This window comes from Streptomyces sp. NPDC048018 (assembly GCF_043202995.1).
Lineage (GTDB): Bacteria > Actinomycetota > Actinomycetes > Streptomycetales > Streptomycetaceae > Streptomyces.
Genome location: NZ_JBIDBK010000005.1, coordinates 109,030 through 166,700, shown reverse-complemented (window position 1 = coordinate 166,700; position 57,671 = coordinate 109,030). Strand labels below are relative to the sequence as shown.

The following is a 57,671-nucleotide window of genomic DNA, read 5'->3' as shown; positions in this document are numbered from 1 at the left end:
AGACCGCCGTGGCCAGGTTCGGCGTGTAGCCGACGAACCAGGCGTCCTTGCGGTCGTTGGTCGTACCCGTCTTGCCCGCGTTGTCGCGGTCGCTCAGACCGGCCTTGGTGCCCGTACCGTCCTCGACGACGCCCTTGAGCATCTGGTTGACGCTGTCCGCGGTCCGCTCGGACATCGCCCGCGAGCACTCGGTCTGCGGGACCTTCAGCTTCTCGCCGGTGGCCGTCGTGATCGACTCGATGACGACCGGGGTGCAGTACGTGCCGCGGTTGGCGAAGGTCGCGTAGACCGAGGCCATGTCGAGCGGGGTCGCCTCCTGGCCGCCGAGGGTGATGGAGGGAAGCTCCTTCAGCTTCTTGCCGAGCTCCCGCTCGTACCCCATCTTCTGCGCCATCGTCACCGTCTCGCACAGGCCGGTCATCTGCTCCAGCTGCGCGAAGTACGTGTTGATGGACTTGCCGAGGGCGCTGGTCATGTCCCAGCTGCCGGCCTCGGACTCCATCTCGTTCTGCAGGTCCCAGTTGCCGCCGCCGGAGGGGCCGCCCGCGCAGGTGTTGTACGAGCTCATCGGCAGCGAGATCTTCCACGGCGTCGTGAAGGACTGCGCCGGGCTGAGGCCCTTCTCCAGCGCGGCCGCGGCCGTGATCGGCTTGAAGGTCGAACCGACCTGGAAGCCGTAGGTCGTGCCGCCCATCCTCTTGCCGACGGCGAGGTTGAGCGTCGTCTGGTGCAGCTTCTGGTCGAGGCCGTACGGGCGGGACTGGCCCATCGACAGGATCTTGCCGCTGCCGGGCTGGACCTGGACCACCGAGGCGGCGACCGGGTCGTCCTTGTCGACCTTGGCGACGGCGGCCTCGTTGGCGGCGGCCTGGGCGCGCGGGTCGAGGGTGGTCCGGATGGTCAGACCGCCCAGGTTCCACAGCTTCTGGCGCTCCTCGGCGGTCTTGCCGAAGACCGGGTCGTTGAGGATCGTCTTGCGGACGTAGTCACAGAAGAAGCCGGCGCCGTCCACGGCGGTGATGCAGCCGTTCTTCGGCGACTTCACCTTCAGCTTGATCGGGGTGGCCTTCGCCTGGTCGGCCTCGGCCTGGCTGACGTCCTTCACGTCGGCCATGCGCTGCAGCACGATGTTGCGGCGCTTGGTGGCCTCCTGGAGGTCGTTCACCGGGTCGAAGCGGCTCGGCGACTGCACGAGGCCGGCCATCATGGCGGCCTCGGGGAGGGTGAGGTCGGCGGCGTGCTTGGAGAAGTAGCGCTGCGAGGCGGCCTCGATGCCGTACGCCTGCTGCCCGAAGAACGTGATGTTGAGGTAGTTCTCCAGGATCTTCTTCTTCCCCAGCTCCTCCTCGACCTGGATGGCGAACTTCAGCTCGCGCACCTTGCGGCCCAGGGTCTGCTGGGTGGCCTGGGCGACCTTCTCGGGGTCGTCACCGGCCTCCTCGACGAAGACGTTCTTCACGTACTGCTGGGTGAGCGTGGACGCGCCCTGCGCGACGCCGCCCGACTGCGCGTTGCGGTTGATGGCGCGCAGCACGCCCTTGAGGTCGATCGCGCCGTGCTCGTAGAAGCGCGAGTCCTCGATGGCGACGATCGCCTTCTGCATGTACGGCGAGATCTTCTCGATCGGCACGACCTTGCGGTCGCGCGAGTACACCGTGGCGATGTGGCCGCCCTCGGAGTCGAGGATCGTGGTGCGCTGACTCAGCGGGGGCGTCTTCAGGTTCGAGGGGATCTCGTCGAATCCCTCGACCGTGCCCTTCGCCGCAAGTCCCAGCGCTCCGGCCGCGGGCAGGGCGATGCCCGCCAGCACGGCTCCGGAGAGCACACTGACACCGAGGAACTTGGCGGCCTGCTGGGTCCCGGTCAGACCTCCGCCCGAGCGCTTCTTTGGCATGGGGGCAGCCTAATCCGTGGACATGAGCGTTCCGTAGGAGCGGGGGCTTCTCGGAGCGTTCGCGTACCAGACCGTGACATCCGGGTGCCGCCCGGCCGTGGGGGCCGGGCCCTTTCCCCCGCCTGAACTGCACGCACGGCAGCGTGACGTGTCGACGTTCCCATTCGCCGGACACACGGATATGCCTTGGCCTAAGCTGCTCCCAACTGTCACAGCCGCGTGGTCTCGCAGCAAGACCCGTGCATGACGTCGGCGTGAATTCCCGCGTACCCGAAGCGCGGTGGCTTCATGCCTGAATTCGACTCATGTCCGTTATGGGCATGATGTCCTGGGGTCACTCCCCTGGGTGATCTCACGCGCACGCATAGTCCGTTCGGGCCATTCAAGATTGGGCCCGAAGGGGGTGTTGCGCTGTCCCCACCTTCCGTAACGTCCCAACTGGCAGCGGTGAATATGCCGCTACCGCCGTGGGGGAGCCTCGATTCGGGAGAGGACGGCGCCGGTATGGGCTGGGTAGCTGACTGGAGTGCGCAGGCGGCCTGCCGCACTACCGATCCGGATGAACTTTTCGTGCAGGGCGCGGCGCAGAACAGGGCGAAGGCGGTGTGCACCGGGTGTCCGGTGCGGACCGAGTGCCTCGCCGACGCCCTCGACAACCGCGTGGAGTTCGGCGTGTGGGGCGGCATGACGGAGCGCGAGCGACGCGCACTGCTGCGCCGTCGGCCGACCGTGACCTCGTGGCGCCGGCTCCTGGAGACCGCGCGCACCGAGTACGAGCGCGGAGCGGGCCTGCTGCCCGTGGCGATGGACGACGACGCGACGTACGAGACGTACGCGGCGGTGGGCTAGGGGGCGGGAGCCCGTCCCACCACGCCATAGCGGTCGGCGCGCCCGTCAGGGCATACGGCCGACCGTCAGACGGTCACCGATCGCCCGCAGCCCGTCGAGGTCGTGCACATCGCCGGGCAGGGCGGCCACTTCGGCGACCGCCACCTCCGGGTGGAGCGCGGTGAAGCGGTCGCGCGTGCGCTGTTCGCGTGCGAGCACCTGCATCCGCTCCGCATGGAGACGGAGCAGGCCTGCGGTCAGTTGCCGGACGTCCGTGTCCGCGTCGGCTGTGGGGGCAGCCTCGGGCAGGGAACGTGCGGCGCCCGTGTCCGCGTCGGCTGTGGGGGCAGCCTCGGACCGGGAACGTGCGGCGGCGGTGGCGAGGTCTGCGGAGGGGTCCGCAGGGGGGTGTGACGACTCGGGAGAAGTGGCCCGGGAGCCACGCCCAGGAACCTTCCCGGCGCCCTGATCCACAATGCGGCCCTCGTCAAGATTTTCTGCGGCGGCCCGTGCCCGCTCGGCCGACAGCCGGGCGGCGCCGCTGCCATGGACCCGATTGAGGACGAGACCGGCCAGCGGCATCTCCTCCGCGGCCAGCCGCTCCACGAAGTACGCCGCCTCGCGCAGCGCGTCCCGCTCCGGAGTGGCGACCACGAGGAAGGCCGTGCCCGGCGCCTGCAGCAGCTTGTACGTGGCGTCCGCGCGGGTCCGGAAGCCGCCGAACATCGTGTCCATCGCCGCCACGAAGGTCTGCACGTCCTTCAGGAACTGCCCCCCGAGCAGCTTCCCCAGCGTCCCCGTCATCATCGACATGCCGACGTTCAGGAACTTCATCCCGGCCCGGCCGCCCACCTTCGCGGGCGCCATCAGGAGCTTGATGAACTTCCCGTCCAGGAACGACCCGAGCCGCTTCGGCGCGTCCAGGAAGTCCAGCGCCGAACGGGACGGCGGCGTGTCGACCACGATCAGGTCCCACTCGTCCCTCGCCCGCAGCTGGCCCAGCTTCTCCATCGCCATGTACTCCTGCGTGCCGGCGAAGCCGGCCGACAGGGACTGGTAGAAGGGGTTCTCCAGGATCGCCCGGGCGCGGTCGGCGTCCGCGTGCGCCTCGACGATCTCGTCGAAGGTCCGCTTCATGTCGAGCATCATCGCGTGCAGCTCGCCGCCGTCCGGGCCCTTGACGCCGTCCACCCTGCGCGGCACGTTGTCCAGCGAGTCGATCCCCATGGACTGGGCGAGCCGGCGCGCCGGGTCGATGGTGAGCACCACCACCCGCCGGCCCCGCTCCGCCGCCCGCACCCCGAGGGCCGCCGCGGTCGTCGTCTTGCCGACCCCGCCGGCGCCGCAGCACACGATGATGCGGGTGCCCGGGTCGTCGATCAGCGGATCGAGCTCCAGGACGGGCGCGGTGTCCAGACCGCCGGCCGCCGTCTTCTCCGTCACGTGCCCACCCCTTGTCTCCGCAGCTCCTTCGCCAGCCGGTACAGCCCGGCGATGTCCGCCCCGTCCCCCAGGAAGGGCAGTTCGAACGTCGGCACCCCGATGCCGTTCAGCGCCTCGCGCTGGGCCCGCTCCAGCTCCACCCGCTGGGCGTGCTCCGCGGCCTGCTCGAGCAGCGGCCCGACCAGCCTCGTCCCGCCCTTGACGCCGGCCGCCGCCAAGGTCGCGGCGACGGCGTCCCGGTGGGCGCCCGAAGCGGCCGCCACCGCCGCCTCGTCGAGGACGTGCGGCCGGACCATGTTCACGATGGCGCGGCCCACGGGCAGTTCGGCCGCGCGCAGCTCGGCGATCCCGTCGGCGGTCTCCTGGACCGGCATCTCCTCCAGGAGCGTCACCAGGTGCACCGCGGTGTCCGGGGACTTCAGGAAGCGCATGATCGCCTGGGCCTGGTTGTGTATCGGGCCGATCCTCGCCAGCCCCGCCACCTCGTCGTTGACGTTGAGGAAGCGGGTGATGCGGCCGGTCGGCGGCGCGTCCATCACCACGTAGTCGTAGGTGAAGCCGCCCTGCTTCTCGCGGCGGCGGACCGCCTCGCACGCCTTGCCGGTCAGCAGCACGTCGCGGACGCCCGGGGCTATCGTCGTCGCGAAGTCGATCGCGCCGAGCTTCTTCAGGGCCCGGCCCGCGCTGCCCAGCTTGTAGAACATCTGGAGGTAGTCGAGGAGCGCGCGCTCGGCGTCGATGGCCAGGGCGAAGACCTCGCCGCCGCCCGGAGCGACCGCGATCTTCCGCTCCTCGTACGGCAACGCCTCCGTCTCGAAGAGCTGGGCGATGCCCTGCCTGCCCTCGACCTCGACCAGGAGGGTGCGCTTGCCCTCGGTGGCGAGGGCGAGCGCGAGTGCGGCGGCCACCGTCGTCTTACCGGTACCGCCCTTGCCGCTGACGACCTGGAGCCTGCTCACGCCTTCGAGCCTAACCACTGGCGGCCCGGCCCAATCAGAGGGCCGCCCCGGACGCGCCCCTGAAAGAGCCCCTACGGGAGCGGGGCGCTCCGCGGCAGCGGCTACAGTCGGCTCATGACCAAGTGGGAGTACGCGACTGTGCCGCTGCTGGTGCACGCGACGAAGCAGATTCTTGACACCTGGGGCGAGGACGGCTGGGAGCTCGTCCAGGTCGTGCCCGGGCCGAACAACCCCGAGCAGCTCGTGGCCTACCTGAAGCGGGAGAGGTCCTCGTGAGCGGGGCCGGATCCGTCGAGGCGAAGATCGCCGAGCTGGGCCTGACCCTGCCCGAGGTCGTGCCGCCGATCGCCACCTACCAGCCGGCCGTGCAGTCCGGGGTGTACGTGTACACCTCGGGCCAGCTCCCGATGGTGGCCGGCAAGCTGCCCATCACCGGCAAGGTCGGCGGCGAGGTGACGCCCGAGGAGGCCAAGGAGCTCGCCGCCACCTGCGCGCTCAACGCCCTGGCCGCCGTCAAGTCGGTCGCCGGTGACCTGGACCGGATCAAGCGGGTCGTGAAGGTGGTGGGCTTCGTCGCCTCCGCCCCCGACTTCACCGGACAGCCGGGCGTCGTCAACGGCGCCAGCGAGCTGCTCGGCGCCGTGCTCGGCGACAAGGGCGTGCACGCCCGCAGCGCCGTCGGCGTCACGGTCCTCCCGCTGGACGCCCCGGTCGAGCTCGAGATCCAGGTGGAGCTCGTCCAGGACTGAGCGCCGGCCCGCGCGGGCCGCGGCCCGCGCCCGGCCCGCTCGCGCGCCATGCGTCCCGGATGCCCGCGCAGACCGCCCGTCGAGCCGGTTTCCTCCCGCCCGGAGGGAATCGGCTCTCGTGCATCTCGATGCTTGCGCATAGCATCCGGCCATGTCGAATGGTCAGTGGTACCCACCGGAATGGCCCGACCGCATCCGCGCCCTCGCGGCCGGTGAGCTCGTTCCCGCGACACCCCGGCGGGCCGCCACCGTGCTGCTCCTCAAGGACGGTCCGGCCGGCCCGCTCGTCCACATGCTGCGCCGCCGTGCCTCCATGGCCTTCGCGGGCGGCGCGTACGCCTACCCCGGGGGCGGCGTCGATCCGCGTGACGAGCACCCCGTGCGCTGGGCGGGCCCCTCCCGCGAGGAGTGGGCGGCCCGGCTCGGGCTGACGGACCCCGCGGAGGCGCAGGCCGTGGTGTGCGCGGCGGTGCGGGAGACGTACGAGGAGGCCGGCGTCCTGCTCGCCGGGGAGACCGAGGACACCGTCGTCGGCGACACGACCGGCGAGGACTGGGAGAAGGACCGCGAGGCCCTGGTCGCCCGCGAGCTGTCCTTCGCCGACTTCCTCGACCGGCGCGGGCTCGTGCTGCGCTCGGACCTGCTCGGCGAGTGGGCCCGCTGGATCACGCCCGAGTTCGAGCAGCGGCGCTACGACACCTGGTTCTTCGTCGCGGCCCTGCCGGCCGGCCAGCGCACCCGGAACGCCTCCACCGAGGCCGACCGCACGGTGTGGATCCGCCCGCTGGACGCGGCGGCCGGCTACGACCGGGGCGAGTTCACGATGATGCCGCCGACCATCTCCACCCTGCGCGCCATCCAGGGATACGGGAGCGCCGAGGCGGCCCTGGCCGCGTCGGCGGACCAGGACATGACCCCTGTCCTCGCCCAGGCCCGGCTCGACGGCGACCGGCTGGTCCTCAGCTGGCCGGGGCACGACGAGTTCACCAAGCACATCCCCACGGAACCGTCCGCGGGAGCCGGCGGAGGTGCGTCATGAGCGACGCCGCGGCCCTTCCCGGCCAGCCGCGCGGGACCGTGGTCTCCGGCCCCGGCACCCCGCGCGCGTACAACGTGCTCGCGCCCAACCCCTCCGCGATGACCCTGGACGGCACCAACACCTGGATCGTCGCCGAGCCGGACTCCGACCTCGCCGTCGTCGTCGACCCCGGACCGCTCGACGAGGGGCATCTGCGCCGGGTCGTCGAGACCGCCGAGAGGCTCGGCAAGCGGGTCGGCCTCACCTTGCTCACGCACGGGCATCCGGACCACGCCGAGGGCGCGGTGCGGTTCGCCGAGCTGACCCGGACCGCGGTGCGGGCGCTGGATCCGGCGCTGCGGCTCGGCGACGAGGGACTGGCCGCGGGGGACGTGATCACCACCGGCGGGCTGGAGATGCGGGTCGTCCCCACTCCGGGGCACACCTCGGACTCGCTCTCCTTCCACCTCCCGGCCGACCGTGCGGTGCTGACCGGGGACACCGTCCTGGGGCGCGGCACGACGATCGTGGCGCACCCCGACGGGCGGCTCGGCGACTACCTGGACTCGCTGCGGCGGCTGCGCTCCCTCACCCTCGACGACGGGGTCCACACGGTGCTCCCGGGGCACGGGCCGGTCCTGGAGGACGCGCAGGGCGCCGTGGAGTTCTATCTGGCACACCGGGCGAACCGGCTGGCCCAGGTGGAGACGGCGGTCGAGAACGGGCACACGACGGCTCCGGAGGTCGTCGCCGAGGTGTACGCGGACGTGGACCGTTCGCTGTGGCCGGCGGCGGAGCTCTCCGTGCGGGCGCAGCTGGACTACCTGAAGGAACACGGCTTGATCTGACCCCGGCGACCCCGCAACCGGGAGGCTCCGCCGGGTGTCTTACGCTCCGCTTACATCTGGCCGTAGTTCTTGGGGGGAAGCCCGTGTTCGTCATAGCCATCCTGCTGGTCATCACGGCAGCGGTGCTCTACTTCGTCGGCCGCGCGAACGACAGCCGCGGCCTCAAGCTGGGCGCGCTCGGCGCCGTGATCGCCGGCGTGTTCTCGCTGGTCGTGAGCGTGACGTACGTGATCAGCGCGTACGAGGTCGGCGTCCCGGTCGCCTTCGGCAAGGTCGGCACGCCGATGACCTCCGGCATGCACATGACCTCGCCGTTCACGACCGTCACGACCTTCTCGACGCGGCCCGTGGACCTCAACCTCTCCGACAAGGACGTGGTGGAGGTCCGCTCCTCGCAGGGCGGCGTGATGTACGCCGAGGTCACGGTGAAGTGGGCGGTGCACCCGTCCAAGGCCGTCGAGCTGTACAAGCTGGCCGGCAGCGAGGACGCCATCCAGCAGCGGCTCGTCTACCCGGACAGCCGGGAGATCGTCCGCAACGTCTTCGCCCGGTACACGAGCGAGCAGGGCTACGCCTCCGACCGCGAGAAGATCAACGCCGAGATCGCCGGTCTCATCAAGGAGCGCCTCGCGCCGCGCGGCATCGACGTCACCACCGTCAACCTGCGCAACGTGAAGCCCTCGCAGGCCCTGCAGGACCAGATCGACCGCAAGATCCAGCAGCAGCAGGCGACCGAGCGGGCCCTCGAGGCCGCCCGTACCGCCAAGGCGGAGTCCGACCGGCGCCGCATCGAGGCCGAGGGCATCGCCCGCGCCAACAAGATCCTCAACGAGTCCCTGACCGACAAGGTCCTCATGAACCAGTGCATCGACGCCTACAAGGAGGCCTCGGCGAAGAACCCGGTCTACGCGGTGCCCTGCGGCGGCGGTGGCTCGAACCCGCTGATCGTGGACGGCACCAAGCGCTGATCGCGGCGGTACGGCATGCGGAAGGGGCCGCCCGGTCGACCGGGCGGCCCCTTCTCGGCGTTCGTGCGCGCCGGCGCGTGCCGGTTATCGCGAGCGCTTCGCGAGGCGCTCCACGTCCAGCAGGATCACGGCACGGGCCTCCAGGCGCAGCCAGCCGCGCTGGGCGAAGTCGGCGAGCGCCTTGTTGACCGTCTCGCGGGAGGCGCCGACGAGCTGGGCGAGCTCCTCCTGGGTGAGGTCGTGGACGACGTGGATGCCCTCCTCCGACTGCACGCCGAAGCGGCGCGACAGGTCGAGGAGCGCGCGGGCGACACGGCCCGGCACGTCGGAGAAGACCAGGTCGGACATCTGGTCGTTGGTCTTGCGCAGGCGGCGGGCGACGGCGCGCAGCAGCGCGGTGGCCACCTCGGGGCGCGCGTTCAGCCAGGGCTGGAGGTCGCCGTGGCCGAGGCCGAGCAGCTTGACCTCGGTCAGCGCGGTCGCCGTGGCGGTGCGCGGGCCCGGGTCGAACAGCGACAGCTCGCCGATGAGCTCGCCGGGGCCGAGGACCGCCAGCATGTTCTCGCGGCCGTCGGGTGACGTGCGGTGCAGCTTCACCTTGCCCTCGGTGACCACGTACAGCCGGTCACCCGGGTCGCCCTCGTGGAAGAGCGCGTCCCCTCGGGCAAGCGTCGCCTCACTCATCGAGGCGCGCAGCTCAGCGGCCTGCTCGTCGTCGAGCGCCGCGAACAGCGGGGCGCGTCGCAGAACGTCGTCCACGAGTTCTCTCCTATGTCGACCTCAGTGCGATCAATCACAACAAGTTTGACTCACCGGGCGGCCTTTCCATACGTCAGGGGCCCGATTGGGTCGCGATCCGGTGCGTGCGGGGCGGATGTCGGTGTCGGCCCCTAGGCTGGCCGGGTGTCCAACTCGCCGGTGAGAGCACAGGCCAAGGGGGCTGGAAGAGTGCGGGACGAGGGTAATTCCGCCGTGGGCGAACACGGCGTGTCGAAACAGACGAAAGCGACGAAACGCGCAGCGTCGAAGCGTTCCGGGGCGAAGCTGACACCCTCGGACGCCTCGGCGACCGCGGCCCGGGGGGCCAGGGCGACGAAGGCCGGGGAGACGGCGAAGACGCGGAAGGCGGCGACACCGGAGAAGGCGGCCGGCGGGGCCAAGGTGTCCGGCGGGGGCAAGGCGGCGGGGTCCGGCAGGGGCGGTGCCAAGGTCGGCGGTGCCAAGGCCGGCGGGGCCAAGGCCGCCAGGTCCGAGACGCACCTCGGCATGGTCCGGCGGGCCCGGAAGATCAACCGCGAGCTGGCCGAGGTCTACCCGTACGCCCATCCGGAGCTCGACTTCCGCAATCCCTTCGAGCTCCTGGTCGCCACGGTCCTCTCCGCCCAGACCACCGACCTGCGGGTCAACCAGACCACCCCCGCACTGTTCGCGAAGTACCCGACGCCCGAGGACCTGGCCGCCGCCGTACCCGAGGAAGTCGAGGAGCTCATTCGGCCGACCGGGTTCTTCCGGGCCAAGACCAAGTCGATCATGGGTCTCGCGACCGCCCTCCGGGACGACTTCGGAGGGGAGGTGCCCGGTCGTCTGGAGGACCTGGTCAAGCTGCCCGGCGTGGGCCGCAAGACGGCCTTCGTCGTCCTGGGCAACGCCTTCGGCGTGCCCGGCATCACCGTCGACACCCATTTCATGCGGCTCGCCCGGCGGTGGAAGTGGACCGAGTCCGACGACCCGGTGAAGATCGAGGCCGAGGTCGCCGCGATCTTCCCCAAGAGCGACTGGACCATGCTCTCGCACCGGGTGATCTTCCACGGCCGCCGGATCTGCCACGCCCGCAAGCCCGCCTGCGGCGCCTGTCCGATCACCCACCTCTGCCCCGCGTACGGAGAGGGCGAGACGGACCCGGAGAAGGCCAGGAAGCTCCTGAAGTACGAGAAGGGCGGCTTCCCCGGCCAGCGGCTCAACCCGCCCCCGGACTACCCCGGCCGCCCGGCGCCCCCGCTGGGAGCCGAGGCGTGAGCCCGCCCCCGGGCCCCCGGGGCCACGCGTCCCGGGCCACGGTCCGCGCGGCCAGGGACCGCCGGGCCACGGGCCCCGAGACCGCGGTTCGACGGGCCGCGCGACACGGGGTCAGGCCTCACCCGGCCCGGACCCACGGGGCCCGGACCCACGGGGCCAGGGGGAACGAACCCGCATGTCGATCGCGTTGTGAACCACGGGGGTGCCTATGACGCGCACTGGTGAAGAGATCCACGGGACGGGCGGGCTGCTCGACCGCGAGGGCCTGCCCGAGTGGCTGGCTCCGGTGGAGCGGGCGGCCCGCACGGTCGCGCCCGAGCAGATGAGCCGCTTCCTGCCGCCCGCGGACGGGGCGGGCCGGCAGTCCGCCGTGCTCGTCCTCTTCGGCGAGGGCCCGCGCGGCCCCGAACTGCTGCTCATGGAGCGCTCCGGCAGCCTCCGCTCGCACGCCGGACAGCCCTCCTTCCCCGGCGGCGCCCTGGACCCCGAGGACGGCGACCCGGCCGAGGGCGGCCTGCTGCGCGCAGCGCTGCGCGAGGCCCGGGAGGAGACCGGTCTCGACCCGGCCGGCGTCCAGCTCTTCGGCGTGCTGCCCCGGCTCTACATCCCGGTGAGCGGCTTCGTCGTCACCCCGGTCCTCGGCTGGTGGCGCGAGCCCAGTGCCGTCGACGTCGTGGATCCCGCCGAGACCGCCCGGGTCTTCACCGTCCCCGTGGCGGATCTCACGGATCCCCGGAACCGCGCGACCTCGGTCCATCCCAGCGGACACCAGGGCCCCGCATTCATGGTCGAATCGGCTCTGGTCTGGGGTTTCACGGCCGGAGTGATCGACCGGATCCTGCACTTCGCAGGCTGGGAGCGTCCCTGGGACCGGACCAAGCAGGTCCCGCTCGACTGGCGGTCATGACAGGCTGACCCCGGGCGACCGAGACGAATCTGCGAGGCTATTGACGGTGAACGTGCTGGACATCCTGTTGCTGCTCGCCGCCGTGTGGTTCGCGATCATCGGTTACCGCCAAGGTTTCGTCGTCGGCATCCTGTCGGTGGTCGGGTTCCTCGGCGGCGGTCTCGTCGCCGTCCTGCTGCTGCCGGTCATCTGGAACCAGCTGACCGACCACAGCCAGGTCACCACCACGGCGACGGTCGTCTTCGTGATGGTGGTGATCATCTGCGCCTCCGTCGGCCAGGCCTTCACCACCCACCTCGGCAACCGGCTGCGCCGCCACATCACCTGGTCACCCGCCCGTGCGCTCGACGCCACCGGCGGCGCCCTGGTCAACGTGGTCGCCATGCTCCTGGTGGCGTGGCTGATCGGTTCTGCGCTGGCCCGCACGGCGATGCCCACCGTCGGCAAGGAGGTCCGCAGCTCCAAGGTGCTGCTCGGCATCTCCCAGGTGATGCCGGATCAGGCGCCCGGCTGGTTCGACGACTTCACCAACGCGCTCGCCCAGAACGGCTTCCCGCAGGTCTTCAGCCCGTTCGCCAACGAGCCCATCACCGCCGTCCGGCCCCCGGACCCGGCGCTCTCGGGCAGCCCGGTGGCCGATCGCGCCCAGCGCTCCATCGTGAAGGTCGTGGGCACCGCCCCGAGCTGCGGCAAGGTCCTGGAAGGCACCGGCTTCGTCTTCGCCGACCGCCGGGTCATGACGAACGCGCACGTCGTCGGCGGCGTCGACGAGCCGACCGTGCAGATCGGCGGCGAGGGCAGGCTCCACGACGCCAAGGTCGTGCTCTACGACTGGAAGCGCGACATCGCCGTCCTCGACGTGCCCGATCTCAACGTGGAGCCGCTCCAGTTCACCGACGAGGACGCCCGCAGCGGCGACGACGCCATCGTCGCCGGCTTCCCGGAGAACGGCGCGTACGACGTCCGCTCGGCGCGCGTCCGCGGCCGGATCGCCGCCAACGGCCCCGACATCTACCACCGCGGCGAGGTGCGCAGGGACGTGTACTCGCTGTACACGACGGTCCGTCAGGGCAACTCCGGCGGACCGCTGCTCACCGCCGACGGCAAGGTGTCCGGCGTGATCTTCGCCCGCTCCCTGGACGACGCCAACACCGGCTACGCGCTGACGGTCGACGAGATCCGGGACGACATCTCCCGGGGCCGCGCCGCCGACCAGCAGGTCGACAGCCAGGGCTGCGCGCTCTGAGGAAGCCGGACACGGCCCGCCCGGTGCGGGGCCCGTCCGGGCCCCCGCCGACGTCGCGGAGTGGCCTCCCCCCGGCTACGTACGGGTATGACGCAGCCGGGCGGACACCCAGCGGGCCCGGCGGCGGAGGATCCGTGAGATCCCCACGTCCCGCGCGGGATGCGCGTGGCCCTGGTCGTGCGTGCTTCCCCGTTCCGGGGAGCCGGGGCCGCCGAGAGAGCGGCGGTCGCGTGCCGTGTCACCGTAGTCGTGCGTCCAGCCCATACCCGGACGTCTGCCCGGGCCCCAAGGTCGGTAACCGCCCGGGGGGCCGCCAATTGGCGTATGCGCGAGGCACATGGCAGTTCGACGCACGCCCGTGCGGCGGCTGTTCGGCATCCGTGCGGCGCCCGTACGGCGGCCGTTCGGCATCCGTGCGGCGCCCGGGCGTCAGCGGTCCGGCTCGGGGTCCTTCAGCCAGTTGACGAGCTCCGTGGTGAACGCGACGGGGTCCTCCTCGTGGGGGAAGTGCCCCAGCCCGTCGAAGAGCCGCCAGCGGTACGGAGCCTCCACGTACTGCCCGGACCCCGCGGCGCTGCGGGTGCGCATCACCGGGTCGAGCGAGCCGTGCAGATGCAGCGTGGGCACCCGCACCGGCCGCTTCATGCGCCGGTTGAACTGGATGCCGTCCGGGCGGGCCAGCGACCGCACCATCCAGCGGTACGGCTCGATCGAGCAGTGCGCGGTCGACGGGATGCACATCGCCCGCCGGTAGACGGCGAGTGCCTCGTCGTCGGCGCCCGACCGGGGGTGCGGCCCCGACCAGTCCTGGATCAGCCGGCCCACCAGCTCCGCCTCGTCCGCGACGAGCTGACGCTCCGGCAGCCAGGGACGCTGGAAGCCCCACACGTGCGAACCGGCCCGCGACTGGCCGAAGTCCGAGAGCATCGCCGAACGCCAGCGGCGCGGGTGGGGCATGGAGGAGACGACGAGCCGGCGCACCAGCTTGGGCCGCATCACGGCCGCCGTCCACGCCAGGTAGCCGCCCAGATCGTGCCCGACCAGGGCCGCGTCCGGCTCGCCGAGCGAGCGGATCACGCCGGTGATGTCGAGCGCCAGGTTGGCCGGGTCGTAACCGCGCGGCGTGCGGTCGCTGCCGCCCACGCCGCGCAGGTCCATGGCCACGGCCCGGAAGCCGGCCTCGGCGAGGGCGGGCAGCTGGTGCCGCCAGGTCCACCAGAACTGCGGGAAGCCGTGCAGCAGCAGCACCAGCGGCCCGTCGCCCATCTCGGCGATGTGGAAGCGGGCGCCGTTGGCCGCCACGTCGCGGTGGGTCCACGGTCCGTCGATGCGGATCGGGCTCGCGCCGTTGGCGCCGCTGGTCTCAGGGACGGTCATGCAGACGAGCGTCCCACAGAAGCGGCCTTGTCCAGGGCGACCGGAGTCGCGTCGGGCACCGGGCGCGGGTGCGGCTTGACGTTCTGCATGATCGCCGCGGTCTGCTTGGCGGAGGCGATCGACTTCTCCGGCTTCTTCAGCTTGCGGAACTTCGCGTAGGCGAGCAGCCCGAACAGCCCGGCGATCAGCACGTTCGCCGTGAAGGACAGCAGGAAGCACCAGATCAGGTTCCAGCCGCCGTTGCCGTTGTGGCCGCCGGTCCACGTGTTGATGGCGTAGGCCAGTGCGAAGCTCAGCATCGGCAGCGAGAACAGCAGCACCACGCCGGCGGCGATGCCGGCGGCGCTGCCGATCGCGCCGCGCTTCACGTCCTGGCGGATCTCCGCCTTCGCCAGGGCGATCTCGTCGTGCACCAGCGCGGACATCTCGGCGGTCGCCGAGGCGACCAGCTGGCCGAGGCTGCGCTCGGTTCCGTCGAACGGGTCGCTCATCCCTGCTCCCTCTTCTCCTGTACGGTCCGACCTCAGATCATGCCGGACGGTCGGCCTCATCGCGCGATGCCCCCGCCAGTTGGGCGCGCTCACGATGTTCGGCGGCCTTCCGTTCGTAGATCGCGGCCATCCTCAGGTGGTACTCCGGGTTGCCCTCCTCGTAGATGTCCGGGATGCCGTCCTCGTCGTCGTCCCGCTCCTCCTCGACCACCAGCGCCTGGTATCTGCGGACCCGCAGCTTCAGCAGCGTCGAGGCGAGGACGGCGGCGATGAAGGATCCGACCAGGACGGAGGCCTTCACCTCGTCGGTCAGGGCCGCATCGCCGACGAAGGCGAGCTCGCCGATGAGCAGCGACACCGTGAAGCCGATGCCGGCGAGCGAGGCGACGGCGAAGACGTCCGCCCAGGCCAGGTCGGAGTTGAGCGAGGCCCGGGTGAACCGGGCGGTGAGCCAGGTGCCGCCGAAGATGCCGACCGCCTTGCCGACCACCAGTCCGAGCACCACGCCGAGGGTGACGGGCTGGGTGAACACGTCGGCGATGGCCCCGCCGGACACGGCGACACCGGCCGAGAACAGGGCGAACAGCGGCACGGCCAGCCCCGCGGAGATGGGCCGGACCAGGTGCTCGATGCGCTCGCCGGGGGAGTGCTCCTCGCCTTCCCGCGTGGTGCAGCGCAGCATCAGGCCCATGGCGACGCCGGCGATGGTGGCGTGGACGCCGCTGTTGTACATCAGGCCCCAGATGACCAGGGCGAGTGGCACGTACACGTACCAGCCGCGGACGCCCTTGCGCAGCAGCAGCCAGAAGACGGCGAGCCCGGCGAAGGCGCCGCCGAGGGCGGCGAAGTCGATGTCGCTGGTGAAGAAGATCGCGATGATCAGGATCGCGAAGAGGTCGTCGACGACGGCGAGGGTGAGCAGGAAGGCGCGCAGCGCGGAGGGAAGCGAGGTGCCGATGACGGCGAGCACGGCGAGCGCGAAGGCGATGTCGGTGGCGGTCGGCACGGCCCAGCCGTCCAGGGCGCCGTTGCCGAAGACGTTCACCAGCGTGTAGACGAGGGCGGGCACGGCCATGCCGCATATCGCGGCGATGACGGGCAGGGCGGCGGCCTTGGGGTCGCGCAGTTCGCCCGCGACGAGCTCGCGCTTGAGCTCGATGCCGGCGACGAAGAAGAAGATGGCGAGCAGCCCGTCGGCGGCCCAGTGCTGGATCGACAGGTCGAGCCCGAGGGCGGCCGGGCCGATGTGGAAGTCCTGCACGGCGCTGTAGCTGTCCTTGAAGGGCGTGTTGGCCCAGACGAGCGCGACGACGGCGGCGATCAGGAGCAGCACGCCACCGACGGTCTCGGTGCGCAGCGCGTCGGCGATGTACCGGCGCTCGGGCAGCGAGAGCCGACCGAGGAACCTGCGGTCGGTGGGGGTGGGTGCGGTCGCGGGCACGAGGACCTCCGGTCGGTGGGCAGCACAGAGCACATGCCGACCAGACTTCCCGGCGCACCTAGGCCTTCCTGTCGCGTCACTGACGCGATTCTTACTTTACCTAAAGATGCTCGGCGACGTCCGGTGATCTTCACTTTAGGGGCATAGGCGGACACCGGCACCCCCTGTGGACAACGGCCTGTGGACAACCACGGGGCCCACGAGAAGGCGCCCGCCCCCGGGGTCCGGGGGCGGGCGCCTGGGTACTGTCCGGGGCTCAGTCCTCGCTGGAGGCGGCCGGCAGCTTCGTCTGGATGAGGTCCATGACCGAGGAGTCCGTGAGCGTGGTGACGTCGCCCAGCTCGCGGTTCTCGGCGACGTCACGCAGCAGACGCCGCATGATCTTGCCGGAGCGGGTCTTGGGCAGCTCGGCCACCGGCAGGATCCGCTTGGGCTTGGCGATCGGGCCGAGGGTCGCGCCGACGTGGTTGCGCAGCTCGGTGACGAGCCCCTCGTCCTCGCTGGCGGTGCCGCGCAGGATGACGAAGGCGACGATCGCCTGGCCGGTGGTCTCGTCGGCGGCGCCGACGACGGCCGCCTCGGCGACGGACGGGTGGGACACCAGCGCGGACTCGACCTCGGTGGTGGAGATGTTGTGGCCCGAGACGAGCATGACGTCGTCGACCCGGCCGAGCAGCCAGATGTCGCCGTCGTCGTCCTTCTTGGCGCCGTCGCCCGCGAAGTACCTGCCCTCGAAGCGGGACCAGTAGGTGTCGATGAAGCGCTGGTCGTCGCCCCAGATGGTGCGGAGCATCGACGGCCACGGCTCGGTGAGGACGAGATAGCCGCCGCCGCCGTTCGGCACCTCGTTCGCCTCGTCGTCGACGACGGTGGCGGAGATGCCGGGCAGGGGGGTCTGGGCGGAGCCGGGCTTGGTCTCGGTGACACCGGGAAGCGGCGAGATCATCATCGCGCCGGTCTCGGTCTGCCACCAGGTGTCCACGATCGGGCACGTGTCGGCACCGATGTGCTTGCGGTACCAGATCCAGGCCTCGGGGTTGATCGGCTCCCCGACCGAGCCGAGGACACGCAGCGATGACAGGTCGAACTTGGCGGGGATGTCGTCGCCCCACTTCATGAACGTGCGGATCGCGGTCGGCGCCGTGTAGAGGATGGTGACGCCGTACTTCTGCACGATCTCCCAGAACCGGCCCTGGTGCGGGGTGTCCGGGGTGCCCTCGTACATGACCTGGGTCGCGCCGTTCGCCAGCGGTCCGTAGACGATGTACGAGTGGCCGGTCACCCAGCCGATGTCGGCGGTGCACCAGTAGACGTCGGTCTCCGGCTTGAGGTCGAAGACGGCGTGGTGGGTGTACGCGGCCTGGGTGAGGTAGCCGCCGGAGGTGTGCAGGATGCCCTTCGGCTTACCGGTGGTGCCGGAGGTGTAGAGGATGAAGAGCGGGTGCTCCGCCTCGAAGGCCTCCGGGGTGTGCTCGGCGGACTGGCGGGCGACGATGTCGTCCCACCAGACGTCGCGGCCCTCGGTGAAGGCGGTGTCCTGGCCGGTGCGGCGGACCACGAGGACGTGCTCGACCTGCGGGCAGCGGGAAACGGCCTCGTCGATGGCCGGCTTGAGCGCGGACGGCTTGCCGCGGCGGTAGCCGCCGTCGGCGGTGACGACCAGCTTGGCGTCGGCGTCCTGGATCCGGGAGGCGACGGCATCGGCCGAGAAGCCGCCGAAGACCACGGAGTGGGCGGCGCCGATACGGGCGCAGGCCAGCATCGTGACGGCCGCCTCAGGGATCATCGGCAGGTAGACGGCGACCCGGTCGCCCTTGCGGACACCCAGCTCGGTCAGGGCGTTCGCGGCCCGGGAGACCTCGTCCTTGAGCTCGGCGTAGGTGAGGGAGCGGCTGTCGCCGGGCTCGCCCTCGAAGTGGATGGCGACCCGGTCGCCGTTTCCGGCCTCGACGTGCCGGTCGACGCAGTTGTACGCGACGTTCAGCTCGCCGTCGGCGAACCACTTGGCGAAGGGCGGGTTCGACCAGTCGAGGGTCTCGGTCGGCTCGGTGGCCCAGGTGAGCCGCTTGGCCTGCTCGGCCCAGAAACCCAGCCTGTCCGCCTTGGCCTGCTCGTACGCCTCCGCCGTCACGTTGGCGTTCGCGGCCAGCTCGGCCGGCGGCGCGAAGCGGCGTTCTTCCTTGAGCAGATTGGCCAAGGATTCGTTGCTCACGACATCTCCCTTTCCCAGGGCGTCCTATGTGCCTGTGTGTCCCGTGTCATAGCTCATCAGGCGGATGCCCGGGTGACAAGGGCCTCCGGGCAATTGGTTTAGACCTGTGAGGTGATGCGGGGATGGCCGCCGCCCCCCGAGCGGAAGGGGACGACGGCCACACACACTGGCACGGACGAACGGAACGGAAGGTTCAGGACGCGCGGGCGACCTCCCGGGCCTCCGCCCCCGGCCCCGGCCGCCCCGAGGAGGGTGGCACGTGGTTGAACACGTCGTCGTAGCTGTGCACCTCGTCCGTGCCGGCCAGCAGATAGGCCTGCGCCTCGCCCACGTGGAAGTACATCCCGTGCAGGGTCAGCGTGCCCTCGTCGAGCCGCCGCGCCACGGACTCGTACGCCCGCAGGTGCTCCAGCTGCTGCACCACGTTGGTCAGGCACAGCTGCTCGACCGCGTCCGCGGGCAGCCGCCCGGAGATCCGGGCCCAGGCGTGCCGGCGGCTGGCCATCCGGCTCAGGCTCGGCCGGCCGTGTCGCAGCCAGCGCCACAGCGGGGTCGACGGGGCGTCGGGGCCGCTGTTCAGGAGGGCCTGCATCGCGCCGCAGCCGGAGTGCCCGCAGATCGTGATCGACTCGACCCGCAGCACCTCCACGGCGTACTCGATCGCGGCCGCCACCGAATCGTCCCCGCTCTCCTCACCGGGCAGCGGCACCAGATTGCCCACATTGCGCACGGTGAACAGGTCGCCCGGGCCGCTCGACGTGATCATGCTGGTGACCAGCCGGGAGTCGGCGCAGGTCAGGAAGAGGTGCGAGGGCCGCTGCCCCTCCCGCGCGAGCCGGGCCAGCTCGTCCCTGACCAGCGGAGCCGTGTCCCGCTGGAAGGCGCCGATGCCGCTGGCCAGCCGGTGCCGGGTGGGGCCCGGCTCGTCGGCGCCCTCGGCTCCGTCCGGACCGTCCGGGGTCTCCTGCCCCCCGCACTGGTGATTGCGCCACGGCGTCCACGGGCCGCAGCAGGAGTGCCTGCCGGTGGGCCCGGCCGCGTCGCCGGACCCGTCCGCCGCCGCGACGCCGTGGCCGGTGTCGGCGAGCCGCCCGCCGGAGGGTCCGGTCGTCTCCACCGTGCCGCCGCGGGACAGATGGGCGGCCTGCCAGTCGTGCAGCGTCTCGTACGCCGCGTGGTCCATGAAGGAACCGTCCAGCTCCACCACCACGTCGGCGCCCGCCGGGATCTGGTGCAGCGTCCGGCTCAGCCGCGGCACCGCGAGGAAGGTCAACTGGCCGCGGATGCGCACCAGCTGCCGGCCGTCCCCGTCCTCCAGGGTGATCCGCGTGCGGGCCAGCCGGTTCAGCGCGACGGCGACCGCCACGGCGATGCCGAGGGCCACGCCTTCCAGGATGCCGAGGAACACCACACCCGCCAGCGTCACCGCGTACACCAGGACTTCACGGTGGCGGGTGACCGTGCGGATGTGGGTGATGCTGACCATCTGGATGCCGACGACCATGACGAGGGCGGCGAGCGCGGACAGCGGGATGAGGTCGAGCACCGGCACGAGGAGCAGGGCCGCGAGCACGATCCACACGCCGTGCAGCATCGTGGAGTTGCGGCTCACGGCCCCCGCGGAGACGTTCGCGACGCTGCGCACCGCGACCCCGGCCACCGGGAGGCCGCCGAGGGCCCCGGAGACCACGTTCGCCGCGCCCTGCCCGGCGAGTTCACGGTCGAGCCGCGAGCGGGGCGTGGCGGGTGTGCCGGTGTCGGCGGCGCGCTTCGCCGCCAGCTTGTCGACGGCCACGGCGGACAGCAGCGACTGCACGCTGGTGACCAGCGTGATGGTGAGGACCCCGGCCGCGATCCCGAGGAAGGGCCCCTCCGGGAGCCCGGGCAGTGCGTGGCTGCTCCACGAGGGCAGGTCGACCCGCGGCAGGGCGAGCCCGGCGAGCGCCGCGACGGCCGTGGCGGCGGCCACGGCGACGAGCGCGGCGGGCACCTTGCGCAGCAGGCGGCCCGTGCGCCCCGGCAGCCGGGGCCAGAACAGCAGCAGGCCGATGGTGAGGCCGCTCACGACGAGCGCGGCGGCGGAGGTGTGCGCCAGCTGGGCGGGCAGGCCGAGCGCGTTGTCGACGGGGGAGCTCTGGGGGTTGCCTCCCAGCACGATGTGCAGCTGGGCGAGTGCGATGGTGACGCCGATGCCCGCGAGCATGCCGTGCACGATGGCGGGGGAGACGGCGAGGGCGGAGCGGGCCACCCGCAGGGCCGCCAGGCCGATCTGGGCGAGTCCTGCGAGGACCGTGATGGCGCAGGTGGTGCGCCAGCCGTAGCGCTGGATCAGCTCGGCGGTCACCACGGTCAGTCCGGCGGCGGGGCCGCTGACCTGGAGCGGGGAGCCGCCGAGGCGCCCGGCGACGATGCCGCCGACGGCGGCCGCCACCAGTCCGGCCTGGAGCGGCGCGCCGGTGGCGAGGGCGATGCCGAGCGAGAGCGGCAGCGCGATCAGGAAGACGGTGACGGACGCGGAGAAATCCGCTCCGGCGATGCGGAAGCGGCGGCGGGGGCCGTCCGGCGGGCTGTGGGGCCGCTGGAGGCGGGGCCGGGTGGTCGTGCGGTCGGGTGTGCAGAGGGTCATGTTCCCGTCTCCTCCGGGGCAGCGCGGTCGCGGCTCGTGCGGGGTGCAGCGGCGGGTACATCGGGCGTGCCGAGCAACGCTCGGTAAATGGATGGTAATGGAGGGTAAAGACCCTGGCATTAATTTCGGGGCAAATGGGGCAAGAATTCACCGGATCCGGTGACAGAACGTAGCCATGCCGCTTGTCGTTGACGCTCCTCGGCCGTCCTGGTGCGACGTTGACGCAGCTTGTAGGGAAATCCGAGAAGCAGAGGAGAGGTGGGCGATGTCAGCCGCCGGGAGAAGGACCACTGTCCACAGGAGGGCGCTCGCCGTCGGCGCCCTCGCCGTCGCCCTGACATCCGGCCTCGCCGGCTGCTCGGGCTCCGGCGGCCCGGACCCGGTCGCCGCGAAGGGCGCGGCCGCCGGCGCCAAGAAGCCGCCGGCGGCCGCGCCGCAGAACGCGGTGCGTCTGATCGGTGACGGCTCCACCGCGTTCACCGGTGCCCAGCCCCGCCAGCCGGTCTGGCAGAAGCTGGCGCCGGGTCAGCAGCCGCCGCAGTTCGTCGTGTTCTCCTGGGACGGCGCCGGGGAGGACAGCCAGAAGCTCTTCTCCCACTTCCGCACGGTCGGCAAGCGCTACGGCGCGACGATGACCTACTTCCTCAGCGGCGTCTACCTCCTGCCGGAGGACAAGCGCGACCTCTACGACCCGCCGCAGCACTCCCCGGGCCGCTCCGACATCGGCTTCAACGACGTCCAGGGCATCCGGGCCACCGTGCGCGAACTGCGCGGCGCGTGGGAGGAGGGCAACGAGATCGGCACCCACTTCAACGGGCACTTCTGCGGGAAGGACGGAGGAGTGGGCACCTGGTCCGTCGACGAGTGGAAGAGCGAGATCAGCCAGGCCAAGTCCTTCGTCAAGAACTGGAAGACCAACGCCGGCCTGAAGGGCGAGAAGCCGCTCCCGTTCGACTACGACAAGGAGCTGGTCGGTGCCCGCACGCCGTGTCTGGAGGGCCGCACGAACTTTGTCCGCGCGGCCTCGCAGATGGGCTTCCGCTACGACACCAGCGGCGTCAACGACCAGATCTGGCCCAAGAAGGACGCGGGCCTGTGGGACCTGTCGATGCAGCTCGTCCCGGTCCCGGGCCGCGCCTTCCAGACGCTCTCGATGGACTACAACTTCCTGGTCAACCAGTCCGGCACGACCAAGGGCGACCCGTCGATGCACCAGTACTGGGGCAATCAGATGCGGGACGGCCTCGTCCAGGCCTTCGAGCGCTCCTACCGGGGCAACCGCGCACCGCTGATCATCGGCAATCACTTCGAGTCCTGGAACGGCGGCACGTACATGCGCGCCATCGAGGAGGCGATCGCCACGGTCTGCGTGCAGAAGGACGTCAAGTGCGTCTCCTTCCGCCAGCTCGCCGACTGGCTCGACGCCCAGGACCCGGCGGTCATCGCCAAGCTCCGCACCCTGAAGGTCGGTGAGGCCCCGTCGGCCGGCTGGAAGGCCTTCCTGGCCCCGCAGCCGGCCGTCCCGGCCGGTGCCCCCGCGGCAGCCGGGACGGCCGCCCGCCACTGATCGGCCGGCTCGGCGGGCACGGCGAGCCGGCGGCTTACGGCCGTCAGCTCGGCTGGGGAACGGCGAGCCGCTCGTCCAGCACGAACCCGGGGTCGACCTGCGCCGCCAGGTCGGCCCCCGTCTTCGCGTTCCCCCAGCTCTCCGCGTTCTTCAGGTGGAAGTGGACCATCTGCCGGGTGTACCGCTCCCAGTCGCGGAGGGCGTACGAGTCGTCCGCCGCGTTCTGGAGGGCCTGGAGGGCCATGCGGTTGGTGGCCTCCAGGAGCTCGAAGCGGGGCGGGCGGCCCTTCTCCATGGCGCGGACCCAGTCGGAGTGGCCGACCGTCACCAGCAGGTCGTCCCCGACCTCGTCGCGCAGGAAGCCGACGTCGTCCGGGCCCTGCACCTTGTTGCCGACGACCTTCAGGGCGACCCCGAAGTCCCGGGCGTACTCCTTGTACTGGCGGTAGACGGACACGCCCTTGCGAGTCGGCTCCGCCACCAGGAACGTCATGTCGAAGCGGGTGAACAGGCCGGAGGCGAAAGAGTCGGAGCCGGCCGTCATGTCGACCACCACGTACTCGTCCGGGCCGTCCACCAGATGGTTCAGGCAGAGCTCCACCGCGCCGACCTTCGAGTGGTAGCAGGCCACGCCCAGGTCCGATTCCGTGAACGGGCCCGTGGCCATCAGCCGGACCTCGCCGTCGTCGAGCGGCACGGGCCGGGCACAGGCCTCGTAGACCGGGTTGTCCTCACGGACCCGGAGCAGCCGCGAGCCCTCCCCGGGCGGCGTCGTCTTGATCATCGTGTCCGCGGTGGAGATCCGCGGGTTGGAGCCCCGCAGGTACTCCTTGATCAGCGGCAGGTGCGCACCCATCGCGGGCAGCGTGGCCGCCTCCTCGTCGGAGAGGCCGAGTGCCGCTCCGAGGTGCTGGTTGATGTCGGCGTCGACAGCGACGACCGGGGCTTCGGCGGCGGCGAGGTGTCGGATGAAGAGCGAGGACAGCGTCGTCTTGCCGCTGCCGCCCTTCCCCACGAAAGCGATCTTCATGTTCACCTAGCGTAGCGGCATGCTTGCTCCCTGTGGTCAAGGTGCGTGAAGAAGACCACTCCAAGGTGGGGTGCGGGCCCTGGGCGCGTAGCCTCCCTACTTATGAGTACGCACGCCTCTGACCCCCTGGCCGCCCTCGGCTCCCTGCCGGGCGTCGCCGACTCGGTGGACTCCGTACGCAAGGCCGTCGACCGGGTCTACGGCCACCGTGTGATGCGCCGCCGCAGCAACGAGATCACCTCCGAGGCGGCGCTCCGCGGGGCGCGCGCCTCGGCCGCGCTCTCGGGTGCCGACTGGGCCCTGGAGGAGGTGCGCCGGCGTACGGACTTCAGCGCGGACCCGGAGGCCCGCACCGTCGGCGCGGCCCTGCGGCTGAGCGCCGAGTGCGGTCAGCTGCTCTCCATCTGGCGCCAGTCGCCGCTGCGGGTGCTCGCCCGGCTGCATCTGGTGGCCGAGGGTGAGCCGCGCGACGCGACGGGGCGTCCGCGCCACGCGGGCGAGCCGGTGGACGAGCCGCTGATCGAGGCGCCGCTTCCGGACCCGGCGGAGGTCTCCGGCCGGCTCGACGGACTTGCGGACCTGATCATCGCGGGCAGCGACGCCCCGGCCCTGGTCACGGCCGCCGTGGTGCACGGCGAGCTGCTCGCCCTGCGCCCCTTCATCTCGCACAACGGTCTGATCGCGCGCGCCGCGGAGCGGATCGTGCTGATCGGCAGCGGGCTCGACCCGAAGGCGATCTGCCCGGCCGAGGTCGGGCACGCTGAGCTGGGCCGAGCGGCCTACCTGGGCGCCTTCGAGGGCTATCTGTCCGGGACCCCGGAGGGCATGGGCGCCTGGATCGCGCACTGCGGGCGGTCGGTGGAGCTGGGGGTCCGGGAGTCGACTGCGGTGTGCGAGGCGCTGCAGCGCGGCGCCGCCTGAGCGAGCCCCGAAACGGGTTGCGGCGGTACCAGACTTCGGTACCGCCGCTGGCACGTCTACCCAGTTACCAAGCGTCCTCGATATGTGCCCATCAGGCGGGGTTACTTTGCCCTGCGCCTGGTGCGGCTGGCCCTTAATCGAAGGGTCGACGTCGCGTGGGTGCCGGGTTTCTGTGCATCAGGTCCGTGGGGCCGTACTGCTCAACAGGTGATCCTCTCGGATGTCCCAGGTCTCGCGGGCCTGATTCCTTTCTACTCCTGTCCCGATGGAAGCGAAAGTCCTGGCTCCGCTTCTTTGCCTTCACCCCAAATCCAGGCAAAGCGATCGGCAAGAGCGCACTCACGCCGTCCGCGCGGTCCGTGTCAGCGCCGCCTGTCGGCGGCGGCTGGCGTACCAGACGAGCCCCGCCGTGGCCGCGGCCGCTCCCACGGCCGCCGCGGCGACCAGGGCGGGCCGGGGCGGCATCCGGAAATCCGGCAGGCGCTGCTTGAGCCGGACCGGCCGGTCGAAGGAGAGGATCGGCCAGTCCCGGCCGGCCGCCTCGCGGCGCAGGGCCCGGTCGGGGTTCACGGCGTACGGGTGGCCGACGGCCTCCAGCATCGGCAGATCGGTCGCGGAGTCGCTGTAGGCGTAGCAGCGGGAGAGGTCGTACCCCTCGGACTCGGCGAGCTCCCGGACCGCCGCGGCCTTGGTGGGCCCGTACGCGTAGTACTCCACCTCGCCCGTGAAGCAGCCGTCCTCGCCGACCACCATGCGGGTGGCGACCACCCGGTCCGCGCCGAGCATCTCGCCGATCGGCTCGACCACCTCGGCCCCGGAGGTCGAGACGATCACGACGTCCCGGCCCGCGGCGTGGTGGCCCTCGATCAGGGAGGCCGCCTCGTCGTAGATGATCGGGTCGATCAGGTCGTGCAGGGTCTCCGCGACGAGCTCTTTGACCTGTGCCACGTTCCAGCCTTTGCAGAGCGCGGAAAGATATTCGCGCATCCGCTCCATCTGGTCGTGATCGGCTCCGCCGACCAGGAACACGAACTGGATGTAGGCCGTCCGCAACGCGGCACGGCGACTGATGAGTCCGCCCCGGTAGAAGGACTTGCTGAAGGTCAGCGTCGAGGACTTCGCAATGACCGTCTTGTCCAGGTCAAAGAAGGCGGCTGCGCGCGGCATCGAGTGGTTTTCCACGAGCCCGAGCATAGGTGCCCGCCATTCGGCGTACGCTGGGGCGCGTGGGTTTGCCTGAGAAGGCTCTCGGGTACACCATGGAAGTCACGGATCGTTCGCGACCGTGCTAACCCGGACCGGCTCCTCCCCCCCCCGAGTCGGCCGGAGAGACGACCCCCGCTCTCCCCCCCGGCGGGGGTCGTCGCATGTCCGGACCCGTTTTGGTCCATGTTTCCACCATCTCCGCCCCTCCTCCCGGCCCGCGCGCCGGTGATGCCCGGACGGCGGCGGGACCCCTTGATCCGTCACTCAGAGTAGTCGCTGGGCTGCTCTCCGGGCAGTACCGGTTCGGGTGGCGAAGTTATTCACAAGCGCGGGGTTATCCACAGTTTTCGAGCAAGATCCACAAGATTTCCGAGACGGCTGCACGGTGATTCCGGCCGCGAAGTCCGCGGACCGCGGGAATCACATGAGGGGTTGTGTGCCGTGAAGGGATCGAAGACTTCCGGAACGCGAGTGCGAGACGGGTCCGGCAGGCGCCCGGGCGCCGGCTCGGACTCGGGCGAGAGGAACGCGGGCACAAGGCCGGCCCGCCCGCTGATCGTCACCGAGGACCCGACGCTCCTCGACGACCTGCTGCGGCTGTGCGCCGCGGCGGGAGCCGAGCCCGAGGTGCACCACGCGGTGCCCGAGCGCCGGGCGGGCTGGACCGACCCGCCGCTCGTCCTCCTCGGCGACGACGCGGCGGCCCGCTGCCGGGGCGCCACGCGGAGGCCGGGCGTGCTGCTGGTCGGGCGCGAGCGCGACGACCCGGCCGTGTGGCGGCTGGCCGTGGAGACCGGCGCGGAGGGCGTCCTGCTCCTGCCCGGCGCCGAGGGCCGGCTCGTGGACCTGATCGCCGACGCCGTCGAGGGCGGCGGCCGACAGGCGCTGACCGTCGGCGTCATCGGCGGCCGCGGCGGCGCCGGGGCCTCGACCCTGGCCTGCGCGCTGGCGCTCGCCGCCGCACGGGCCGGTCAGCGCACCCTTCTCGTCGACGCCGACCCGCTCGGCGGCGGACTCGACGTGCTGCTCGACGGAGAGCGGGCCGAGGGCCGGCGCTGGCCCGACTTCGCCGCCTCGAAGGGCCGCGTCGCGGGCCGGGCCCTGGAGGAGTCGCTGCCTCTCGTGCGCGGCGTGCGGGTGCTCAGCTGGGACCGGGGCGACCCCGTGCCGGTGCCGCCCGAAGCCATGCGCTCGATGCTCGCCGCCGCGCGCCGGCGCGGCGGAGCCGTCGTGGTCGACCTGCCCCGCCGGATCGACGACGCCGTCACCGAGGCCCTCGCCCAGCTCGACCTCGGACTGCTGCTCGTCCCCGGCGAACTGCGCGCCGTCACCGCCGCCCACCGGGTGGCCGCAGCGGCCGGCCCGGTGATCCGCGATCTGCGCGCGGTCGTGCGCGGGCCCTACGAGGCCGGACTCGACGAGCACTGGATCGCCGATGCCCTGCGGCTGCCCCTGGCCGGGGAACTCCCCGAAGACGCCGGGCCCTTCGCAGCAGGTGAGGGCGGGCCGCCGCCCGGCGCCGACGCCCGCGGAGGGCTCGCCCGCTTCTGCGCCGCGTTCTGGCAGCGCGTGCTCGTCCCGGAGGGTGCGGCATGAGCGGGGCGCTGCTGCTCGACGCCGTGCGACAGCAACTCGCGGAGAGCGGCGCCGAACCGACTCCCGCACGGGTCGCGGCCGCGCTGCGGGCCCAGGGACGGCTGCTCGGGGACGCCGAGGTGCTCGGCGCCGCCGAGGAACTGCGGAGCGAACTGATCGGCACGGGACCGCTGGAGCCACTGCTCGCCGACCCCCGGGTCACCGACGTCCTGGTCTCCGCGCCCGATCGGGTCTGGGTGGACCGCGGCGCGGGACTCGAACCGACCGGCGTGACCTTTCCGGACGCGGCGGCGGTACGACGCCTGGCGCAGCGACTCGCCGCCGTGGCCGGCCGACGGCTCGACGACGCCCGGCCCTGGGTGGACGCCCGGCTGCCGGACGGCACCCGGATGCACGCAGTCCTGCCGCCGGTCGCGGTCGGCTCGACCTGTCTGTCGCTGCGGGTGGTGCGGCCCCGGGCCTTCTCCGTCGGAGAGCTGACGGAGGCGGGCACCGTCCCGCCGGGCGGCGAGCCGCTGCTGCGCGCGCTCGTCGAGGCCCGCGTGTCCTTCCTGGTCAGCGGCGGCACCGGATCGGGCAAGACGACCCTGCTGTCCACCCTGCTCGGCCTGGTGGGCCCGGGGGAGCGGATCGTGCTCGCCGAGGACTCCGCCGAGCTGCGCCCCGACCACCCGCACGTGGTGCGGCTGGAGGCGCGCCCGCCCAACCAGGAGGGCGCCGGTCACGTGACCTTGCAGGACCTCGTGCGGCAGGCGCTGCGGATGCGCCCGGACCGGCTCGTGGTCGGCGAGGTCCGCGGTCCCGAGGCGGTCGACCTTCTGGCAGCCCTGAACACCGGGCACGAGGGCGGCTGCGGGACCCTCCACGCCAACACGGCGGCCGACGTGCCCGCCCGGCTGGAGGCTCTGGGGACGGCCGCGGGGCTCGACCGTGCGGCCCTGCACAGCCAGTTGGGCGCCGGACTGTCGGCGGTCCTCCACCTGGTGCGGGACCGCGCGGGGCGCCGCCGGATCGCCGAGGTGCACGTTCTCGAACGGGACCGGGACGGGCTGGTGGTGACGGTGCCCGCGCTTTGCTGGAGCGCCGGCGGATTCGAGCGGGAGCGGGGCTGGGAGCGGCTGCGGGTCCTGATCGGAGGGGCGCGATGACGGCGCTTCCGGTGCCGGGAGGTCTTCCGGCGCAGGGCGCGGCGGCCCTGTGCGCGGTGCTCGCGCTGTGGTGGACGGCCGAACGGGAACGGATGCGCCGCAGGGCCCGGGCGCTGATGGCGCTGCCGGGCGGCCCGGAGGTGCCCTGGCAGGCATCCGCCGCCCGCTTGTGGAGCGGGGCGCGGGGGCGACGGGAGTGGCTGTGCCTGCCGGTGGCGGCGGTGATCGCGGTGCTCGGCGCCTCGCCCCTGCCGCTGCTCGCCGGGGCGGTGGCGGTGCCCCTGGTGGGACGCGGGCTGCGGAACGCCCGGGAACGGCGGGAGCGGGAAGCCCGCTCCGACCGGGTGGTGGCGTTGTGCGGGGCAGCCGCCGGCGAGCTGAGAGTCGGCTGGCAGCCCGCACAGGCGCTCGCGTTCGCGGCGCGGACGACGGGGGCGCTCGGCGACGAGGAGGCCGCGGTGCTCGCGGCGGCGCGGTTCGGCGGCGACGTCCCGGAGGCGCTGCGCCGCGCGGCGCGGCAGGACGGGGCCGACGGCCTGGCCGGGATCGGCGCCTGCTGGCAGGTCGCCGTGGACGGCGGCGCGGGCCTTGCCGCGGGCCTCGACCGGCTGGAGGCCGCGCTGCGCGCCCATCGGGACGAGCGGGAGCGGCTCCGGGCCCAACTGGCGGGGGCCTGGGCGACGGTGGCGGTCCTCGCGGTGCTGCCGGTCGCCGGGCTGGGCCTCGGCGCGGCGCTGGGCGCCCGCCCGCTGTACGTGCTGCTCCACACGCCCGCCGGCCTGGGCTGCCTGGCCGCCGGCGCGGCCCTGGAGACGGCGGGGCTGTGGTGGGCGGGCCGGATCGTGCGGGGAGGTGAGCGCCCGTGACGACCCTTCTCGCGGTGCTCTGCGCCCTCGCCGCGGCGGCCGGGGCGCTGTGGGACGGGCGCCGGGCCCGGCGGTCGCGCCAGCGGGTCGCCGGTCTGCTCGCGGTGGCGCCGGCTGCCCCCGTGCGGACCCGCGGGGCAGGGCTTCCGGCCCGGCTGCGGGGGTGGGGAGTCCCGTGCGCGGTCGGTCTCGCCGGCTGGGCGTTGATCGGCGGGCTCATCGGGCTGCTGGCCGGCGTCGGCGCCGCCTGGGGCCTCCGTCGCCGGTGGGCGCGGCGCCCGCGCGACGCGGATGCGGGGAGCGAGGGCGTGGAGACGGCACGTCAGCTGCCGCTCGCGGCAGACCTGTTGGCGGCCTGCGCGTCGGCGGGCGCCGGGCCGGCCGAGTCCGCCGAGGCGGTGGGCCGGTCGCTCGGCGGGCCGGTCGGCGAGCGGCTGATCCGCACGGCTGCGGAGCTGCGGCTCGGGGGCGAACCCGCCGAGGTGTGGCGGAGGTTCGGGGCGATACCGGGTGCGGAGGGGCTGGCCCGCTGTCTGGAACGCGCGGCCTCCTCAGGAGCCCCCGCGGCCGAGGCCGTGGCGCGGCACGCGGAAGCCCTCCGGGCCGCCCGGGCCCGCGCGGCCGCGGCGCGCGCCCAGCGGGCCCAGGTGCTGATCACCGCCCCGGTCGGCCTGTGCTTCCTGCCGGCCTTCCTGGCGGTGGGGGTGGCGCCGGTGGTGATCGGCCTGGCGAGCGGGCTGCTCGCCGGCACGTGAACACGGATGAAGCGACACGAACGACACGAACGACACGAACGACACGAGGAGATTCGGACATGAAGGTCATGAGGCGCACGCGCGCATGGTGGGCGGCCCGGACGGCGGCGGCCCGGCGGGACACGGGAATGAGCACGACGGAGTACGCGATGGGCACCATCGCGGCGGCGGCCTTCGCGGCCGTCCTCTACAAGGTCCTCACCAGCGGCGCGGTCTCGAAGGCGCTGGAGTCGGTGATCGGCAAGGCCCTCGATGCGCCGTTCTGACCGGGGAGCGGTGACCGCGGAGGCGGCGGTCGCCCTGCCGGCCCTGGTGCTGTTCACGGCAGCCCTGTTGTGGGCGCTGGCCGCGGCCGCGGCACAGATCCAGTGCGTGGACGCGGCCAGGGCGGGGGCGCGGGCGGTGGCCCGCTCCGAGCCCGTCGCGGCCGCGGAGGCCGCCGCCAGGGCCGCGGCGCCCGAGGGCGCCCGGGTCGGCGTCGTACGGGAGGGCGAGCTGTGGCGGGTGACGGTGGAGGCGACGGCACCCGGCCCCGGCGGCCTGGGGCTGACGCTCAGGGCCGGGGCGGCGGCGCTGGCCGAGGAGACGGTGGGGGAGGCGGCATGAGACGGGGCAGGACCGACCGGGGAGCGGCGACGGTGTGGACCGCCTTCGCTGCGTGCGCCCTGTGTGCGTTGTTCGGCGCCGTCCTCGCGCTCGGCCAGGCGGTCACCGCCCGGCACCGCGCGGGCGGCGCGGCCGACCTGGCCGCGCTCGCTGCCGCGGACAGGGCCCTGTGGGGCGAGCCGGACGCCTGCGCCGCGGCCACCCGGGTGGCCGGGGCCCAGGGTGCCGCCCTGACGCGCTGCCGGGTCCGCGAGGACGTCGCGGACGTCACCGCGCGAGTCGCCCTCGGGCCGTGGACGACCGAGGTCAGATCGAGAGCGGGCCCTCCGGACCCCGGGGCGTCTGCGGGCTCTCGGGGCCTTCCGGGGCCGCCGCCGGGTCCGGAAGGCCCGCCCGGGGATCCGGCTCCCCCCGGTGCGGAGCCGTCTGGTCCCGGGACTCCGCGCCCCCGGGCCCCTCGTCCGGAGCCTTACGGAGGAGTTCGGTGAGCAGCCGGACGGCGCCGCGCTTGTGGAGCGGGTCGTTGCCGTTGCCGCACTTGGGGGACTGGATGCAGGAGGGACAGCCGGAGTCGCACTCGCAGGAGGCGATGGCCTCGCGGGTGGCGGTCAGCCACGAGCGGGCGGTGTGGAAGGCGCGCTCGGCGAAGCCGGCTCCGCCGGGGTGCCCGTCGTAGACGAACACGGTCGGCAGCAGCGTGTCCGGGTGGAGCGGGACGGAGACGCCGCCGATGTCCCAGCGGTCGCAGGTGGCGAACAGCGGCAGCATGCCGATCGAGGCGTGCTCGGCGGCGTGCAGGGCGCCGCCGAGGATCTCCGGGTTGATCCGGGCGGCGTCCAGCTGGTCCTCGGTGACCGTCCACCACACGGCCCGGGTGCGCAGGGTGCGGGGCGGCAGGTCGAGCTTGGTCTCGCCGAGCACCTCGCCGGTGATCAGACGGCGGCGGAGGAAGGAGACGACCTGGTTGGTGACCTCGACGGAGCCGTAGCAGAGGCGGCCGGCTCCCCAGGGGATCTCGGTGTCGAGGGACAGGACGGAGATGGAGGTGGTGTCGCGGGCGGTGGTCGAGTAGGGCGGGTTCGCCTGCTCGACGAGGGCCACGGAGTCCTTCAGGTCCAGCTCGCGGACCAGATAGGTGCGGCCCTGGTGCAGGTGGACGGCGCCCTCGTGGACGGCGGTGTGCGAGGCGGCCTCGTCGACCGTGCCGAGCAGCCGGCCGGTGCCGGCCTCGACGATCCGGACGGGGCTGCCGCCGCCGCCCCGGATGTCGGTGAGGTCGGCGGCCCGCTCCCGGCGGGTCCAGTACCAGCCGGTGCTGCGGCGGCGCAGCAGCCCGGCGGATTCCAGCTGGGGCAGCAGTTCGGTCACGGCCGGGCCGAAGAGCGCCAGGTCCGCCTCGGTCAGCGGCAGCTCCGATGCCGCCGCGCACAGATGGGGAGCGAGGACGTAGGGATTGTCGGGGTCGAGGACGGTCGACTCGACCGGTTGCCGGAAGATCGCCTCCGGGTGGTGGACCAGGAACGTGTCCAGGGGGTCGTCGCGGGCGACCAGGACCGCGAGCGCGCCCTCGCCCGAGCGCCCGGCGCGGCCCGCCTGCTGCCACAGGGAGGCGCGGGTGCCCGGATAGCCGGCGATCACCACGGCGTCCAGGCCCGAGACGTCCACGCCCAGCTCCAGGGCGGTCGTCGCGGCCAGACCGAGGAGCTCGCCGGAGTGCAGGGCCCGCTCCAGGGCGCGCCGCTCCTCGGGCAGGTAGCCGCCCCGGTAGGCGGCGACCCGCCGGGCGAGCGAGCGGTCGACCTCGGCGAGGCGTTCCTGCGCGATCACCGAGATCAGCTCGGCGCCGCGCCGGGAGCGCACGAAGGCGACCGAGCGGACGCCCTGCACCGTCAGGTCGGTCAGCAGGTCGGCGGTCTCGGCGGTGGCGGTGCGGCGGACCGGGGCGCCCTGCTCGCCGTGGAGCTCGGTCAGCGGCGGCTCCCACAGGGCGAAGACCAGCTCGCCGCGCGGGGAGGCGTCGTCGGAGACCTCCGTGACCGGCAGGCCGGTCAGGCGCCCGGCGGCCAGGGCGGGCTCGGCCGACGTGGCCGAGGCGAGGAGGAAGACGGGCTCGGAGCCGTACCGGGCGCAGACGCGGCGCAGCCGGCGGAGCACCTGGGCGACGTGCGAGCCGAAGACGCCACGGTAGGTGTGGCACTCGTCGACGACGACGTAGCGCAGCGAGCGCAGGAAGGAGGACCAGCGGGGGTGGGACGGGAGTATGCCCCGGTGGAGCATGTCGGGATTGGTGAGCACGTAGTTCGCGTACTGGCGGACCCACTCGCGCTCCTCGACCGGGGTGTCGCCGTCGTAGACGGCGGGCCGGATCCGGTTGCCGAGTGGGGCGGACAGCTCGCGCACGGCGCGCCGCTGGTCGGCGGCGAGCGCCTTGGTGGGGGCCAGGTACAGGGCGGTGGCGCCGCGCCCGTTGGCGGCCTCCGCGCCGTCCAGGAGCGTGGAGAGGACGGGGGTGAGATAGGCGAGCGACTTGCCCGAGGCGGTTCCTGTGGAGATCACCACGGAGGTGCCGTCCAGCGCGTGCTCGGCGGCTTCCGCCTGGTGGGCCCAGGGGTGCTCGATCCCGGCCTGCTGGATGGCGGAGATCACCTCCGCGCGGATGCGGTGCGGCCAGACGGCATGCCTGCCCGCACGGGCGGGCAGATGCTCCGTATGAGTGATGCGCGCGGCCCGGCTCTCGCCTCTGGAGAGTCGGTCGAGGACCTGGTCGGGAGAGGGGCGGCTGCCCTGCTCTGCGGCGGGTCGACTGGGGCGGTGATTCTCGGCCATCGGCACCGAGTGTGTCACCGGCATGACGGACAATGCTCCCAAGGCGTCGTGCATGGCTGCAGGTAAGTGATTGAATGCCATCGCGGCCGGCGATCCGTCCCGTGGCTCCGCACGGGGGTCCCGAGGGACGGCCGCTCGATAGCTAGGTGCTGGAGGACCCGTGGACCTGTCTCTGTCGACTCGCACTGTGCCCGGCCCGAACGGCGACCGTACGGTCGTCGAGGTCGGTGGCGAGATTGATGTGTATACCGCGCCCAAGCTGCGCGAGCAGTTGGTCGAGTTGGTGAACGACGGCAGCTACCACCTGGTTGTCGACATGGAAGGCGTGGACTTCCTCGACTCGACCGGCCTCGGCGTGCTTGTGGGCGGACTGAAGCGCGTGCGCGCGCACGAGGGATCGCTGCGCCTGGTCTGCAACCAGGAGCGCATTCTCAAGATTTTCCGGATCACCGGCCTCACCAAGGTGTTCCCGATCCACACGTCGGTCGACGAGGCCATCAACGCGGCCGACTGAGGTCAAGCGCAACCGTCGCCGAACATCCCAGGGGGATCGCATGGCCACCGTTGAACTCCTCTTCAGCGCCCAGCCCGAGCACGTCCGCACGGCCCGCCTCGTGGCCGCCGCGGTCGCCCGCCGGGCCGGGGTCGACGAGGCGGTCCTCGACGAGGTCCGCCTCGCCGTCGGCGAGGCCTGTTCCCGCGCGGTCGGTCTGCACCGGAGCAACGGGGTCACGACCCCGGTCCGGGTCGTGCTGACCGAGGAGGAGAAGACCTTCTCCATCGAGGTCGGCGACGAGGTCCCCGGAGCGGGCGTGGCGGCAGCGGACGCCGCCGGCGTGCCCGGAGCGAGGGACACGGCGCCGGCCGAGGACTACGACGACGCGGACGGCGAGGACGAGATGGGGCTCGCGGTGATCCGTGGCCTTGTCGACGACTTCGAGGTGAGCGCCGGCGAGGAGGGCGGCACCATCCGGATGAGCTGGCCCGCCAACCCGGACGCCGTGCTCGCCTGAGCGTCGGAACGCCGCTGAGTGCCGGACGCTGCGTTCGCCTGAACGCCGGATGTTCGATCGTCCGGGCGTCCGGTGCCTGAGCGCCAGCGGCCGCGCCGGCCGTCACCCGGACGGCCCAGTCGCCCGAGAGTTTGAGTAGAGGCCCTGCATGGCAGGGCCTCTACTCGTTTCCCCGAGGCCGTGAAGGAGCCGCCGTCCGGCGGCGAATGCTTTCGTCCCATTACCGCATTCGGCGGTACTTATGAGGTATTCGGGAATTCTCATAGCGGCGCCCTGCTTTGATCAGGTTTCCCTCCTTACAATCCGGCTTGTCTTGACCTCGCGACGTCAAGGAGGACGGAATGGCGGGTCTTGCAGCCGCGGTGCTCACCGAGCAGAACCGCGTGATCGTGGTCGTCGTCGCAGCCGTCGCGCTCGCGGCGCTGGTCGTGGCCCAGCTCCTCGTACGGCAGGTCCTCGCGGCCGGCGAGGGCACGGAAACCATGAAGAAGATCGCGGCCGCCGTCCAGGAGGGTGCGAACGCCTATCTCGCGCGGCAGTTGCGCACGGTCGCCGTCTTCGCCGTCGTCGTGTTCTTCCTGCTTTTCCTGCTGCCGGCCGACGACTGGTCGCAACGGGCCGGACGCTCCCTGTTCTTCCTGGTGGGCGCGCTTTTCTCGGCGGTCACCGGCTACATCGGAATGCGGCTGGCGGTCCGGGCGAACGTCCGGGTCGCGGCGGCCGCGCGGGAGGCCACCCCGGCCGAGGGGGAGCCGGAGAAGGACCTGACCGCGGTCGCCCACCGGGCCATGAAGATCGCGTTCCGTACCGGCGGAGTGGTCGGCATGATCACGGTGGGGCTCGGTCTGCTCGGCGCGTCCTGCGTCGTGCTCGTCTACGCCGCCGACGCGCCGAAGGTCCTGGAGGGCTTCGGTCTCGGTGCCGCGCTCATCGCGATGTTCATGCGGGTCGGCGGAGGCATCTTCACCAAGGCCGCCGACGTCGGCGCCGACCTGGTCGGCAAGGTCGAGCAGGGCATCCCCGAGGACGACCCGCGCAACGCCGCCACCATCGCGGACAACGTGGGCGACAACGTCGGTGACTGCGCGGGCATGGCCGCCGACCTCTTCGAGTCGTACGCGGTGACCCTGGTGGCCGCCCTCATCCTCGGTAAGGCCGCCTTCGGCGACGACGGCCTCGCCTTCCCCCTGATCGTGCCGGCGATCGGCGTGGTCACCGCGATGATCGGCATCTTCGCGGTGACTCCGCGGCGCGCCGACCGCAGCGGGATGACCGCGATCAACCGTGGCTTCTTCGTCTCGGCGCTGATCTCGCTCGCGCTCGTCGCCGTGGCCGTCTTCGCCTACCTACCGTCCTCCTACGCCGACCTCGAGGGCGTCACCGACCCCGGTATCCCCACCCACGGAGGCGATCCGCGGGTCCTCGCCCTGGTCGCGGTCGCCATCGGCATCGTGCTCGCCGCCCTCATCCAGCAGCTCACCGGCTACTTCACCGAGACCGACCGGCGCCCGGTGCGGGACATCGGCAAGTCCTCGCTGACCGGCCCCGCCACCGTCGTCCTCGCCGGCATCTCGATCGGCCTGGAGTCGGCCGTCTACACCGCGCTGCTGATCGGCCTCGCCGTCTACGGGGCCTTCCTGCTGGGCGGTGCCTCCATCGTGCTGGCGCTGTTCGCGATCGCGCTCGCGGGGACCGGGCTCCTCACCACGGTCGGTGTGATCGTCGCCATGGACACCTTCGGCCCCGTCTCCGACAACGCCCAGGGCATCGCGGAGATGTCCGGCGACGTCCGGGGTGCCGGCGCGCAGGTCCTGACCGACCTCGACGCCGTCGGCAACACCACCAAGGCGATCACCAAGGGCATCGCGATCGCGACGGCCGTCCTGGCCGCCGCCGCGCTCTTCGGCTCCTACCGGGACGCCATCGCGACCTCGGTCGCCGACGTCGGGGCGAAGGCGAGCGAGATGAACCTGTCCATGGACATCTCGCGGCCCAACAACCTCTTCGGGATGGTGCTCGGCGCCGCGGTCGTCTTCCTCTTCTCCGGGCTCGCCATCAACGCGGTGTCGCGGTCGGCCGGGGCGGTGGTCCACGAGGTGCGGCGACAGTTCCGCGAGCACCCGGGGATCATGGACTACAGCGAGACCCCCGAGTACGGGAGGGTCGTCGACATCTGCACCAAGGACGCCCTGCGCGAGCTCGCCACGCCCGGGCTGCTCGCGGTGCTGGCGCCGATCGCGGTCGGCTTCAGCCTCGGCGTCGGCCCGCTCGGCTCGTACCTCGCCGGGGCGATCGCGACCGGTGCGCTGATGGCCGTCTTCCTGGCCAACTCCGGCGGCGCCTGGGACAACGCCAAGAAGCTGGTCGAGGACGGACACCACGGCGGCAAGGGCAGCGACGCCCACGAGGCGACCGTCATCGGCGACACGGTCGGCGACCCCTTCAAGGACACCGCCGGTCCGGCGATCAACCCGCTCCTGAAGGTGATGAACCTGGTCGCACTGCTGATCGCGCCGGCGGTCGTGCAGTTCAGTTACGGGGACGACGCCAGCGTCTGGCTGCGGACCCTGGTCGCGGTCGTGGCGGTCGCCGTCATCGTCGGGGCCGTCCGCGTCTCCAAGCGGCGTTCGGTGGTCATGGGGGAGGACTCGCCGGACCGGGACGGTTCCTCGAAGGACGCCGCGGTGTCTCCGTAAGAGCGGGCCGGACAGCGCTTGATGAGTCACTGTCAAAGCAGGGGTGGATGTCGCGTTCTGACGTGACGTCCGCCCCTGTCTGCATGGTTCAAAAGGCTGCAATATCGGATGAATCGGTCGCATGATCGGTGGATGTCACCCGCACGGCGTGTATGTTCCGGGGCCGAGAGCCTTGGAAGGGACCGATCCGGTGAACAAGAAGCTTGCGGCCGCACTGTCCGGCGGCGCGGTACTGATGCTCGTGCTGTCCGGTTGCAGCGACGACGAGGGCGACAAGGTCAACGACTGGGCCAAGACCTTCTGCGACCAGGCGCAGCCCCAGATCCAGAAGCGGGCGAACGCGAACCAGCTGATCATCTCCACGGCGGCCGACAGCAAGCCCGCCACGATCAAGGCGGCCGACTCGAAGGCCTTCCAGGACATCGCCGCGGCCGACCGCGCCCTCGCCAAGGCCGTCGAGGCCGCCGGGGCGCCCCCCGTCGACAACGGCGAGAAGATCCAGCAGGACGCGATCAAGGAGCTCAACGCCACGGCCGTGGCGTACGACGGACTGAAGAAGCAGGTCGACGCGCTCGACGCGACGAACCAGCAGAAGTTCGCCGACGGTCTCAAGGTCGTCTCCGACAGCCTGACGAAGATCCAGACCATGGACCAGGACGCCGTCGCCAAGCTCCAGGCCGGCGAGCTCGGTCAGGCCATGGCCAAGCAGCCGGGCTGCCAGACCCCGAAGGCCTCGGCCCCGGCGAGCGCCTCCCCGAAGGCCGGCGCCCCGGCCACCACCCCCGCCACCACCCCGTCCGCCAAGGCCACCGCCTCCGCCAAGAGCGAGTAGGACCTCCGGGACGGAGCACGCCACTCGGCACGGAGGGGCGCACCACACAGGCGCACGGCAGGGAACGCGGCGGACGGCCGGCCTGGCGAGCACGCCGGCCGGCCGTCCGCCCCCGCCCATCGCGTCGCCGCCCATCGCGTCGCCTGTCCCCGCGTCGCCCCTCCAACCGTGTCGCCGCCCACCGCGTCGTCTGCCGCCCGAGGCGGCGCGCCGCCTCGGCGCCGAGCTGTTGGGCTCTGGCGCCGCTGAGCGCCCCCGGTGTGCCGCTGACCGCGTCGCCGTCGCGCGCCTCCGTGATGTCGTCCTCCGGCCGTCCGATGTCGGTGGCGACGGTTGTCGGTGGCGGCCGTCACAATGGGGCACGTGAGTACGACCAGCACGACCCCCAGCCTTCCGGTGCCCACGCACGCCGCCCGACTGCGCGAGGCCCTGCTCGCCGCCGACTTCACCGCCGACGGTCTGCTCGACCTGCTCGGCGCCCAGGCCTACGCGGCTCTCGCGCGCAGTGAGACCGTGCCCGCCCTCCGGGCCACCCGAGGGGACTCTCCGCTGGAGACCCTCGTCCGCCTCTTCCTGCTGCAGCAGACCGTCGAGCACGAGCGGGCCGCCGCCGCGCTGCCCCTGGAGGAGGCCCTCGCCGACGGCTGGCTGGTCCGTGCGGACGACACCGTGTACGCGGCGGTCGACGTGCGCCCCTACGGGGGACCGGACGGCGAGGACTGGTACATCGTCTCCGACCTCGGCTGCGCCGTCGGCGGCGCCGGCGGCATCGGCAAGAAGGACGAAGGGGTCGTCCTCGGCGTCGGCGGAGCCTCCACCACCCTCGCCGGCATCACCGTCCGCGAGCCCGTCGCCACCGCGCTGGATCTCGGCACCGGATCCGGCATCCAGGCCCTGCACGCCGCTCAGCACGCCACCCTGGTCACCGCCACCGATCTCAACGCGCGCGCGCTCGACTTCACCCGGCTCACGCTCGCCCTCTCCGGGGCCCGCGGCGCCGAGCTGCTGGCGGGCTCGCTCTTCGAGCCGGTCGACGGCGACACGTACGACCTGATCGTCTCCAACCCGCCCTTCGTGATCTCCCCGGGCGCCGGACTCACCTACCGGGACGGCGGGATGGGCGGCGACGACCTGTGCCGCACCCTCGTGCAGCAGGCCGGAGAGCGTCTCAACGACGGCGGCTACGCCCAGTTCCTCGCCAACTGGCAGCACGTCGACGGCGAGGAGTGGCAGGACCGGCTGCGCTCCTGGGTGCCACGCGGCTGCGACGCCTGGATCGTGCAGCGCGAGGTCCAGGACATCACGCAGTACACCGAACTGTGGCTGCGGGACAGCGGTGAGCACCGCGGCGACCCGGACGAGTACCGACTGGCGTACGGGCGCTGGCTCGACGAGTTCGAGGCCCGCAGGACCAAGGCGATCGGCTTCGGCTGGATCACCCTCCGCAGGAACCCGGCCGTCGCCTCCGGCGCGGTCGAGCCGTCGATCGTCGTCGAGGAGTGGCCGCACCCCGTCGAGCAGCCGCTCGGCGACACCGTCCGGGCCCACTTCGAGCGCCAGGACTATCTGCGCGACCACGACGACGCGGCCCTGCTCGCCGACCACTTCGTCCTCGCCCCCGAGGTCGTGCAGGAGCAGGTCGGCCTGCCCGGCGCCGAGGACCCCGAGCACGTGCTGCTGCGGCAGAACCGGGGCATGCGGCGCGCCACCCGCGTCGACCACGTCGCCGCCGGGTTCGCCGGCGTGTGCGACGGCACGCTGAGCGCCGGGCGCATCCTCGACGCCATCGGACAGCTCACCGGCGAGGACCCGGTCATGCTGCGGGACCGCACCCCGCAGGCCATCCGGCTCCTCGTGGAGGAGGGCTTCCTGCTGCCCGCCGGGGACGGGGCCGGGGGCGCCGCCTGATACGGACCGGGCTCGGCGAGACCGCTCGCGTCGCGGACCACGCCGAGCCCGTCGCCGGACGCCACGAGCCGTTCCTGCGGCCGTACGTGACGGACCCGCAGGTGCCCGCGCGCTCGCCGACGCATGCGCCGCCAGCTGAGCGGCGGAGGCCGAGGCGCCGTACCGGCCGGTGAGGCGAACGGCTCGTCGAGAGGCGGCTCGTCGAGAGGCGGCTCGCCGAGGGGGCGAAGTCCTGCTCCGCGCCCGGACCTTCGCCACCGAGGGCGTCGCTTTCTCGGTCCGGTCCTCGCCCCGCTGCTCCGTTCCCTCACCCCGGCCCGTCGCCTGCCCCTCGCCCTGAGTTCTCGTCCGACCTCTCGTTCGAGAGCGGGTCGTCCGAAGGTGTCAGGGGGTGTTCCGCTTCCACGGCTCCGCGCGGCTTCTGCCCGTCGGCGGCGCCCTCGCGTACGGGTCCGGTGCAGCTGGACGACGCCGCAGCCGGCCCTCGGAACTCTGCTGGTGGGGCCGCTGTTTCAGGTTGCCCTCCTCGTCTGCCCCGGGCGGGAACTCCGCGCCGCCGACACCCGTTTCCCTCTTGTCGGCGACGCCGTGCCCGCAGCTTCCGCCTTCCGCGTGTACGGCGGCACGAGGGCCGTCGCCGATGAGCGCCGGTACGGCACCCTCGGGCCGTGCTGAGCTCGGCCCCGGCACCGGGGCCCGCTGGGAGCGGGTCGCGCTCTGCCGTATGCCCTCGACGGGCTGCTGCTCAGGCCCCCTCGACGGGCTGCCGCTCAGGCCCCCTCGACGGGCTGCCGCTCAGGACCTGCGTGCTCGCGGCGGCCGCGACCGTGCTCGGCCTGCCCGTACCGGCGGGTGCCCTGCCCGGGCTCGCTCACGTGTCGGTCGCGGTCGCCGCGGTCGGCCCGGCGTTCGGCGCGCGATCCGATGGGGGAGATCCGATGCGAGCGACGCGAGGTGAGAGCTCCGATGCGAGCGACGCGAGGGGAGAGCTCCGATGCGAGCGACGCGATGTGAGAGAGACGACTCGGGGACGTGACGAAGGAGGGGAGGAGGAGGGGGGAGTACCGGCCATCCTCGTGAAACCGTTCGGGACCGTCCGTGCCGTTCACCGCGAATTCGCCCCCCTGACGCCGGGAGGTGCCAGCCTCGGCTCCCGGGGTGGAAGAGCCACGGGCGAGGGAACGGGGTAGGGGTATGGAGAGCGGGCCGGCGATCTTCGCGGGAGCGGCGTTCGCGCTGTTCGGAGCCGCGCTGCTGCTCTGGACGGGCGTCCGTGTCCGGCAGGGGGAGCCCGTCGCGCTCGGGGTCGCGCCGCGCGCCGCCGCGGTCCTCACCACCGTCTTCGGCGCCGCCTTCCTCCTGCTCGGGATCTGGTGCTTCGGGCGCCTGTGACGAAGAGCCCGGCCGGATGGACGGCCCGCCCGTCCGGGAGTCCGGGCGGCAGGAAGGGCAGGAGTCGGGTTACCGTTCGAGTGGCCGTTGCGGGCTTTCCCTGTTTGACACGGGGGCGGGTTGTACCGTCACACTCCGCAGCGGCGGCAGTGTCACATCGTGTGTGCCGCTGCCGTGCGTGCCAGCGCCGTGCGTACGCAGTACGTGCCAGAGAGCGTCGACCGGAGAGAAGAGCGAAGTTGTCCCCGACCAGCGAGACCGCACAGGGCGGCCGCCGACTCGTCATCGTCGAGTCGCCTGCCAAGGCGAAGACGATCAAGGGGTACCTCGGCCCCGGCTACGTCGTCGAGGCGAGCGTCGGGCACATCCGCGACCTCCCCAGCGGCGCCGCCGAGGTGCCCGAGAAGTACACGGGCGAGGTGCGCCGGCTCGGTGTGGACGTCGAACACGACTTCCAGCCCATCTATGTCGTCAACTCCGACAAGAAGGCCCAGGTCAAGAAGCTGAAGGACCTGCTCGCCGAGTCGGACGAGCTCTTCCTCGCCACCGATGAGGACCGCGAGGGCGAGGCCATCGCGTGGCACCTCCAGGAGGTCCTGAAGCCCAAGGTCCCGGTCCACCGGATGGTCTTCCACGAGATCACCAAGGACGCGATCCAGCAGGCCGTCCGCAATCCGCGCGAGCTGAACAAGCGGATGGTCGACGCCCAGGAGACCCGCCGTATCCTCGACCGCCTCTACGGCTACGAGGTCTCGCCGGTCCTGTGGAAGAAGGTCATGCGCGGCCTGTCCGCCGGCCGTGTGCAGTCCGTCGCCACCCGCCTCGTCGTCGAGCGCGAGCGCGAGCGCATCGCCTTCCGCTCCGCCGAGTACTGGGACCTCACCGGCACCTTCTCCACCGGCCGCGCCGGCGACCCCTCCGACCCGTCCTCGCTGGTCGCGCGGCTCGCGACGGTCGAGGGCAAGCGGGTCGCCCAGGGTCGTGACTTCGGTGCCGACGGGCAGCTGAAGACCGCGAACGTGCTCCACCTCGACGAGGAGAAGGCCCGCGCGCTCGCCGCCTCCCTCTCCGACACCCGCTTCGCCGTCCGCTCGGTCGAGTCGAAGCCGTACCGCCGCTCCCCGTACGCCCCCTTCCGCACCACGACCCTCCAGCAGGAGGCCAGCCGGAAGCTCGGCTTCGGTGCGAAGGCGACGATGCAGGTGGCGCAGAAGCTGTACGAGAACGGCTTCATCACCTACATGCGTACGGACTCCACCGTCCTGTCCGACACCGCCGTCTCGGCGGCCCGCGCGCAGGTCACGCAGCTGTACGGCGCCGAGTACCTGCCGGAGAAGCCGCGCGTCTACGCCGGCAAGGTCAAGAACGCCCAGGAGGCGCACGAGGCGATTCGCCCTTCGGGTGATCGTTTCCGCACCCCGGCGGAGACCGGCCTGACCGGAGACCAGTTCAGGCTCTACGAGCTGATCTGGAAGCGCACCGTCGCCTCCCAGATGAAGGACGCGACCGGCAACTCGGTCACCGTCAAGATCGCCGGTGCCGCCGCCGACGGCCGGGACGTCGAGTTCTCGGCCTCCGGCAAGACGATCACCTTCCACGGCTTCATGAAGGCCTACGTGGAGGGGGCCGACGACCCGAACGCGGAGCTCGACGACCGCGAGCGGCGCCTGCCGCAGGTCGCCGAGGGAGACGCGCTCGCCGCCGAGGACATCACCGCGGACGGCCACGCGACCAAGCCGCCGGCCCGCTACACCGAGGCCAGCCTGGTCAAGGAGCTGGAAGAGCGCGAGATCGGCCGCCCGTCGACCTACGCCTCGATCATCGGCACCATCCTCGACCGCGGCTACGTCTTCAAGAAGGGGACGGCACTCGTGCCGTCGTTCCTCTCCTTCGCCGTCGTCAACCTGCTGGAGAAGCACTTCGGCCGGCTGGTCGACTACGACTTCACCGCCCGGATGGAGGACGACCTCGACCGCATCGCGCGCGGCGAGGCCCAGGCCGTGCCGTGGCTGAAGCGCTTCTACTTCGGCGAGGGCGGCGGCTCCGGCGAGGGCGGCGCGGCGGACGCCGGCAACGGCGACGGCGACCACCTCGGCGGCCTGAAGGAGCTGGTCACCGACCTCGGCGCCATCGACGCCCGGGAGATCTCCTCCTTCCCCGTCGGCAACGGCATCGTGCTGCGCGTCGGCCGCTACGGCCCGTACGTCGAGCGCGGCGAGAAGGACCAGGAAGGCCACCAGCGCGCCGACGTCCCCGAGGACCTCGCGCCCGACGAGCTCACCGTCGAGCACGCCGAGGAACTGCTCGCCAAGCCGAGCGGCGACTTCGAGCTGGGCACCGACCCGGTCAGCGGCAACGAGATCGTCGCCAAGGCCGGCCGCTACGGCCCGTACGTGACGGAGATCCTGCCCGAGGACACCCCGAAGACCGGCAAGAACGCGGTCAAGCCGCGCACCGCCTCCCTCTTCAAGTCGATGTCCCTGGACACCGTGACCCTGGAGGAAGCGCTCAAGCTGATGTCGCTGCCGCGGGTCGTCGGCACCGACGCCGAGGGCGTCGAGATCACCGCGCAGAACGGCCGCTACGGTCCGTACCTGAAGAAGGGCACGGACTCGCGCTCCCTCACCGAGGAGGAGCAGCTGTTCACGATCACGCTGGATGAGGCGCTGGCGATCTACGCCCAGCCCAAGCAGCGCGGCCGGGCCGCCGCCAAGCCCCCGCTCAAGGAGCTCGGCACCGACCCCGTCAGCGAGAAGCCCGTGGTCGTCAAGGACGGGCGCTTCGGCCCGTACGTGACGGACGGCGAGACCAACGCCACCCTGCGCACCGGCGACAGCGTGGAGACGATCACGCCCGAGCGCGGCTACGAACTGCTCGCCGAGAAGCGGGCCAAGGGCCCCGCGAAGAAGACCGCGAAGAAGGCGCCGGCGAAGAAGACCGCCGCCAAGAAGGCCACCCCGGCGAAGAAGACCGCCGCCAAGAAGACGGCGGCGAAGAAGACCACGACGGCCAAGAAGACGACGGCCTCGGCGGCCAAGAAGACGGCGGCCGCGAAGCCCGAGTGACCTTCCGGAGTGACACTCCTGACACCGCGGGGAGGGCGGGGGCCGTGGCCCCCGCCCTCCCCGTTTCTTTGTTCGGGCGAAGGCCACGAGGAGCAAGGGCGTCCGGATAGGGTGGACGGATGACGCGAGCAGAGCAGCCAGACACCGACGCCGCACTCGTCGCCGATTCCCGCGAGCGTGCCGTACGGGCCCTCTTGCGCCATCAGCCCCTGCGGAGGCTGTGGAGCGCCCAGCTCGTCGGCGGCACCGGCGACGCCCTCGCCCTGCTCGTCCTGATCCTGCTCGGCCTCCAGGCCGCCGTCGCCACCGGCGCGCTCGGCGGCGGATACCGGGGCGCCGCGTTCGCCGTGGCCGCGGTGATCGGGGCGCGGATGCTCGCCGCCGTGCTCTTCGGCGCCGTCCTGCTCGGTCCGCTCACCGCCCTGACCGCGCCCGGCGGCCCGCTCGACCGCCGCTGGACCATGATCGGCGCCGACGCCGTCCGGGTCGCGCTGCTCGTCATCGCCCCGCTGTGGATCGACTGGACCCCCGGCAAGGCGCTCTGGTTCCTGCTCGGCACCGTCTTCGTCACCGGTGCCGCCGAACGCGTGTGGACGATCGCCAAGGAGGGCGCCGCGCCCGCGCTGCTGCCCGCCCCGCCGATCGAGGGCGCCGCCGTCCGGCCGCTGCCCGACCACCTCGGCGCGCTCCGCACGCTCAGCCTGCGCACCAGCTTCCTCGCGGTGCCCGCGGCCGCCGCCGTCCTGCTGCTCGCCACGCTCCTCGGCAACCTGCTCGGCGCCGGGATCGACTGGTTCACCCTGCACCAGGCCGCCCTCGGCTCCTACGTCGCCGCGGGACTCTTCGCCGCCTCCGTCTCCGTCCTCTACGCCGTCGAGCTGCCCGGCGGCCAGACCCCGCGGCCCCGCTCCCCGCTGGAGGGCCTGCGCCGACCGGCCGCCCCGGGTGACCAGGGCGCCGAGAAGGGCCGTACCGGCGCCCTCGGGCTGCTCGTCCTGGCCTGCGCCACCGTGGCCGCGGCCATCGCCGCCGCCGCGGCCGTCGCCGTGCTGCACGCGAACGACCTGGGCGGCGGGCCCGTCACGTACGCGCTGATGATCCTCGCGCTCAGCGGCGCCACCGCCGTCGGCATCCGCACCGCCGGATCCGTCCTCACCGTGCTCTCCCGGCGCCGGCTGCTCGCCCTCGCGGTCGCCGTCACCGGCGTCGCCCTGCTCGCGATGGGCCTCGTGCCGGACACCGCGACCGTGCTGATGCTCGCCGTCCTCGCCGGATACGCCGCCGGCGTCGCCGCCCGAACCGGGCACAACCTCGTCGACCAGGAGACCGAGGAGCCCCGCCGGGCCCGCTTCACCGAGCACCTGCAGGCCGTCGTCCGCGTCGGCATCGGCGTCGGCGCCCTCGGCGCCCCGCTGCTCGCCGCCGCGATCGGCCCGCACCGGCTCGCCTCCGGCAGCTTCGTCTTCGCCCACGGCGGCGCCGCCTTCACCCTGATGCTGGTCGGCGCGCTCCTCCTGCCGGTCGCCGCGCTCGTCCTCGCCAAGACCGACGACCGGGCCGGCGTCCCGCTCCGCCGCGACCTGCGCGACGCGCTGCGCGGCGCCGACCCGGCCCAGGCCCGGTCGGCGACCGGCTTCTTCATCGCCCTGGAGGGCGGCGACGGCGCCGGCAAGTCCACCCAGGTCGAGGCGCTCGCCGAATGGATCCGCGCCAAGGGCCACGAGGTCGTCGTCACCCGTGAGCCCGGCGCCACGCCGATCGGCAAGCGGCTGCGCTCGATCCTGCTCGACGTCTCCAGCGCCGGTCTGTCCAACCGCGCCGAGGCCCTGCTCTACGCCGCCGACCGCGCCGAGCACGTCGACTCCCTCGTCCGCCCCGCCCTGGAGCGCGGCGCGGTCGTCATCTCCGACCGCTACATCGACTCGTCCGTCGCCTACCAGGGCGCCGGCCGCGACCTGTCCCCGACCGAGATCGCCCGCATCAACCGCTGGGCGACCGGCGGGCTCGTCCCGCACCTCACCGTGCTCCTCGACGTCTCCCCGGAGACCGCCCGCGAGCGCTTCACCGAGGCCCCCGACCGGCTCGAGTCAGAGCCGCCGGAGTTCCACGCGCGCGTGCGCGCCGGATTCCTCGCCCTCGCCGCCGGCGACCCGGGCCGCTACCTGGTCGTCGACGCAGGCCAGGACCCCGCGGCCGTCACCACCGTCGTCCGCCACCGCCTCGACCGGATGCTGCCGCTCTCCGAGGCCGAGGTGAAGGCCCAGGAGGAGGCCCGCCGCAAGGCCGAGGAGGAGGCCCGCAGGCGCGCCGAGGAAGAGGCCGCCCGCAAGGCCGAGGAGGAGCGCCTGGAGCGCGAGCGCCAGGAGCAGCTCGCCAAGCTGCGCGCCGAGGAGGAGGCGCGGCGGAAGGCCGAGGAGGAAGAGGCGCGGCGGCTGGAGGCCGAGCGCCAGGCCGAGGAGGCACGGCAGCGGGCCGAGGAGGCCCGGATCGCCGCCGAGGAGGAGCGCAGGCGGCGCGAGGCCGAGGAGAAGGCCCGCCGCGCGGAGGAGGAACGGCGCCGTAAGCAGGCCGAGGAGGAGGCCCGGCTGCGGGCCGAGGCCGAGGAGCGCCGCCTGGAGAAGCAGCGCAAGGCCGAGGAGGCCCTGATCCGCGCCGAGGAGGCCCGCAAGCTCGCCGAGGCCTCCGCGGCCAAGGCGGCGGCGGAGGCCGCCCGCAAGGCGACCGAGGAAGCCGCGCGCAAGGCCGCGGCGGAGGCTGCCGAGGCGGCCGCGCGCAAGGCCGCGGCGGAGGCCGCCCGTGTGGCGGAGGCCGAGGCGAAGGCGGCGGCGGACAAGGCCGCGGCCGAGCGGGCGGCAGCCGAGAAGGCCGCCGCGGCGAAGGCGGCGGAGTCGGCGAACGAGATCACCGTGGCGACGCCGATCGTGACGCCGGACGCGAAGCCCGCGGGGAAGCGTGGCGGGACGCCGGAGGGCGACGCCGCGCCGACCGTCTCCCCGAACGAGATCACCGTCCCCACCCCGATCGTGAAGCTGGACGACGAGACCACGGTCATCCCGCGGATCCGGGAGGTCGACGAGACCGCCGTACTCCCGACCGTCGGCGGGAACGATCCGGTCGACCGGGTGCCGCAGGACTTCTTCCGCGACGAGCGCGACGAGCGCGACGCGCGCGACGAGCAGCGCGGACGGGACGGACAGGACGGACGCGGGGAGCAGCCCGGGGCGAACGACCGTACCCGTGAGCTGCCCCAGGTCGACGAGGACGGCCGGCCCAGGCGCCGCTCCGACTGGGCCGAGGAGACCCCGCTGGACGATCTGCCGACGCTGGCGGACGAGCTCCTCGGCGCCTTCGACGAGGGGGACGACGACCGGCGCGGCCGCCGCCGCTGAGCGACCCGGCCGAGGCCGTGACACTCCCGCCGGACCGGCGGGAGTGTCAGAGCGGTGCCCCACAATGGAAGGCGTACCTGAGGAGGGGCAGCAGACATGGCCGTATGGGACGACCTGGTGGGTCAGCCGCGGGTCCAGGAGCAGCTCGCCGCCGCCGCGCGCGACGCCGACGCGCTCGTGACCGCCCAGGCCGCCGGGGAGCCCGCTCCCGAGGCGTCCAAGATGACGCACGCCTGGCTGTTCACCGGCCCCCCGGGCGCCGGGCGGGACACGGCGGCCCGGGCGTTCGCGGCGGCCCTGCAGTGCGTGAGCCCGGACCGGGCGCTCGGCGGGGCCCCGGGATGCGGCTTCTGCGACGGCTGTCACACCGCGCTCATCGGCACCCACGCCGACGTCGAGGTGATGCGGACGGACCTGCTCTCCATCGGCGTCAAGGAGACCCGCGACCTGGTCCGCCGGGCCCAGCTGTCCCCGGCCGGGCGGCGCTGGCAGGTGATCGTCCTGGAGGACGCCGACCGGCTGACCGAGGGCGCGGCCAACGTCCTCCTGAAAGCGGTGGAGGAGCCCGCGCCCCGTACGGTCTGGCTGCTCTGCGCGCCCTCCCTGGAGGACGTGCTGCCGACGATCCGCTCCCGCTGCCGGCACCTGATGCTGGGCACCCCCTCCGTGGCGGCCGTCGCCGATCTGCTGATCCGCCGGGACGGCGTCGAGCCCGAGACGGCGATGGCGGTGTCCCGGGCCACCCAGGGCCACATCGACCGGGCGCGGCGGCTCGCCACGGACGAGCGGGCGCGGGCCCGCCGCTCCGTGGTCCTGAAGCTGCCCCTGCGGGTCGGGGACGTCGGCGGCGGGCTGCGAGCGGCCCAGGAGCTGATCGACGCGGCGACGGAGGACGCCAAGCAGGTCGCCGAGGAGGTCGACGTCAAGGAGACCGACGAGCTCAAGGCGGCGCTCGGCGCCTCCCAGGGCGGCCGGATGCCGCGGGGTACGGCCGGGGCGATGAAGGAGCTGGAGGAGCGCCAGAAGCGGCGCCGCACCCGGACCCAGCGCGACAGCCTCGACCTCGCGCTCACCGACCTGACCGGCTTCTACCGCGACGTGCTCGCCCTGCAGCTGCGGGCGGCGTCCCAGCTGGCCAACGAGGACGTGCGGGACGCACTGGAGCGGATCGCCCGCGACACGACCCCCGAACGCACCCTGCGCCGGATCGAGGCCGTGCTGGCCTGCCGCGAGGCCCTGGACCGGAACGTGGCCCCGCTGCTCGCGGTCGAGGCGATGACGATGGCGCTGCGCGACTGACGCCCCTCACGGGGCGGCCGGCCCCGGGCGAGGGGCGGCCGGGGCCGGCCGGCGAATCGCCCCCACGGGCGATTGGACACGGTACGTACTGATCCCGATACGCTCCGGGGATGGACTCCAGGCGCCTCTTCCGCACCTCCACCACCGCCCTCGCGGCGGCCGGGCTGATCCTCTCGGGCTGCACGAGCGGCAGCGGCGCGGCCGCCCCCGCGCCGTCCACCGCGTCCGGGGCGCCGGCCGCCGCGCTGCAGAAGTACTACGCGCAGAAGCTGTCCTGGCGGGACTGCGGCGTCGCGAACTTCCAGTGCGCGACCGTGCGGGCCCCGCTCGACTACGCGAAGCCGGAGGGCGACCAGATCGAGCTGGCCGTCTCCCGGGCGAAGGCCACCGGCCCCGGCAAGCGGCTCGGCTCGCTGCTGGTCAACCCGGGCGGCCCCGGCGGCTCCGCCGTGGGCTATCTCCAGGGGTACGCGGGCATCGGCTACCCCGCCCCGGTCCGGGCGCGGTACGACCTCGTGGGCGTCGACCCGCGGGGCGTGGCCCGCAGCGAGCCGGTCGAGTGCCTGACGGGCCCGCAGATGGACACGTACACGCAGGCGGACGTCACGCCCGACAGCGCGGCCGAGAAGCAGGCGCTGGAAGGGGCGTACAAGGACTTCGCGGCGGCCTGCGAGAAGCGCTCGGGCAAGGTGCTGCCGCATGTCTCGACCGTGGAGGCGGCGCGGGACATGGACATCGTGCGGGCGGCCCTCGGCGACGAGAAGCTCTCGTACGTGGGCGCCTCGTACGGCACGTTCCTCGGTGCGACGTACGCCGAGCTGTTCCCGCAGCGGGTCGGACGGCTGGTCCTCGACGGGGCCATGGATCCGTCGCTGTCCGCCGAGGACCTCAACCGCGAGCAGACCGGCGGCTTCCAGACCGCGATCGAGGCCTTCGCCGCGGACTGCGTGAAGCAGAGCGACTGCCCGCTGGGCACGGCCTCCGTGCCGGCGGCCCTGGCCGAACTCCAGCGCTTCTTCCGGGAGACCGACGCCAAGCCGCTGCCGACGGGCGAGAGCCGGAAGCTGGGCGAGTCCCTCGCGACGACCGGTGTGATCACCGCCATGTACGACGAGGCCGCCTGGCCGCAGCTGCGGGAGGCGCTGGCCCAGGCCATGGGCGGCGACGGCACCTCGCTGCTCGCCCTGGCCGACAGCTACTACGAGCGGGAGCCGGACGGCTCGTACGCGAACCTGATGTTCGCCAACGCCGCCGTGAACTGCCTGGACCTCCCGCCGGCCTTCGCCGGCCCGGCGGACGTCGACGCGTCGGTGGCGTCCTTCGAGAAGGCCTCCCCGGTCTTCGGCCGCAATCTCGCCTGGGCGGCCCTGAACTGCACCTACTGGCCCACCCCGGCCACCGGCCGGCCCCACCGCATCACCGCCGAGGGCGCCGCCCCGATCGTCGTGGTCGGCACCACCCGCGACCCCGCCACCCCGTACAGGTGGGCCCAGTCCCTCGCCGACCAGCTCTCCTCCGGCACCCTCCTGACCTACGAGGGCGACGGCCACACCGCCTACGGCCGCGGCAGCGACTGCATCGACACCGCGATCAACGCCTACCTCCTGGAAGGCACCGCCCCCAAGGACGGAAAGCGCTGCTCATAGCCCCCGCGCCGCCCTCCGCCGGGGGTGGTCGGAGCACCCCCGGAAACTGTGTAGACTTGGCGACGCTGCTGCACCCACCATGGGAACGCACGGCATGCCGCCTTAGCTCAGTTGGCCAGAGCAACGCACTCGTAATGCGTAGGTCTCGGGTTCGAATCCCGAAGGCGGCTCAGATTGAACCCCAGGTCAGATCCTTCTGACCTGGGGTTTTCTGGTTCAGTGGACGCGACGGCGGAGCCGAGAGCGCGCGGCCCGTGTGTCTGTGGTCTCAGTTCTGGTCTCAGTCGCGGTTTCTGCCGGGGTCTCTGCGGGGCCCGGGGCCTGCGGCCGGAGCTGTGGGAGGAACGTGTCTCCCATCCGCCGCATGGCGTCCTTGGACTGCTCGGACCGCCCCTTCACGTACCGCCGCGTCTGGGTGACCTGGGTGTGCCGCAGGATCTCCATGATGGTCACCAGGGGAACCCCCAGCTCGTTCAGGATCGTGCCGGCGGTGTGGCGGCTCCCGTCGTAGAGGCGCCGGTCGTCGATCCCGGCCTCCTCCAGGAGTTCCTTGAACTCCTCCCAGTCCTGACGCGGGTCGAGGGGCCGGCCGTCCGGTCGCGCGAACACGACGTCGTGGTCCTCCCACAGTTCGCCGACAGCGGCCCGCTCCGCCTCTTGGAGCGCCCGGAGCTCTTTCAGCGGCGGGATGAACGGCGGTGGGATAGGCACGGGGTTCTGGCTCTTCTTCGTCTTCGGGCGGGTGAAGACCAGGCCCCCGCCCTTCCTCTCGGGGCAGGCACTCGCGTGCTTCGTGCACCCCTTCGGGCAGGGCTCCGGGCAGCCGCGCTTGTACCCCTTGTGGGTGGTGCACGGCGACGGGCATGGCTCGAACCGGTGCAGCCGCTCACCGCAGGTGTGCGGGTCCGTGCAGCCGTGCTTCCACGTCAGCCGCTGAAGCTGCCAGCGCGGGTGGAACAGCTCCGCCTCCAGGTCGACGTACTTCCAGCGCATGCCCAGGGTCTCGCCTTGGCGGAAGCCCATCCCTACGCCGACCAGCCAGCGCATGAATGTGGGGCGTTTGGCCGCTGCCTCCAGGAAGGCGCGCGCTTCGTCCTGCGTGAACGGGTTCGCCTCGGTCTCGTCCACGGTCGGCGGGTCGACCAGCGTCGCGACGTTCTCGACGATGATCCGACGGCGGTGTGCGATCTTCAGGGCGCGGGACAGGATGCGGTGCACCTTGAGCACGTGGGAGGGGGCGTGCCCCTCCTCCAGCATCGCGGCGTACATCGTCTCCAGGTGCTCTGGCTCCAGCTTGTTCAGCCGGTGCTGACCGAGGCCCGGGATGATGTCGTTGCGGGTCTTGGACCAGTAGTCGTCCAGCGAGCGCGGCTTGAGCTTCAGGCTCGCGATTGTCGTCAGGTAGGTCTCCATCCACTGGGCCACGGTCGGCACGCGCCCCGCCTTCGGCGCCCGCTGCTCGTCGCGCAGCTTCTCCAGGGCCCGGACCTTTCGGGTCACTTCGGCCTCTGTCTTGCCCGTTCGGTGGCGACGATCTGGGCTACCGTCGGACTTCAGGCCCATGGTCACGCGGCCGTGCCATCGGCCGTCGCTGCCCTCGTAGATGGACGATTCCATGTTGGGCTTGCGGGTCATCTTCGCCTTTCGTGGATGAGGGCCCCGGAGTTGCCGGGGCCCTCAGTGGGTCCTGCGTCAGTGGTTCAACGGCTTCAACTGAGCTACAAACGCGTCGAGTTCAGACAGGCGGATGCGTCGGGAGCGGCCAACCTTGACGTAAGGCAGCTCGCCGGCGGCCATTAGCTCGTAGACAGTGGACCGGCCGAAGGAGAGGTACTCGGCCGCGTCCTTGACGGTGAACAGGGCACGGTTGGTGGGCTTCACGGTGGTGGTCACTGCGTACGCCTCCTTGGCAGGGCAGTCGGCATCTGTCCGAGGTGGGGATTTCTGCGTCACTGCGTCATCAGCGTCACTTTTGGGGCCTGACCTGCGGTTTTTCGGTGACGCAGGGAGCGGCGGCCTGTGTCACTGGTGACGGAGCCGTCCGTCACGGGGTGACGCAGGTGACGAAGGGTGACGCAGAGATTGGGACTCTGCGTCACCCTTGTCCGTGCAGGTGGGAAGCGGTTTTTGGAGTCGTGGTGACGCAGGTGACGCAGGGTCTTCCTACTTAGGAAAAAGAGGGGCCTGTGTCTGTTGTTGTGCGCGCCTTCGGGCGTGAAGAAGGAGCCGCGAAGCGGCACGCCTTTTGAGCGGCGGCGAGGCCGCCGGAGAGCAAGAGGAGCACCCGGGCGCTGGGCGGGGGTGCTCTTCTTGCCTGTGCGGTCGGGCCCGCGTGGCTTGGGTCAGAACGCCTGCTGCTGCTCGTCCTGTGGCTCGGCGGGGCGGGCGATCTCGATGTAGCGGGCGCTGTTCTTGCGGCCCCAGTCGACGAGGACGCCGCGGGCGGCGAGGACGGGCTGGAGGCGCTTGAGGCGGTCGGATAGGACCTTGCCGGTGGTGGGCCAGCCCTTGGGCAGGGGCCGGAACTCTCCCTCACCGGTGTAGAGCTGGGTGAGGCCGTGCAGCCACTCAGCGGACGTCATCCGGGCCGCCGTGCCGGGCTCGATCTCGGCGGCCCGCTTGAGGACGGTCTGGGCGAGCAGGTCACCCTCGATGACGTCGTCGTTGAGGTCGTCCAGGCTCGCCCGGTAGGCGTCCAGGGCCCCGAGACTCTGGGCGGCATCCAGCTGCGCGCACAGGTGGGCGAAGTCGGCCATGCGCAGGTCGGTGGGGATGTCGGCCTGGGTGGCGCGGACCGTTACGGCCAGGTCGAGGATCGAGCCGAGGATCACGGGCAGATCCCGGGCGAACTCCGTCCACAGTTCCGCCTCGGTCCGCCGCACCCGGGGGCGTTCCAGCCGGAGCGGGAGGAGTCGTTCGGCGAGGTCGGGGCGGATGACGCCGACGTCGATGCCGGTCAGCAGCATCGGCCGGCGGTAGCGGGAGCGAACCACGTCGCCGTCCGTGAACAACGCGCGCTTGACGTACTCGGCGCCGGTGACGACGCAGCACATCAGGTCCGACATGTCCGGGCCGAGGTGGGAGAGGTTGTCCAGGCCGGTGACCCATCCAGCCGCCACGGCGGTGATCAGGTTCTCCTCGTCCTTCGGCGGCCGGCGCAGGTCGCCGCTCATGCCCTCGATGATCCGGACGAGCATCTTGCCGGCGGTGGACTTGCCCGCGCCCTGGGGGCCGGTGAGGAACGGGGCGGGGACCGGGACGTCGGGTCCCAGGCAGCCGACGAGCCAGGCGAGGGCCAGGCTCTCGGCGCGGGCGTCGGAGAAGTTGCACAGCCGCATGAGCAGGTCGATGCCCTTGCCGTTCGTGTCCTTGACCGGGAGCGGGAGTTCGCCGGTGAGCTGGGTGCGGCGCCAGCACACCTCGCGCGGGTCGGGGGTGCGGATGTCCCAGCCGGTGGGGTGGATGCGGACGGACTTGCCGTCGTCGCGTCCGAGGTCCAGCCACGTCGCCCCGTCGAAACCGGGAGCGACGCGGATGTGAACGGGCTGAACGTCCTCAGTGAGCGCGAGTGCTTCGATCAAGTCGAGTGCCTCCTTCAAGGCAGTGCCGTTGAAGACGCCGAGCCCGTCGCGGAACAGGCCGACCATGAGTTCCTGGCGATGGCTGCCCGTGGTCCCCTGGGAGCGGATGGGACGGGCGACAGGGTGCCCGTTGCGCTGGGCGTAGACGGTGCCGTCGACCGTGCGGAAGTACCGGAAGTTGGCCTGCGCGTAGGTGGTGATGACCTCGCGGGCCGGGTTCTTCTCGTCCTCGGCCACGGTCACATCCCCAGAGCCGTACGGGCGTTGGACCAGGCGTCCGTGCAGTGCCGCGGGGACTCGCCCTTGGCCTGCGCGGCGGTGAACAGGCGGGCGATGTGCGCGTCGGTCAGGCACCCGCACCGGCCGTGCGCGGACAGGACCGCGAGGAACGTGCGGTAGACGGTGGTGTGGATCGCGCTGGGGGCGTCGGTGATGCGCTGTTCGGCCATGGCGATGCCGCGTTCAAGGTAGGCAGGCGAGCGGTGGGGGCACGGTCCGCCACCGGCCGGCGCAGGCACCGTGACCCGGCCCGGCCGGACAGTAGACGTCTCCTTCGAGACCAAGGCTCGTACGGCCGGGGGCAGGGGCGCCACGATGCCGGTGCCAGCACCGAGCCAGCGGGCGTAGGACATGGACGACTTGATGTCCACACCCGGCCGCACGCCGTTGGCGGACTGCATCGCACCCTGGTAGATCCAGTGCTCACCCCGCGTCGTCGCGACCGTGCGCGTCACGGGCAGGGTGGCGCGGGCCCACGTGATCGCGTCGGCGTCGTCCAGGTCGACCACGGTCACCCCGGCGGCCCCCGGGTGGTAGGCGACAGCCCCCGCGCGGCGCCAGGCGGCCTCCCACGGCCGGGAGGAGAGCACGTTGGGGTCGGTGGTGGCGGCGGCCCAAGCGTGGCAGGGACGGGGGCACTGGCAGGGTCCGGGGGTCTTCATGTTGGGCCGCCCGCCGCAGCGGTTGCCCTGGCAGTCGGGGCAGTTGCCGAAGGGGCGCTTGTCGGCGCTCAGCGGCAGGACGGGCAGGCCGCCGGTGGCCAGGGTGAGCGCGGTGTCTCGCCGGATCGGTACGGGATGGGTCATGCTGGGTGTCTCCAGTTCTCTTGGAGTTGCTGGCAGACGAGAGCGGCCCGGTCTTGGCGGACGTTGGTGGGCCGCTCTCGGCGTTCGCGGCGACCACAACCGGAATCGGTGGTCGTGGTCGGTCAGGGAGGGGCTGGCACCCCCTGCTGGATGGCTCGTGGAGGGGGTTTTCGCAGGTGGAGGCGGGATGCGTCCCTGCCTCCCTGAGAGATCATTTCCGCAGGTCAAAGCCAGGGATGCGGTCCAGGGAAGCGGTCAGGGAGTTCTCCCTGCCTCCCTGACGGTTCCGGAGGTACTTCCCTGTCACATCTGAGCGGAAGCGGAATGGCCGTCGGTGCGGTTGGCGAGGGCGCGGGAGACGCGTTCGCGGCCGACGACCATGCGGCCGTCGGACTTGTACGGCTCGGCGCCGGCGTCCTCCAGGACTCGCTTGAGGTCGCCGGGTGTCCATGTGCCGTAGGCGTCTTCGCTGAGCGCGGAGAGCCGCTTGAGGACGTCGGCCGTCAGCACCCGGGCGGTGTCGCCCAGAACGCTGAAGATGTCGGCTAGCGCGTCGCGTTCCTGACCGTGGTTGATGGCGTGCAGGGTGGGGACCCCACCCCGCAGGGCCTTGGCCCGGTTGGCGATGGCGGCGGCGGCATCGTCGTCGATGTAGTGGGTGCGGACCGTGATGGACGTCTGCCCGGCCGGAATCTTGATGCCGTCCGAGGCGACCACGACGGTGCCTTTGTCGAGGCCCTGGCGGAGCAGGTGTGGGGCGGCGCCGCCGTCGACGGCACTGTCGCCTAGGGCCATGCGGGACTGTGATTCGGTGCCGAGGACGAGGGAGATGCGGGTGTGGGCGCCCTCGCGGACGAGTTTGGGGAGGTTCTGGTCGGTGGGGTCCTGCGTGCCCTCCCACATCAGCACGTCCACGGCCCGGCCCTGGTTGTGAATCTTGCGGACGGCCATGAAGTACCGGGAGGTGGCTTTCATGCCGCCGTAGGGCCGCTTGTCGTCACCGACCGCAGGGCACATGAACGCGACCTGTGCCTCATCGACGATGCAGATCAGCGGCGGGAACTTCGTGCCGGGCGGGGCCTGGATCCGGCGTTCCATCTCCGCCACCACCGACTCGACCATCTCGGTGGCTTCGATGACGTGCTCATCGGTCGGGCCCTCGATGAGGACCGTGGCGATGCCGTCGAACATGCGCCAGTCCCCGACACCCTTGAGGTCGGCGATACGGAACTCCACGGTCTTGTCGAGCGCGAGCCACAGGGCGAGCGAGCGCAGGGCGGCGGTCTTGCCCTGGTTGGACTTGCCGGTGATCAGGAGCATGCGCTGATATGTGCTCAGCTCGGCCGCGTCGCCGCGCAGGTCCTGGCCCCATGGTGCCTTGCCGGTCTTGTAGTTCGCGGTGATGGTCTCGTCGGTGACGAGCGGGGACGGGCCGATCGGCTCGTCCAGCGCGCCGGAATCGGCGATCCACAGCCGGACGGTGCGGGCGGCCTCGGGGATGGTGATGAACAGTTCGTGCTCGTGCCGGTTCAGGTTCTCCGCGAGCTTCTTGCGCTTGTTCTGCACCTCCGCCGTCGACACCCCCGAGGGGAGGGTGACGTCGACCTCGACACCGCATCCGGCGATCCGGATCGGCCCGAGCATCGCGGCGCCGGCGTCGCCCATGTCCTTGATGGCGTTGCGTAGGGCGGGAATGCCCAGGTCCCGCAGGGCGGTGACCACGATGGACGGGGTGATCGGCGCCCCGGCGTCGCTTCCCCGCTTGCCTTCGGGCAGCGCCCACTGCGGCGCGGCACCACGCTGCCGGCCGACCGCCCACACGGCGGCGAGGGCGAGCCATGGCCCGATCACCATGGCGGGACCCCACACCACCTGGACGATGACGACGAGCAGGCGGATGAGCTTGATGACGGCCATGAGCGGGGTGACCACGTCGCTGATCTCGCCGTTGGCGATGGCGAGAGCGATGCCGATCGCGATGAGCGCTCCTATGCTGCCGCCGACGCCGAACGCGGCACCCTTCACGACCTTTTCAGGGGAGGAGAGCAGGTCCATGCGCCGCTTGTGTCGCTCCGTGCGGAAGCGGTGCAGCCGCTCCTCCCAGTCGCCCGCGGCTTCGTAGTTCCCCGCGGCTTCAGCGGCGCGGAGCATGCGTTCGTAGCGGGCGCCCGTCCGGCCGTCCCACGCCCGTCGGGTGACGATCCGGGTGCCGCCGAGGACG

At 72.3% G+C, this 57,671-nt stretch carries 45 protein-coding genes, 1 tRNA gene and 1 pseudogene (2 of these 47 only partly in view); 29 read left to right on the top strand and 18 right to left on the bottom strand.

The window, feature by feature from the left end; translation table 11 throughout:
- Positions 1-1,894: the 5' portion of a transglycosylase domain-containing protein gene (locus ACGF1Z_RS20645; RefSeq protein ID WP_393005975.1), read on the bottom strand. It extends 350 nt beyond the left edge of the window; only the first 1,894 of its 2,244 coding nucleotides appear in the window; its start codon is at positions 1,892-1,894; its stop codon lies off the left edge, out of view.
- 504 nt (positions 1,895-2,398) lie between these two features.
- On the opposite strand from ACGF1Z_RS20645, the gene ACGF1Z_RS20640 reads away from it, so the two are divergent.
- Positions 2,399-2,743 carry a WhiB family transcriptional regulator gene (locus ACGF1Z_RS20640; RefSeq protein ID WP_046910200.1) on the top strand — a complete coding sequence of 115 codons (345 nt, stop codon included), beginning with the start codon at positions 2,399-2,401 and terminating at the stop codon, positions 2,741-2,743.
- Between the two features lie 45 nt (positions 2,744-2,788).
- On the opposite strand, the gene ACGF1Z_RS20635 is transcribed toward ACGF1Z_RS20640, so the two are convergent.
- Together ACGF1Z_RS20635 and ACGF1Z_RS20630 are read right to left on the bottom strand one after the other, a co-directional pair.
- Positions 2,789-4,165 (bottom strand): ArsA family ATPase, encoded by a 1,377-nt coding sequence (locus tag ACGF1Z_RS20635; protein ID WP_393005973.1) that lies wholly within the window; start codon positions 4,163-4,165, stop codon positions 2,789-2,791.
- Positions 4,162-5,124 carry an ArsA family ATPase gene (locus tag ACGF1Z_RS20630; protein ID WP_393005971.1) on the bottom strand — a complete coding sequence of 321 codons (963 nt, stop codon included), beginning with the start codon at positions 5,122-5,124 and terminating at the stop codon, positions 4,162-4,164. The genes ACGF1Z_RS20635 and ACGF1Z_RS20630 overlap by 4 nt, the downstream gene beginning before the upstream one ends.
- A 114-nt stretch (positions 5,125-5,238) precedes the next feature.
- On the opposite strand from ACGF1Z_RS20630, the gene ACGF1Z_RS20625 reads away from it, so the two are divergent.
- From ACGF1Z_RS20625 to ACGF1Z_RS20605, 5 genes are all read left to right on the top strand, one after another.
- The gene (locus ACGF1Z_RS20625) at positions 5,239-5,400 is read left to right on the top strand and encodes a DUF4177 domain-containing protein (RefSeq protein WP_386864757.1); all 162 of its coding nucleotides are present in this window, start codon (positions 5,239-5,241) and stop codon (positions 5,398-5,400) included.
- Entirely contained in the window at positions 5,397-5,873 is a 477-nt protein-coding gene (locus ACGF1Z_RS20620) for a RidA family protein (RefSeq protein ID WP_393005969.1), read from the top strand. Before ACGF1Z_RS20625 ends, ACGF1Z_RS20620 begins: the two co-directional genes overlap by 4 nt.
- 151 nt (positions 5,874-6,024) lie before the next feature.
- Entirely contained in the window at positions 6,025-6,912 is an 888-nt protein-coding gene (locus ACGF1Z_RS20615; protein ID WP_393005967.1) for an NUDIX hydrolase, read from the top strand.
- Positions 6,909-7,739: an MBL fold metallo-hydrolase gene (locus tag ACGF1Z_RS20610; protein ID WP_393005965.1), complete on the top strand. Its 831-nt coding sequence runs from the start codon at positions 6,909-6,911 to the stop codon at positions 7,737-7,739. The genes ACGF1Z_RS20615 and ACGF1Z_RS20610 overlap by 4 nt, the downstream gene beginning before the upstream one ends.
- Positions 7,740-7,822: 83 nt before the next feature.
- Positions 7,823-8,707 (top strand): prohibitin family protein, encoded by an 885-nt coding sequence (locus ACGF1Z_RS20605; protein WP_393005963.1) that lies wholly within the window; start codon positions 7,823-7,825, stop codon positions 8,705-8,707.
- 84 nt (positions 8,708-8,791) lie between these two features.
- Here ACGF1Z_RS20605 and ACGF1Z_RS20600 read toward each other — a convergent pair whose 3' ends face one another.
- On the bottom strand, positions 8,792-9,466 hold the full coding sequence (locus tag ACGF1Z_RS20600) for a Crp/Fnr family transcriptional regulator (RefSeq protein WP_015034542.1): 675 nt from the start codon (positions 9,464-9,466) through the stop codon (positions 8,792-8,794).
- Between the two features lie 285 nt (positions 9,467-9,751).
- Here ACGF1Z_RS20600 and nth point away from each other — a divergent pair, with 285 nt between their 5' ends.
- The 3 genes from nth to ACGF1Z_RS20585 all read left to right on the top strand — a co-directional run bounded on the left by nth (position 9,752) and on the right by ACGF1Z_RS20585 (position 12,876).
- The gene (nth, locus tag ACGF1Z_RS20595) at positions 9,752-10,723 is read left to right on the top strand and encodes an endonuclease III (RefSeq protein ID WP_393006899.1); all 972 of its coding nucleotides are present in this window, start codon (positions 9,752-9,754) and stop codon (positions 10,721-10,723) included.
- A gap of 208 nt (positions 10,724-10,931) precedes the next feature.
- Positions 10,932-11,630, top strand: a complete 699-nt coding sequence (locus ACGF1Z_RS20590) for an NUDIX hydrolase (protein ID WP_393005961.1) — start codon at positions 10,932-10,934, stop codon at positions 11,628-11,630.
- Between the two features lie 46 nt (positions 11,631-11,676).
- Complete coding sequence (locus tag ACGF1Z_RS20585; protein ID WP_393005959.1) at positions 11,677-12,876, top strand: MarP family serine protease; 1,200 nt, start codon at positions 11,677-11,679, stop codon at positions 12,874-12,876.
- A gap of 75 nt (positions 12,877-12,951) precedes the next feature.
- Here the strand turns inward: ACGF1Z_RS20585 and ACGF1Z_RS20580 are convergent, their stop codons facing one another.
- The 6 genes from ACGF1Z_RS20580 to ACGF1Z_RS20555 all read right to left on the bottom strand — a co-directional run bounded on the left by ACGF1Z_RS20580 (position 12,952) and on the right by ACGF1Z_RS20555 (position 21,023).
- Entirely contained in the window at positions 12,952-13,140 is a 189-nt protein-coding gene (locus tag ACGF1Z_RS20580) for a hypothetical protein (protein WP_393005957.1), read from the bottom strand.
- 165 nt (positions 13,141-13,305) lie between these two features.
- The gene (locus tag ACGF1Z_RS20575; RefSeq protein WP_393005955.1) at positions 13,306-14,253 is read right to left on the bottom strand and encodes an alpha/beta fold hydrolase; all 948 of its coding nucleotides are present in this window, start codon (positions 14,251-14,253) and stop codon (positions 13,306-13,308) included.
- The gene (locus ACGF1Z_RS20570; RefSeq protein ID WP_393005953.1) at positions 14,250-14,744 is read right to left on the bottom strand and encodes a phage holin family protein; all 495 of its coding nucleotides are present in this window, start codon (positions 14,742-14,744) and stop codon (positions 14,250-14,252) included. Before ACGF1Z_RS20570 ends, ACGF1Z_RS20575 begins: the two co-directional genes overlap by 4 nt.
- Before the next feature lie 37 nt (positions 14,745-14,781).
- Positions 14,782-16,185, bottom strand: a complete 1,404-nt coding sequence (gene nhaA, locus ACGF1Z_RS20565) for a Na+/H+ antiporter NhaA (protein ID WP_393005951.1) — start codon at positions 16,183-16,185, stop codon at positions 14,782-14,784.
- Between the two features lie 256 nt (positions 16,186-16,441).
- On the bottom strand, positions 16,442-18,397 hold the full coding sequence (acs, locus tag ACGF1Z_RS20560) for an acetate--CoA ligase (RefSeq protein ID WP_393005949.1): 1,956 nt from the start codon (positions 18,395-18,397) through the stop codon (positions 16,442-16,444).
- Between the two features lie 193 nt (positions 18,398-18,590).
- A complete protein-coding gene (locus ACGF1Z_RS20555) occupies positions 18,591-21,023 on the bottom strand; it encodes a SulP family inorganic anion transporter (protein ID WP_393005947.1) in 2,433 nt (810 codons plus the stop codon).
- A 265-nt stretch (positions 21,024-21,288) separates the two neighbouring features.
- Between ACGF1Z_RS20555 and ACGF1Z_RS20550 the strand changes: the two genes are divergently transcribed.
- A complete protein-coding gene (locus ACGF1Z_RS20550) occupies positions 21,289-22,590 on the top strand; it encodes a hypothetical protein (protein WP_393005945.1) in 1,302 nt (433 codons plus the stop codon).
- Positions 22,591-22,633: 43 nt separating this feature from the next.
- Here the strand turns inward: ACGF1Z_RS20550 and ACGF1Z_RS20545 are convergent, their stop codons facing one another.
- Positions 22,634-23,620, bottom strand: a complete 987-nt coding sequence (locus ACGF1Z_RS20545; RefSeq protein WP_393005943.1) for an ATP-binding protein — start codon at positions 23,618-23,620, stop codon at positions 22,634-22,636.
- Positions 23,621-23,722: 102 nt separating this feature from the next.
- Here ACGF1Z_RS20545 and ACGF1Z_RS20540 point away from each other — a divergent pair, with 102 nt between their 5' ends.
- Positions 23,723-24,541 carry a Fic family protein gene (locus ACGF1Z_RS20540; protein WP_393005941.1) on the top strand — a complete coding sequence of 273 codons (819 nt, stop codon included), beginning with the start codon at positions 23,723-23,725 and terminating at the stop codon, positions 24,539-24,541.
- A 339-nt stretch (positions 24,542-24,880) separates the two neighbouring features.
- Here ACGF1Z_RS20540 and ACGF1Z_RS20535 read toward each other — a convergent pair whose 3' ends face one another.
- Entirely contained in the window at positions 24,881-25,735 is an 855-nt protein-coding gene (locus ACGF1Z_RS20535) for an HAD family hydrolase (protein ID WP_393005939.1), read from the bottom strand.
- 483 nt (positions 25,736-26,218) lie between these two features.
- Between ACGF1Z_RS20535 and ssd the strand changes: the two genes are divergently transcribed.
- The 7 genes and pseudogenes from ssd to ACGF1Z_RS20500 all read left to right on the top strand — a co-directional run.
- Positions 26,219-27,343: a septum site-determining protein Ssd gene (ssd, locus tag ACGF1Z_RS20530; protein WP_393005937.1), complete on the top strand. Its 1,125-nt coding sequence runs from the start codon at positions 26,219-26,221 to the stop codon at positions 27,341-27,343.
- A complete protein-coding gene (locus ACGF1Z_RS20525; protein WP_393005935.1) occupies positions 27,340-28,491 on the top strand; it encodes a TadA family conjugal transfer-associated ATPase in 1,152 nt (383 codons plus the stop codon). Before ssd ends, ACGF1Z_RS20525 begins: the two co-directional genes overlap by 4 nt.
- The gene (locus ACGF1Z_RS20520; RefSeq protein ID WP_393005933.1) at positions 28,488-29,357 is read left to right on the top strand and encodes a type II secretion system F family protein; all 870 of its coding nucleotides are present in this window, start codon (positions 28,488-28,490) and stop codon (positions 29,355-29,357) included. Before ACGF1Z_RS20525 ends, ACGF1Z_RS20520 begins: the two co-directional genes overlap by 4 nt.
- Positions 29,354-30,112: a type II secretion system F family protein gene (locus tag ACGF1Z_RS20515; RefSeq protein ID WP_393005931.1), complete on the top strand. Its 759-nt coding sequence runs from the start codon at positions 29,354-29,356 to the stop codon at positions 30,110-30,112. The genes ACGF1Z_RS20520 and ACGF1Z_RS20515 overlap by 4 nt, the downstream gene beginning before the upstream one ends.
- Positions 30,113-30,240: 128 nt before the next feature.
- Complete coding sequence (locus ACGF1Z_RS20510) at positions 30,241-30,378, top strand: DUF4244 domain-containing protein (RefSeq protein ID WP_393005929.1); 138 nt, start codon at positions 30,241-30,243, stop codon at positions 30,376-30,378.
- Between the two features lie 10 nt (positions 30,379-30,388).
- Positions 30,389-30,718 carry a TadE family type IV pilus minor pilin gene (locus tag ACGF1Z_RS20505; RefSeq protein WP_393005927.1) on the top strand — a complete coding sequence of 110 codons (330 nt, stop codon included), beginning with the start codon at positions 30,389-30,391 and terminating at the stop codon, positions 30,716-30,718.
- Positions 30,715-30,984, top strand: a pseudogene (locus tag ACGF1Z_RS20500) (Rv3654c family TadE-like protein); the annotation flags it as partial. The gene ACGF1Z_RS20505 and the pseudogene ACGF1Z_RS20500, both read left to right, overlap by 4 nt.
- A gap of 40 nt (positions 30,985-31,024) precedes the next feature.
- Here the strand turns inward: ACGF1Z_RS20500 and ACGF1Z_RS20495 are convergent.
- Positions 31,025-33,625 carry a DEAD/DEAH box helicase gene (locus ACGF1Z_RS20495; RefSeq protein WP_393005925.1) on the bottom strand — a complete coding sequence of 867 codons (2,601 nt, stop codon included), beginning with the start codon at positions 33,623-33,625 and terminating at the stop codon, positions 31,025-31,027.
- Positions 33,626-33,704: 79 nt separating this feature from the next.
- Between ACGF1Z_RS20495 and ACGF1Z_RS20490 the strand changes: the two genes are divergently transcribed.
- The 11 genes from ACGF1Z_RS20490 (at position 33,705) to ACGF1Z_RS20440 (ending at position 50,954) form a co-directional block, all read left to right on the top strand.
- Positions 33,705-34,058 carry an STAS domain-containing protein gene (locus tag ACGF1Z_RS20490; protein WP_345487142.1) on the top strand — a complete coding sequence of 118 codons (354 nt, stop codon included), beginning with the start codon at positions 33,705-33,707 and terminating at the stop codon, positions 34,056-34,058.
- 40 nt (positions 34,059-34,098) lie between these two features.
- Positions 34,099-34,557 (top strand): ATP-binding protein, encoded by a 459-nt coding sequence (locus ACGF1Z_RS20485; RefSeq protein ID WP_393005923.1) that lies wholly within the window; start codon positions 34,099-34,101, stop codon positions 34,555-34,557.
- A 341-nt stretch (positions 34,558-34,898) separates the two neighbouring features.
- Entirely contained in the window at positions 34,899-37,253 is a 2,355-nt protein-coding gene (locus tag ACGF1Z_RS20480; RefSeq protein WP_393005921.1) for a sodium-translocating pyrophosphatase, read from the top strand.
- 190 nt (positions 37,254-37,443) lie between these two features.
- Positions 37,444-38,085: a small secreted protein gene (locus ACGF1Z_RS20475; RefSeq protein ID WP_393005919.1), complete on the top strand. Its 642-nt coding sequence runs from the start codon at positions 37,444-37,446 to the stop codon at positions 38,083-38,085.
- A 354-nt stretch (positions 38,086-38,439) separates the two neighbouring features.
- Positions 38,440-39,993, top strand: a complete 1,554-nt coding sequence (locus tag ACGF1Z_RS20470; protein ID WP_393005917.1) for a methyltransferase — start codon at positions 38,440-38,442, stop codon at positions 39,991-39,993.
- Between the two features lie 1,194 nt (positions 39,994-41,187).
- Positions 41,188-41,385, top strand: a complete 198-nt coding sequence (locus ACGF1Z_RS20465; protein ID WP_393005915.1) for a hypothetical protein — start codon at positions 41,188-41,190, stop codon at positions 41,383-41,385.
- A gap of 239 nt (positions 41,386-41,624) precedes the next feature.
- Positions 41,625-44,450 (top strand): type I DNA topoisomerase, encoded by a 2,826-nt coding sequence (topA, locus tag ACGF1Z_RS20460; RefSeq protein WP_393005913.1) that lies wholly within the window; start codon positions 41,625-41,627, stop codon positions 44,448-44,450.
- 119 nt (positions 44,451-44,569) lie between these two features.
- Positions 44,570-47,839: a dTMP kinase gene (gene tmk / locus ACGF1Z_RS20455; RefSeq protein WP_393005911.1), complete on the top strand. Its 3,270-nt coding sequence runs from the start codon at positions 44,570-44,572 to the stop codon at positions 47,837-47,839.
- 96 nt (positions 47,840-47,935) lie between these two features.
- Positions 47,936-49,138: a DNA polymerase III subunit delta' gene (locus ACGF1Z_RS20450; protein WP_393005909.1), complete on the top strand. Its 1,203-nt coding sequence runs from the start codon at positions 47,936-47,938 to the stop codon at positions 49,136-49,138.
- A 110-nt stretch (positions 49,139-49,248) separates the two neighbouring features.
- Entirely contained in the window at positions 49,249-50,784 is a 1,536-nt protein-coding gene (locus ACGF1Z_RS20445) for an alpha/beta hydrolase (RefSeq protein WP_393005907.1), read from the top strand.
- A gap of 96 nt (positions 50,785-50,880) precedes the next feature.
- Positions 50,881-50,954: transfer RNA gene (locus ACGF1Z_RS20440), tRNA-Thr, on the top strand.
- Positions 50,955-51,000: 46 nt separating this feature from the next.
- Here the strand turns inward: ACGF1Z_RS20440 and ACGF1Z_RS20435 are convergent.
- The 5 genes from ACGF1Z_RS20435 to ACGF1Z_RS20415 form a co-directional block, all read right to left on the bottom strand.
- The gene (locus ACGF1Z_RS20435) at positions 51,001-52,419 is read right to left on the bottom strand and encodes a tyrosine-type recombinase/integrase (RefSeq protein WP_393005905.1); all 1,419 of its coding nucleotides are present in this window, start codon (positions 52,417-52,419) and stop codon (positions 51,001-51,003) included.
- 57 nt (positions 52,420-52,476) lie between these two features.
- Positions 52,477-52,677, bottom strand: a complete 201-nt coding sequence (locus ACGF1Z_RS20430; RefSeq protein WP_393005903.1) for a helix-turn-helix domain-containing protein — start codon at positions 52,675-52,677, stop codon at positions 52,477-52,479.
- Between the two features lie 449 nt (positions 52,678-53,126).
- Positions 53,127-54,602, bottom strand: a complete 1,476-nt coding sequence (locus ACGF1Z_RS20425) for an ATP-binding protein (RefSeq protein ID WP_393005901.1) — start codon at positions 54,600-54,602, stop codon at positions 53,127-53,129.
- 2 nt (positions 54,603-54,604) lie between these two features.
- A complete protein-coding gene (locus ACGF1Z_RS20420) occupies positions 54,605-55,450 on the bottom strand; it encodes a bifunctional DNA primase/polymerase (RefSeq protein ID WP_393005899.1) in 846 nt (281 codons plus the stop codon).
- A 303-nt stretch (positions 55,451-55,753) separates the two neighbouring features.
- Positions 55,754-57,671: the 3' portion of an FtsK/SpoIIIE domain-containing protein gene (locus ACGF1Z_RS20415; RefSeq protein WP_393005897.1), read on the bottom strand. It continues 203 nt past the right edge of the window; only the last 1,918 of its 2,121 coding nucleotides appear in the window; the start codon falls outside the window, past its right edge — the gene reads right to left on this strand; it ends in the stop codon at positions 55,754-55,756.

What these genes read in the sequence shown, in the direction of transcription:
- ACGF1Z_RS20640 (WP_046910200.1), top strand. Translation starts at nt 2,399, where the DNA reads ATGGGCTGGGTAGCTGACTGGAGTGCGCAGGCGGCCTGCCGCACTACC.
- ACGF1Z_RS20625 (WP_386864757.1), top strand. Translation starts at nt 5,239, where the DNA reads ATGACCAAGTGGGAGTACGCGACTGTGCCGCTGCTGGTGCACGCGACG.
- ACGF1Z_RS20615 (WP_393005967.1), top strand. Translation starts at nt 6,025, where the DNA reads ATGTCGAATGGTCAGTGGTACCCACCGGAATGGCCCGACCGCATCCGC.
- ACGF1Z_RS20610 (WP_393005965.1), top strand. Translation starts at nt 6,909, where the DNA reads ATGAGCGACGCCGCGGCCCTTCCCGGCCAGCCGCGCGGGACCGTGGTC.
- ACGF1Z_RS20590 (WP_393005961.1), top strand. Translation starts at nt 10,932, where the DNA reads ATGACGCGCACTGGTGAAGAGATCCACGGGACGGGCGGGCTGCTCGAC.
- ACGF1Z_RS20580 (WP_393005957.1), bottom strand. Translation starts at nt 13,140, where the DNA reads ATGGGCTGGACGCACGACTACGGTGACACGGCACGCGACCGCCGCTCT.
- ACGF1Z_RS20575 (WP_393005955.1), bottom strand. Translation starts at nt 14,253, where the DNA reads ATGACCGTCCCTGAGACCAGCGGCGCCAACGGCGCGAGCCCGATCCGC.
- ACGF1Z_RS20570 (WP_393005953.1), bottom strand. Translation starts at nt 14,744, where the DNA reads ATGAGCGACCCGTTCGACGGAACCGAGCGCAGCCTCGGCCAGCTGGTC.
- ACGF1Z_RS20555 (WP_393005947.1), bottom strand. Translation starts at nt 21,023, where the DNA reads ATGACCCTCTGCACACCCGACCGCACGACCACCCGGCCCCGCCTCCAG.
- ACGF1Z_RS20550 (WP_393005945.1), top strand. Translation starts at nt 21,289, where the DNA reads ATGTCAGCCGCCGGGAGAAGGACCACTGTCCACAGGAGGGCGCTCGCC.
- ACGF1Z_RS20545 (WP_393005943.1), bottom strand. Translation starts at nt 23,620, where the DNA reads ATGAAGATCGCTTTCGTGGGGAAGGGCGGCAGCGGCAAGACGACGCTG.
- ACGF1Z_RS20540 (WP_393005941.1), top strand. Translation starts at nt 23,723, where the DNA reads ATGAGTACGCACGCCTCTGACCCCCTGGCCGCCCTCGGCTCCCTGCCG.
- ACGF1Z_RS20535 (WP_393005939.1), bottom strand. Translation starts at nt 25,735, where the DNA reads ATGCTCGGGCTCGTGGAAAACCACTCGATGCCGCGCGCAGCCGCCTTC.
- ACGF1Z_RS20525 (WP_393005935.1), top strand. Translation starts at nt 27,340, where the DNA reads ATGAGCGGGGCGCTGCTGCTCGACGCCGTGCGACAGCAACTCGCGGAG.
- ACGF1Z_RS20520 (WP_393005933.1), top strand. Translation starts at nt 28,488, where the DNA reads ATGACGGCGCTTCCGGTGCCGGGAGGTCTTCCGGCGCAGGGCGCGGCG.
- ACGF1Z_RS20510 (WP_393005929.1), top strand. Translation starts at nt 30,241, where the DNA reads ATGAGCACGACGGAGTACGCGATGGGCACCATCGCGGCGGCGGCCTTC.
- ACGF1Z_RS20495 (WP_393005925.1), bottom strand. Translation starts at nt 33,625, where the DNA reads ATGGCATTCAATCACTTACCTGCAGCCATGCACGACGCCTTGGGAGCA.
- ACGF1Z_RS20485 (WP_393005923.1), top strand. Translation starts at nt 34,099, where the DNA reads ATGGCCACCGTTGAACTCCTCTTCAGCGCCCAGCCCGAGCACGTCCGC.
- ACGF1Z_RS20480 (WP_393005921.1), top strand. Translation starts at nt 34,899, where the DNA reads ATGGCGGGTCTTGCAGCCGCGGTGCTCACCGAGCAGAACCGCGTGATC.
- ACGF1Z_RS20470 (WP_393005917.1), top strand. Translation starts at nt 38,440, where the DNA reads ATGGGGCACGTGAGTACGACCAGCACGACCCCCAGCCTTCCGGTGCCC.
- ACGF1Z_RS20465 (WP_393005915.1), top strand. Translation starts at nt 41,188, where the DNA reads ATGGAGAGCGGGCCGGCGATCTTCGCGGGAGCGGCGTTCGCGCTGTTC.
- tmk (WP_393005911.1), top strand. Translation starts at nt 44,570, where the DNA reads ATGACGCGAGCAGAGCAGCCAGACACCGACGCCGCACTCGTCGCCGAT.
- ACGF1Z_RS20450 (WP_393005909.1), top strand. Translation starts at nt 47,936, where the DNA reads ATGGCCGTATGGGACGACCTGGTGGGTCAGCCGCGGGTCCAGGAGCAG.
- ACGF1Z_RS20445 (WP_393005907.1), top strand. Translation starts at nt 49,249, where the DNA reads ATGGACTCCAGGCGCCTCTTCCGCACCTCCACCACCGCCCTCGCGGCG.
- ACGF1Z_RS20435 (WP_393005905.1), bottom strand. Translation starts at nt 52,419, where the DNA reads ATGACCCGCAAGCCCAACATGGAATCGTCCATCTACGAGGGCAGCGAC.
- ACGF1Z_RS20420 (WP_393005899.1), bottom strand. Translation starts at nt 55,450, where the DNA reads ATGACCCATCCCGTACCGATCCGGCGAGACACCGCGCTCACCCTGGCC.